Genomic DNA, 56,820 nt, shown 5'->3' with positions numbered 1-56,820 from the left:
TGCCCCCGATGACATCGAACGGCGGCGGCCCGATCATCGGCGGTGGCAGCAACGCCGGGATCGCGCAGCAGCTGTTCAGCTTCGGCACTCCCAACGTGCAGGAGGTCGACGGCTCGGACGCGGCGCAATTCATCACGGCCGCCGCCGGGAGCGCCAATCCTCAACTGGCCGCCCCCTTCTCGCTGATGCGCCGGGCGCTGGCATGCCAGACGAACAACGCCGGGTTCGGGGCGCGCGCCTACCGGCGCAGCGATGGGCAATGGGGCGGCGCGATGGTGGTCGCGGCCAAGAGCGCGACGCCCAACATGGACGGCCTGGCGGGCTGCGCCAAGACGAATTGGCGCAGGGCCACGGCCGGCACGCAGAGCTCGCTCTGCAACAGCGGCTGGAGCACCCCCAACACCTACGAGAGTCGCCGCGGCGAGACCTACTACATCCTGCTCGCCGGCACCTCCGACGACTTCTGCACCGCGGTCAACGGGAAATTCAAGGACAACTCCAACGGGTGGCCGTTCTAGCCCGCGGCTCGAAATGGGTTGCGCGAGTGGCTGGTTCGGCCTTCAGCCGGCCGACCCTCGCCCAGACTAAGGTAAGGGTTACCATTCTCGAATATCCCCGTGGCCACAATTAATCCCGCCATAAGTTGCCGCCGTTTGAATTCAATACATTTCATGCGAACGGGGAACTCCCACCGGAAAGACCGGCGCGCCGGGTTTTCGAAATCCACTGTCGCAACGGCGAAGACGCCGTAGACTTCCGCCATCGGGTGATCGGGTGATCGGGCAAACAAAAGAAATTGTCCATCCATGAACGGGGTTGGCGTTATGTCACGATTGACCGGCAAAATCATTCTCGCAGCGATGCTCGGATTCACCGTCTGCGCGGCTTCGGCTTGCACGACGCCGATAACCATCGACTGCGGTCCGGGCCTGACCTGCCAGTAACCGCAGGCCTTATCCGCGGCTTCGGCAAGGGATCGCCCACCCCCGCGGCGGGCGATCCCTTGCCGTACCGCTGAGTTCATTCGGATTGTGCTGTGCGACAGCCGGATCTGCGGGCTCCCGTGCCGATCTGTGCCTTGCCGTGACGTCCGAGGGGTCCTAGTCGTACGGTGGACATGCGCTGGCAGCAGCGTGCGACCAGAACGACGAGGCCAATAAGGGGTGAGCATGTCGCGTCATCACGTCGTCATCATCGGAAGCGGATTCGGCGGTTTGAACGCGGCCAAGGCCCTCAAACGGGCGGACGTGGATGTCACGTTGATCTCGAGGACGACCACTCACCTGTTCCAGCCGCTGCTGTACCAGGTGGCCACCGGCATCCTGTCCGAAGGCGACATCGCCCCGACCACCCGGCTGATCCTGCGTCGGCAGAAGAACGTCCGGGTGCTGTGGGGCGAGGTCAGCGGCATCGACCTGACGGCGAAGACCGTGACGTCGCACCTGATGGGCATGGAGACGGTGACGCCCTTCGACAGCCTCATCGTGGCCGCCGGCGCGCAGCAGTCCTATTTCGGCCACGACGAGTACGCCGCCTTCGCGCCCGGCATGAAGAGCATCGACGACGCCCTCGAGCTGCGGGCCCGCATCCTCGGTGCGTTCGAGGCCGCCGAAGTCGCCACCGACCCGGACGAGCGGCAACGCCGCCTGACGTTCGTGGTGGTCGGCGCCGGGCCGACCGGAGTGGAGCTGGCCGGCGAGATCGTCCAGCTCGCCGAGCGCACCCTAGCCGGGGCTTTCCGGACGATCACGCCCAGCGAATGCCGGGTCATCCTGCTCGACGCGGCGCCCGCGGTGTTGCCGCCGATGGGTGAAAACCTGGGCCTCAAGGCGCAACGCCGGCTGCAGAAGATGGACGTCGAGATCCAGCTCAACGCGATGGTGACCGCGGTGGACTACATGGGCATCACCGTGAAAGACGCCGACGGCAGCGAGCGCCGCATCGAATGCGCGTGCAAGGTGTGGGCCGCGGGCGTGCAGGCCAGCGCGCTGGGCAAAATGGTCGCCGAGCAGTCCGACGGAACCGAGACCGACCGCGCCGGACGGGTCATCGTCGAGCCCGACCTGACCGTCAAGGGGCATCCGTACGTGTTCGTGGTCGGCGACCTGATGTCCGTCCCCGGCGTACCGGGGATGGCCCAGGGCGCGATCCAGGGCGCGCACTACGTCACCAATCTGATCAAGCAGGCGGTGAAGGGCCACGACGATCCGGCCAACCGCAAGCCGTTCAAGTACTTCGACAAGGGCAGCATGGCCCTGATCTCGCGGTACAGCGCCGTCGCGAAGGTAGGCAAGCTGGAGTTCGGCGGCTTCATCGCCTGGCTGGCGTGGCTGCTGTTGCACCTCTTGTACCTGGTTGGTTTCCGCAACCGCATCGCCGCCATGTTCTCCTGGGGGATCTCCTTCCTGGGCCGCACTCGCGGCCAGATGGCCATCACCAGCCAGATGATGTACGCCCGGCCGGTGGTGGACTGGGTGGAGCGGCAGGCGCAAGAGGGGACGCTGGCGGCGGCCGAACGCATCGACGCCGCCGAGAAACAAGCCGGTTAGCTCAGCGCCTGGTCGATGTCGGCGATCAGGTCGTCGGTGCCCTCCAGCCCGACCGAGATCCGGACCACGCCGTCGCCCAGGCCGATCGCGGCGCGGCCCTCCGGGCCCATCGCCCGGTGGGTGGTGGTGGCCGGGTGGGTGACAAGGGATTTGGCGTCGCCCAGATTGTTGGAGATGTCGATCAGCCGCAGCTTGTCCAGCACCTCGAAGGCCCGTTGCTTGGCGGCGCTTTCGGGGCAGTCGAGCGCGAAGGTGATCACCGTGCCCCCGCCCGACATCTGCCGCTTGGCCAGGTCGTATTGCGGGTGCGACGGTAGATACGGGTAGCGAACCCAGCTCACCGCCGGATGGGTCTCCAGGAATTCCGCGATCCGGTGCGCCGAGGAGTTGCTGTGCTCGACCCGGATCGCCAGCGTCTCAAGGCCTTTCACCAACACCCAGGCATTGAACGCGCTCAGCGCCGGTCCGGTGTGCCGCATCAGCTTCTGCACCGGGCCGTCGATGTACTCCTTGTCGCCGAGGATGGCGCCGCCCAGCACCCGGCCCTGACCGTCGATGTGCTTGGTGCCCGAGTACACCACCACGTCGACCCCCAGGGGAATGCCCTGCTGCAGCAGCGGTGTGGCAAAGACATTGTCCAACACCACTTTTGCCCCCGCCGCGTGGGCAAGATCGACGACCGCGGCGATGTCCACCAACGACTGCATCGGGTTCGACGGCGTCTCGAAGAACACCGCCGCGGTGGGGACGGACAGCGCCTCCTCCCACTGCGCGAGGTCGTCGCCGTCCACGAAGACGGTCTCGACGCCCCAGCGCGGCAGGATCTCGTTGCACACCACGAAACACGACCCGAACAGGCTGCGCGCCGCGACCAGCCGGTCCCCGGCGCCCAGCAGCGCGCCCAGCGAGGTGAACACCGCGGCCATTCCGCTCGCGGTGGCGAACGCCGCGGGGGCGCCCTCGATCAGGCGCAACCGCTCCTCGAACATCGTCACGGTCGGGTTCCCGTACCGCGAGTACACGTAGTGGTCGAGCTCGCCGGTGAACGAGCGCTCCGCGACGGCCGCCGAGGAGTAGACATAGCCGGACGTCAAAAACATCGCCTCGGCCGTCTCGTCGAAGCCCGAGCGCAGCAGCCCGCCCCGCACGCCGAGGGTGGCCTGACTGACGCCGTCGGGCAGCGCCTTGGGGGCGCGGACGGAATCCCCCGAGGGGTGGGTCATAGCTGCTTCCAGGGCAATCCGATGGCGCGCCAGCCCGATTCGCCGCGCAGCCCCCGGGCGTTCGGGTGGCCCTCGAAGCCGTCCAGCACGTTGTAGGCCGGCGTGATGCCGGTCCGGGTGGCGACCTCGGCGGCGCCGATCGAGCGGTTGCCCGAGCGACACAGGAAGACGACCGGACGTTCGGCGTCGGTTTCAGGCACCCGGTCGCGCAGTTCGTCGGCGAAGTTGGCGTTGTACCTGCCATCCGAGGTGTTCCACTCGATGAACACCACCTCGCGGCCCAGGCTGGACAGGTCGGGCACCCCGACGAACCGCCATTCGTCGTCGGTGCGCACGTCGACCAGCACAGCGTCGGGGTTCTCGCTGAGCAGTTCCCATGCCTGCTGGGGGGTGATGTCTCCGGCGTAGCCCGCGCGCTCTGTGCTCATGACCTCGAATCGTAACGAGGTCACCTTGCCGCCCGATAACTCAGTGCGCGGGCTCGCGCGCGGCCAGGCGGCTGGCGACCTCGCGGGCGCGGTCGAGCGCCGCAGCCACCTCCGGCGCCGTCGCCAACGCCTGGTATCCGCGCCCGACCACGCGCAGGTCGCTCTCCGGCACGCTCAGCGCCCGGGCCAGCGCGGCGCTCGGCGCGTCGGCGCGCTCGACCCGGTGGGCCGCGCCCGGCGAAATCATCATGGTGTCCACCGGCAGGCCCAGAACGGTGCGGGCCTGCAGCTCGAACGCCGAGAGCCGCTGGCTGGGCACCGTCGCCCAGGCGCTGGCGGTGGGGAAGGGCGTGACGTCGGCGAAGTACACCTCGTCGCCGTTGATCATCAACTCGACGCCGAATACGCCGCGGCCGCCGAGCGCCTTGACGATCCGCGCCGCGATCGATTTGGCGGCATCCATCGCCGCCGCGCTCATCTGCTGCGGTTGCCACGATTCCAGCGCGTCGGCGTGGCCACCGCGATGGCCGATGGGCGAGCAGAATTCGATCGCCGGTCCCCCGGGCCCGTCGCTGCGGACGGCCAGCAGGGTGACGTAAAACTCGACCTCCACCACGGTTTCGGCCAGCACGCGGTGCTGGTCCCCGTAACCTCCCGTCGCGCGCTGCCAGGCCGCCGCGAGGTCGTCGGGGCCCGACGCCACCGACTGTCTCCGCCCGGCGGCCGCGAGCACCGGCTCCACCAGCAGCGGGTAACCGGCGTGGGCCCCGACCGCCTCGAGTTCGCCGGCGGAGCCGGCGAACCAGAACGGCGCCGTGGGCAGCCCCAGCTCGTCGGCGGCCAACCGGCGCAGGCCCTCCCGGTCGGCGGCCAGCCGCACGGCCCGCGCGCCGGGCACCAGCTGGGTGCCCCCGGCCTCGAGGCCCTCGAGCGCCCGGGGCGCAACGGCGTCGGTGGCGGCCACGACGACGTCCGCGTGCAGCCCCCGCACCGCCTTGGTCAGCTCCTCGGCGTCGGTCATCGGGACCGCCAGCGACTCATCGGCCACCCCGTCCGCGCGCTCACCGACGACGATCACCCGCGCGCCGAGGCGCCCCAGCGCGATCGACAGTTCCCGGCTGAGCTCACCGGAACCCAGCACCACCACGCGCGGCCTGGCGTCGGCTTCCGTGGTCGGCGCTTGCGAGGGCACGGCGAGCGCGGTGGTCCTGTCGTCTTGTCCTTCGGTCGGGCCGTCAGTCACCGCTCAAGGATAGGTCGGTCGCGCGGGTGCCAGGCCTGGCCGCGCTAGGGCGACTGCCCGGCTAGGGCTGGCCGGGAAGCAGCCGCACCATCAGCCCGTTGGCCTCCGCCAGCACCGCTTCGTGGCCATCGACGAGTTCCGCGGCCACGAACGCCTTGCGGCCCTCGGTGCTCGTGACGCGGCCGCGCACCGCCAGCGGCGCGTCGATCGGGGTGACCTTGCGGTAGTCGACGTGCAGGAAGGCCGTTCGGCTGATGGGACGCCCCGCGGCATGCGACACCATGCCGAACATGTGGTCGAACAGCAGCGGCAGCACGCCGCCGTGCACGGCGTGGTTCCCGCCGACGTGAAACCGGCTGAAGTAGCCGGTCATCTCGACCCCGTCCGGCGCGTATTTCGTCAACGTCCAGGGCGGCAGCAGCAGGCTGCCCATGCCGGGCAGGTCGGGCGTCCGCCCGGCCGGCGCCTTGCCCTCGTCGGCCTGGAACGGGCCAAGCAGCTGCACCAGGGCCTCGGCGCGGTCGGCCGCGTCGTCCCACACGTCATCGCCGGGATCGGCGGACACGGCCAGGTCCTGCAGCTGGCGCATGGCCGCGACGAACCGGCCGAATCCCGGGCCGGGGCTGGCCGGGCCGTATTCGGGAAATCCGCCGTGGTGTTCGTATTCGGGGTCGAGCTCCTTGGGATCCGGCTCCGTCACGGGCGGGCCGCCAGGACGTCGCGGCGCACAATCGTCTGTTCCCGTCCCGGGCCGACGCCGATGCACGAAACATGGGCTCCGGCAAGCTCTTCCAGCCGCAGCACGTAATCACGCGCCTTGGCGGGCAGGTCGTCGAATTCGCGGGCGTCCGAGATGTCCTCCCACCAGCCCGGCAACTCCTCGTAGATCGGCTCGGCGCGGGCCAGGTCGGTCTGCGTCATCGGCATGTCGGCGGTGCGCTCGCCGTCGATGCGATAACCGACGCAGATCGGCACCGTTTCCAGGCTGGAGAGCACGTCGAGTTTGGTCAGGAAGAAGTCGGTGATGCCGTTGACCCGCGTGGCGTAGCGGGCGATGACGGCGTCGAACCAGCCGCAGCGGCGCCGCCGCCCGGTGGTCACACCGAACTCGCCGCCAGTCTTGGACAGGTATTCGCCGTTCTCGTCGAACAGCTCGGTGGGGAACGGCCCGGAGCCCACGCGGGTGGTGTAGGCCTTGAGGATCCCGAGCACGGTGGTGATGCGGGTGGGCCCGATGCCGGACCCGACGGCCGCGCCGCCGGCGGTCGGATTCGACGATGTCACATAGGGATATGTGCCGTGGTCGACGTCGAGCAGGGTGCCCTGGGAGCCCTCCAGCAGGACCGTCTCGCCGGTCTCGAGCGCGGCGTTGAGCAGCCGGCGGGTGTCGCGGATGCGATGGCGGAACCCCTCCGCCTGTTCCAGGAGGGCCTCGACGACCTGGTGCGGGTCCAGGGCCTTGCGGTTGTAGATCTTGACCAGGATCTGGTTCTTGAGTTCCAGCGCGGCCTCGATCTTGTGGGTCAGCTGGTCGGGGTCGAGCACGTCGGCGACCCGAATCCCCTGGCGGGCGATCTTGTCCTGGTAGCAGGGCCCGATGCCGCGGCCCGTGGTGCCGATCTTCTTGTTACCCATGTAGCGCTCGGTGACCTTGTCGATGGCCACGTGGTAGGGCAACAGCAGGTGCGCGTCGGCCGAGATCAACAGCTTGGTGGTGTCCACGCCGCGGTCCTCGAGGCCTTTGAGCTCGTCGAGCAGCACGCCGGGGTCGACCACCACACCGTTGCCGATGACGTTGGTGACGCCGGGAGTCAGCACTCCCGACGGGATCAGGTGCAGCGCGAAGTTCTCGCCGCTGGGCAGGACGACGGTGTGCCCGGCGTTGTTGCCCCCCTGATAGCGCACCACCCACTGCACGCGTCCACCGAGCAGGTCAGTGGCTTTACCTTTGCCCTCGTCACCCCATTGGGCGCCGATGAGGACGATTGCCGGCATGACTTGCTCCCGCCTGCTTACTGTGGCTCTACTGGCAGGGCGCCGTATCTCTCAGCGCCGCCACGGTTTTCGGCATCTCCCGTTGGCTCGGGCTGCCGACCTGTACCAGCGCCGCGGTTAACCACTTTAGGACCGGGCGCGTAGCCGGACGCGTCTTTGCTTGGCGCGCTCACGTGGCGATCCTAAACGTCGGGTAGCTACGGACTTGTGCCAAGGGCCGATTGATCGCTGCTCGTGTCCCGGACGGCCGCGGCTCATCCATCCGTCGCCGCGGGCAGCCGTCCGCTGAGCGGCATTTCCGCCGATGGGCCTGCGCTCGGAGCACTTGCCGGCACGGGCGGTTTGCCCGCACATACACCGCCGCGGGTCGGCGCGTCCAACATCAGGCACAAGCCCTTCGTGTCACGACGGGGCTTCTTGGCCGCCCAACCCTGCCACACGGGTTTCCCGTTCCAACTGACCAGCGTCCAGCCATCGTGCGGATTGCCCTGGATTTCGACAACGCCGGCGTTGGGCAGCGGATCGAAGAGCAAGAGCAGCGGGTCGGGGTTCTTGACGGTCATCATCGTCCCGACGCCGATCGCAAACTCGCTGGAGACCGCCACTTCGGTGATCTTGCCGCCCGCGGACCGAACCGGGTTGGCCATGGCATTGCCGTACATCATTTGCAGGGAGTCGTTGAAGCGGCTCCCGTTGGTCACCGCGTTGCCGTACATCGTTTGCAGCGCGCCGTTGAAGCGTTTGTCGAATTCAAACCCGTTAGCGTCGGTGGAGCCCGGCGCCAGCATCGGCACGATGCGTAGCCCCAGCAGCCACGCCACCGGGCCTAGCAGGTAGACCAGCCCAGCGAGGCTGAACTGGGGTAAGCCATTGAAGGCGCCGGCGTCGATCTCGTTGAGCCCGGGCAATGCCTGAACATTCATCCCCAACATGGCCGCCAACGGCGCCGCGGTCTGCTGTGTCCTGATCAACTGCGACGCGTAAATCGCGGCCACCGGGCCCTGCGCGGCGAGCACGTTGGCGATGTTCTGCGCCTGTTTCTGGCCGAGCGCAGTGAGTACCGCTCCGGGCACCGACGTGTCGATCACGCCCGCCGCATTGGCCTCCGATTGGCCATGCCGCACCAAGTCGATCACGATCGATTCGTCGGCCGAGGCCCTCGCCGGCCCGACGCACAGCAGGACAGTCGAAAGCGCTACGGCGCCAACACGGCGGAGTTGCTTCGTCAGCAATGGACGCGCGTGGGGCCGGTACCAGATACGGGCGGCGCGCTTCGCGCGGTTGAGAAGACGGCGGTGAGTCGGCGAATGGCAGTTCTCCGTTCTCTTAGCCACCCATTCGTTTGACCCCGTGGCAGGAGTAAAGTATCCGGTTGTTACCAGGCGGTGGCGCAACGACTTTCATAGTCTGAAACCATGTTGTGACTGCGTCGTTATCGTGAGATCGTGCCGTGCACAGACGGTCTGGCTGCCGAGCAAACGAGATACGTTGAAAAACAAGAATATTGGTACTGCTCAATTGGACGGGCTGTGACGCGAGAAGATCCTCCCGTAGGGGTGTTGGTGTTCGGCGATCGGCGCGTGCCACGGCCGCTCACCGGCGTGCCGGTTCACTCGGCCGACACCGACGCCGCGATCGGCCCCTACCCGCGGCTCGTCGTGATAGGGGCCGACGCCGACCTGGCCGCCGTGCTGACCCGGCTGCTGCGCGCCGACCGGCTCGACATCGAGGTGGCCTACGTGCCGCGCCGCCGCACCCGCGCGACCCGGATCTACCGCCTGCCCGCCGGGCGGCGCGCGGCGCGGCGCGCCCGGCGAGGGCCCGCGCGGCGCGTCACCCTGGTCCGCGACGAGACCGGGTCCGTGATCGTCGGCCGGGCCGCCTGGCTGCCCGGCGAAGGCCGGCGCCTGCGCGGCGAGGCCGTCGTCGACGACACCGTGTTGTTCGACGGCGACGCCCCCGCCGTCGACGTCGAGCCGACGCTGGCCGTCCCGGGCCTGCGCGCCCGCGTGGCGACGGGCCGGCGCCGCTGGGTCGCCGGCCGCGCGGTCCAGCTGGGCAGCACCGGCGTCACCGTGGTGCGCGACGGCGTGCCCGCGCCGCGCCCGGCGCGCCGGTCCACGTTTTACCGCAACGTCGAAGGCTGGCTGGCGGTCCGCTAGTTTCGACCGGTGAGCCTGCCCGCCCGGCGCGAATCGGTCCGTCCCAGCCCCATATTCCTGGCCCTCGTCGGCCTGACGGCGGTGGGCGGCGTGCTGGCCTGGCTGGCCGGCAGCACCGTGCGGCCGCTGGCGTATTTCGGGGTGTTCACCTTTGTGATCGCCGGCTGGTTGGTGTCGCTGTGCCTGCACGAGTTCGGGCACGCCGTGACCGCCTGGCGATTCGGCGACCACGACGCCGCCGTGCGCGGCTACCTGACGCTAGATCCGCGGCGCTACAGCCATCCCGCGCTGTCGCTCCTGCTGCCGATGGTGGTCATCGCGCTGGGCGGCATCGGCCTGCCGGGCGCCGCGGTGTACGTGCGGACCTGGTTCATGACGCCGAACCGGCGCAGCCTGGTCAGCCTCGCGGGGCCGGCCGCCAATCTGGTGCTGGCGGTGCTGCTGCTGGCGCTGACGCGGTTGTTCTACGACCCTTTCCACCAGGTGCTGTGGGCCGGGGTCGCGTTCCTGGGTTTTCTGCAGCTGACCGCGGTGGTGCTCAACCTGCTGCCCATCCCGGGCCTGGACGGCTACGACGCCCTGGAGCCGCACCTGAGTCGGGAGACGCAGCGCGCGGTGGCGCCGGCCAAGCAGTACGGCTTTTTCATCCTGCTGTTCCTGCTCCTGGCCGCCAGCCATTGGTTCTTTCAGATGGTGCTCTGGCTGTTCGAGTTCTCCGGCGTGCCGACGTGGCTGGTGTCCGCGGGCAACGTGCTGACCCGCTTCTGGAGCCGCTGGTTCTGACCCTTGCCATATATGCGTGGATCCGCATACATTGCACGGCATGGGCGCCGGTCACAATCACAGTCCCGCCGAGACCGATGGGTCCCGGCTGATTCCCCGCATGGTCGCCGCCGCCGCAATTCTGGCGGCGTTTTTCGTCATCGAGTTGACTACCTCGTTGCTGATCAACTCGATCGCGCTGCTGGCCGACGCGGGCCACATGCTGACCGACGTCGTCGCCGTCTTCATGGGCCTGGCCGCGGTGACGCTGGCCCGGCGGGGCAGCTCGTCACCGTCGCGGACGTACGGCTGGCACCGGGCCGAGGTGTTCACGGCGGTCGCCAACGCGGGGCTGCTGATGGGGGTCGCGCTGTTCATCCTCTGGGAAGCCATCCAGCGGCTCAGGGAGACCCCGTCGGTCCCCGGCATGCCGATGATCGTGGTCGCGCTGGCCGGGCTGCTCGCCAACCTGGTGGTCGCGTTGCTCCTGCGGTCGCACTCCGAACAGAGCCTGGCGGTCAAGGGCGCCTACATGGAGGTGGTCGCCGACAGCGTCGGCAGCCTGGGCGTGCTGATCGCCGGTGTGGTGACCGTGACGACGCGGTGGCCGTATGCCGACGTGGTGGTCGCCGTGCTGGTCGCGCTGTGGGTGCTGCCGCGGGCGATCTCGCTGGCCCGCGACGCGTTGCGGATCCTCTCCGAATCGTCGCCGACCCACATCGACGTGGAGGAGCTGCGCTCGGCGCTGGGCGCCGTCGACGGCGTGTCCGAGGTCCACGACCTGCACGTCTGGACGCTGTCGCCGGGCAAGGACATGTGCACCGCGCACTTGCGGAGCACCGGTGACTCCACCCGGGTGCTCCACGACGCGCGTGCGGTGCTGTCGGCCCGCGGGCTGCAGCACGCCACCGTCCAGATCGACACCCCGGGCGACGCGGGCTGTTCGGAAAACTTCTAGAGCCCCAGGGCCGGGCGCGCCTCGGGGTCGCAGTCGTCCAGCAGATCCAGGCAGCGCAGGTACTCGTCGGGCTCGCCGATCGTGTCGGCGGCCTGCGCCAGCGCCGCGACGCACCGCAGGAACCCGCGGTTCGCCTCGTGCGCATACGGGACCGGGCCGAAACCCTTCCAGCCGTTGCGCCGCAGCTGGTCCAGGCCGCGGTGATAGCCGGTCCGGGCGTACGCGTAGGCGGTGATGGCCTGGTCGTCGGCCAGCGCCTGCTCGGCCAGTGCCGCCCAGGCCACCGACGCCGACGGGTGCGCGGCGGCGACGATCCCGGGTTTCTCGCCGGCGAGCAGTTCCGCCTCGGCGTCGGGATCGCCCGGCAGCAGGGTCGGATCAGGTCCCAGAAGGTCTCGCGGCGGCGTCATGGCTCCTATTCTGCAGCTGCCCCGTTTCGCCGGGGTGGCGGACCTCGACCATCGCCCCATCGATGGGGGCGGGTCGCTAAGCTCCAACTACCCCACCCGATAGCGGAGGACAGCCGTACTCATGCCCCAGCCACCCGAGCCCGACCGCGGCGGCGCGCCGCATCCGCCTGGGCACGAATGGGCCGCGCAATCAGGCGAGGACGCGACCGAGAGCGTCCCGCTGGTACCCAGCGACTCCGAGACCGAGACGGTGGTGATCAAACCCGATTCCGTCGGCGATCCGAAGGATCCCGAGCAGGAAGCGGACGGCCAGCAGCGCGAACGCCGTTTCACCGCGCCCGGATTCGACGCGCGAGAGACCACGGTGATCGCCACCACCCCGGAGCCCGCCACCGAAGTGTTCTCGACACCTCCGGAAGGCCAGACAGCACAGTTCGGCCAGCCCGCCAAACCGGCTGTGCCGCAATCGATCCCACCCCGGCTAGGGGGAAAGCTCCGCACGTCCCGGCAGTTCAACTGGGGCTGGGTGCTGGCGCTGGTCCTGATCGTGCTGGCGCTGGCCGCCATCGCGATCCTGGGCACGGTGCTGCTCACCCGCGGCAAACACACGAAGGTGTCGCAGGAAGACCGGGTTCGGACCACGATCCAGGGCTTCGACACCGCGATTCAAAAGGGCGACCTGACCACGCTGCGCACCATCACCTGCGGCACCACCCGCGACGGGTACGCGGACTACGACGAGCATTCGTGGGACGAGACCTACCGCCGGGTCTCGGCGGCCAAGCAGTATCCGGTGATCGCCAGCATCGACCAGGTGGTGGTCAACGGCCAGCACGCCGAGGCCAACGTCACCACGTTCATGGCGTACGACCCCTCGCTGCGGTCGACCCGCAGCCTGGACCTGCAGTACCGCGACGAGCAGTGGAAGATCTGCCAGTCCCCGAGCGGCTAGGTCACCCGTCAGCGCCGAACGTGTAACCAGGGCGAATTTCGGGCCGGAATTTCGCCATGAGTGCACGCTCGGCGAAGCCGCTAGCCGCCCACGGACTTTCCGGCGCAGTGCAGGTCGGCGCAGGCCTCCACCACGCGCTCGGTCATCGAGGCCTCGCCCTTCTTCAGGTAGCTGCGGGGGTCGTAGACCTTCTTGGCGCCCACCTCGCCGTCGACCTTCAACACGCCGTCGTAGTTGCTGAACATGTGGCCGGCGATCGGGCGGGTGAACGCGTACTGGGTGTCGGTGTCGACGTTCATCTTCACCACGCCGTAGCGCAGCGACTCCTCGATCTCGGACTTGAGCGAGCCCGACCCGCCGTGAAAGACGAAGTCGAACGGCTTGGCGCCGTCGGGCAACCCGAGCTTGGCGGCGGCCACCTGCTGCCCCTGGGCCAAAATGTCGGGGCGCAGCTTGACGTTGCCCGGCTTGTAGACGCCGTGCACGTTGCCGAACGTCGCGGCCAGCAGGTACTTGCCGTGCTCCCCGTGGCCCAGGGCCTCGATGGTCTTCTCGAAGTCCTCCGGCGTGGTGTACAGCTTGTCGTTGATCTCGTGGGCGACGCCGTCTTCCTCGCCGCCCACCACTCCGATCTCGATCTCCAGGATGATCTTGGCGGCCGCGGCCTGCTTGAGCAGTTCCTGCGCGATGACCAGGTTCTCGTCGATCGGCACGGCCGAGCCGTCCCACATGTGCGACTGAAACAGCGGGTCCTGACCCACGGCCACCCGCCGGGCCGAGATCGCCAGCAGCGGCCGCACGTAGCTGTCCAGCTTGTCCTTGGGGCAGTGGTCGGTGTGCAGCGCCACGTTGATCGGGTACTTGGCCGCGACGACGCGGGTGAACTCGGCCAGCGCCACCGCACCGGTCACCATGTCCTTGACCCCCAGGCCGGAGGCGAATTCCGCACCGCCGGTGGAGAACTGGATGATGCCGTCACTGCCGGCGTCGGCGAAGCCCTTGATCGCGGCGTTGACCGTCTCGGAGGAGGTGCAATTGATGGCCGGGAAGGCGTACGAGTTCTCCTTGGCACGTCCCAGCATCTCGGCGTAGACCTCGGGGGTGGCGATGGGCATGGGCTCCTCCTGGCGACTGGGCCCATCCAGTATCGCAACACCGGTATGTTGAAGCATCGTGAGCACCACCGTGACGGCCCTGCCGCACATCTTCGACCCGATGTACTGGTTGGGCGCCGACGGGGTCTTCGGATCCGCGGTGCTGCCCGGCATCCTGGTCATCGTCTTCATCGAGACCGGCCTGCTGTTTCCACTGCTGCCCGGCGAATCGCTGTTGTTCACCGGTGGGCTGTTGGCCGCGCACCCGAACCCACCGGCCAGCATCTGGGTGCTGGCCCCGGCCGTCGCCCTGGTGGCGATCCTGGGCGATCAGACCGGCTATTTCATCGGCCGGCGGATCGGCCCGGCGCTGTTCAAGAAGGAAGACTCCCGGTTCTTCAAGAAGCACTACGTGACGGAGTCGCACGCCTTCTTCGAGAAATACGGGCCGTGGGCGATCATCCTGGCGCGGTTCGCGCCGTTCGTGCGGACGTTCGTCCCGCCGGTCGCCGGGGTGTCCTACATGCGCTACCCGGTATTCCTGGGCTTCGACATCGTCGGCGGCATCCTGTGGGGCGGCGGCGTGACGCTGGCGGGCTACTTCCTGGGCAACGTGCCGTTCGTACACCACAACCTGCAGAAGATCCTGCTGGCGATCCTGGTGATCTCGCTGATGCCGGCGTTCATTGCGGCCGTGCGGAGCTACCGGGCCCGCCGGCGGGGGGCGGCCGGCGGGGAGCCCGACTCAGGACACCCGACTCCTGCGGTACGCAACGAAAGCGTCTAGCAGTTCCGGTCGGTCGATCGAGCTCTGCTGCACGGCCTCGCCCGGCGCGGCGCCCAGCAGGATCCGCTTGATCGGGATTTCCAGCCGTTTGCCGGTCAGCGTCCGCGGTATGCCGGGGACCGCGAGGATGTCGTCGGGCACGTGGCGCGGGGAGGCATGCTGACGAATGGCCGCCACGATCCGCGACCGCAGCCCGTCGTCGAGTTCGGCGCCGTCGGCCAGGGTCACGAACAGCGGCATCCAGTACCCGCCGTCGTCCTGCTCGACGCCGACCACCAGGCAGTCACCCACCTCAGGCATGCCCTCCACCGCCGTGTAGATCTCCGCGCTGCCCATCCGCACGCCCAACCGGTTCAGGGTGGCGTCCGAACGACCGTGCACCACAACGGATCCCCGATCGGTGATGGTGATCCAGTCGCCGTGACACCACACCCCCGGATACTTCTCGAAGTAGGCGGCCCGGTACCGGCTGCCGTCGTCGTCGTTCCAGAAGAACACCGGCATCGAGGGCATCGGCTCGGTGATCACCAGCTCGCCCTCTTCACCGATGACCGGATGGTTCGGCCCGACCCAGGATTCGATGGCCGCGCCCAGGCAGATGCACGACAGCTCACCGGCCACCACCGGCAGGATCGCGCAGCCGCCGATGAAGGCGGTGCAGACGTCGGTGCCGCCGCTCATCGAGATCACCGGCACTGACCGGCCGAGTCCCTCTTGGACCCAACGGAATCCGGACGCGGGCAGCGGTGAACCGGTGGAACCCACCGCGCGCAACCCGTCCAGCGGGTACGTCGCCCCCGGCTTGAGCTCCTTCTTGGCGCAGGCCAGCAGGTAACCCGCCCCGGCTCCGAGGACGTTGACTTGCGCCTCGGCGGCGACCCGCCAGAGCCCGTCGGTGCCCAAATGCGTTGGGCTGCCGTCGTAGAGCACGATGGTGGTGTCGGCCAGCAGCCCGGACAGCTGCAGGTTCCACATCATCCAGCTCGTCGAGGAGTACCACAGGAAGCGCTCGCCGGCGTGCAGCTCCAGTTGCAGGCTCAGGTACTTCAGGTGCTCGAGCACCACGCCGCCGTGACCGTGCACGATGCCCTTCGGCTTGCCGGTGGTGCCGGACGAGAACATCACCCACAGCGGGTGCGCGAACGGCACGGGGGTGATGTCCAGCCCGGCATCCGATTCCACCGCCGTCGCCCACGCGACGCTGTCGCCGTCGGCCGCGAGCCCCAGCCGCGGCACCACCACGGTGGCCCGCAGGCTGGGCATCGCCGCCCGGATCGTGTCCAGCTCCGCGCGCCGGTCGATGCGCTTGCCGTCGTACACCGACCCGTCGGTGGCCACCAGCACCGCCGGCTCGACCTGGCCCAGGCGCGCTATCACGCCGTCGACGGCCACGTCCTGGTTGCACACCGCCCAGCTCGCGCCCACGGCGGCAGCGGCCAGGGCGGCGACGGCGGCCTCGGCGACGTTGGGCAGGTAGCCGACGACGGCGTCCCCGGGGCGCACCCCGAGGCCGCGCAGGTAGGCGGCGAACGCGCCGGTCTCCCGCCGCAGCCGCGCCCACGACCACTCGCACGCGCCGTCCTCGCCGACGACGATCATGGCGGGCCGCTCGTCGGTGGCGTGCCGGAAGATCTCGGTGGCGTAGTTGAGCGTGGCGCCGGGGAACCACTCGGCGCCGGGCATGGCACGGTTGCCCAGCACCGCGCGGGGCGGGCTGTCCGCCTCAATGTCGAAGTACTGCCAGACGGCGTCCCAGAACCATTCGATGTCCTCGACGGACTTGCGCTGCAGCGCGTGGTAGTCGCCGTAGCGGCCGCGGCCCGTCTTGGCAAGCCACGCCATGAAGTGGGTGAGGTTTGCCTGGGCCAGCGTGGCTTCGTCGGGAATCCAGCTGCCGGGCTCGGTCACGTCGCACTCCCTGCGGTCACGGCGGTGACGTTACAGGCGGCCTCCATCAGCATCCACCCCGACAGCTGCACCGACAGGTCCCGTTCGGCCACGTCGGAACTGTTCACCGCGCCGTCGACGAACTGCGCCTCCCCGGCGGCCTGGCTGGGCAGCTGCGCGTCGCGGTCCCAGAACGGGCCGAACAGCGGCAGCCCGTCCACCGTTTGGCGGTAATCCCACGCCGACTTCGCGCTGGCCAGCACGATCCGCCGGGCGGTGTCGCGGGCCGCGGCGTCGTCGGCCGACTCACCCGGCAGGGTGGTGGCGACCAGCGCGAGGTAGCGCGCGGTGACGCCGGAGAACAGGCCGCCGTCCCCGCCGCCGGCGCCGGCCAGCACGCCCGTCGGCGCCATGTGTTCGGCGACGGCCGCGACCAGCCGGTGCACCCGGGGCGCGTGCCGATCGTCATGGGTGCGTGCCGCGAGTTCCGTTTCCAGGCCGAGCACCACGCCCTGGCAATAGGTGTACTGGGCGCGGACCAGGGAGCCGGCCTTGATGCCGTCGAACACCAGGTGCGTCTCCGGGTCGATCAGGGTCTCGTCGATCCAGTCGGCCATCTGCTGGGCGCGCCGCATCCGGTCGGAGTAGCGGGCCAGGAAGATCCCCGCCGGGCCGTTGGCCGGGGCGTTGAAGAACTGGTCCTGCTTGCGCCATGGGATGCCGCCGCCGTCCTCGGGCACCCACGCGTCGAGGAATTGCTCGGCCAGCTTAGGCAGGGCGCGGTGGCGCTCGACGCCCGCGATCCGGGCGGCGCGTTCCAGCGCCAGCGCCAGCCAGGCCATGTCGTCGTAGTAGCTGTTGGTCCAGCGAAAGTTGTTGCGCAGCCGGTGCGAGCGGACCTGCCGGTTGATCTTGGTGCGCCGTTCGGGTTGCGGGTCGCGCAGCTGCGCGTCGACCAGGCAATCCAGCAGGTGCGCCTGCCACCAGTAGTGCCAGGTGCCGAACATCCGGTCGCGCCGGGTCGGCGGCCAGGCCACCACGCCCAGCTGAGTCCCGGGCAGGCCCCACAGCCGTTTCAGGTGTCGTTGCGCGACAGCGGCTTCGGAGCTGGCCGCCCGGTTGGCCCATAGCTGATCCATACCGCCGATCCTGCCTCATACTGAAATATGCGCTACCGGCAAACCATTTCGGGGACCACGCACGCCTTCGAGGGCCTGGTCGACGTGATGGCGAAGGCGACGCCGTTGCGCTCCGGCGACCAGCTCGCGGGTTGCGCCGCCGGCTCCGACGCCGAACGGGCGGCGGCCGCGTGGGTGCTGGCCGACATACCGCTGGCGACGTTCCTCACCGATGTGGTCGTGCCGTATGAGACCGACGAGGTCACCCGGCTCATCATCGACGGCCACGACCCCGAGGCGTTCGGCCCGATCGCGGACTTGACCGTGGGCGCCTTCCGCGACTGGCTGCTGGATGCGGCGTCCCGTGACGACGGCGCGGCGCGGATCGCCGCGGTCTCCCCCGGGCTGACACCGGAAATGGTTGCCGCGGTGTCGAAGATCATGCGCAACCAGGACCTGATCCTGGTGGCCGCCGCGGCGACGGCCACCGCGGCCTTCCGGACCACGATCGGTTTGCCGGGCACGCTCGCGACCAGGTTGCAGCCCAACCACCCCACCGACGACCCCCGCGGCATCGCGGCGGCGCTGCTCGACGGCCTGCTGATGGGCTGCGGTGACGCGGTGATCGGCATCAACCCGGCGACCGACTCGCCGCACGCGGCGTCGGAGCTGCTGCACCTGCTCGACGACATTCGCCAGCGGTTCGCGATCCCCGTCCAATCCTGCGTGCTGTGCCACGTCACGACCACGATGGAGCTGATCGACCGGGGCGCGCCCGTCGACCTGGTTTTCCAGTCGATCGCGGGCACCGAGGGCGCCAATTCCTCGTTCGGGACCTCCATCGGCATGCTGATGGAGGCCAACGAGGCCGCCCGGTCGCTGCGCCGCGGCATCGTCGGCGACAACGTCATGTATCTGGAGACGGGGCAGGGTGCGGCCCTGTCGGCCGGTGCCCACCTGGGTGTGGGTGACAGGCCGGTCGATCAGCAGACGCTGGAGGCCCGGGCCTACGCGGTGGCCCGGGCACTGCAGCCGCTGTTGATCGACACCGTCGTCGGATTCATCGGTCCCGAGTATCTCTACGACGGCAAGCAGATCATCCGCGCTGGGCTCGAAGACAACTTCTGCGGGAAACTGCTCGGCCTGCCGATGGGCGTCGACGTCTGCTACACCAACCACGCCGAGGCCGACCAGGACGACATGGACACGCTGCTGACCCTGCTCGGCGCGGCGGGCACCGCGTTCGTCATCACGGTTCCCGGCGCCGACGACGTCATGCTCGGCTATCAAAGCCTGTCCTTTCACGATGTGCTGTACGTGCGAAAAGCGTTGGGGCTGCGGCCCGCACCCGAATTCGAAGCATGGTTGGCCAGCCTGGGCATGGTCGACGCCGACGGCCGGATCCTGCCCGTCGACCTCGCGACGTCGCCGCTGCGGGCGCTGGCAGCCGGCTGATGGACGACATCTGGGCACCCCTGCGCGCCACCACGCAGGCGCGCATCGGGCTCGGGCGGGCGGGCAACTCGTTGCCGACCCGGCGCGTCCTGGAATTTCAGGCGGCGCACGCCGCGGCGCGCGACGCCGTGCACGAGCCACTCGACGTCGAGGGCCTCATCGCGCGGTTGCGCGACGTCGGCATCGACGAGCCGCTGCGGGTGTGCAGCCGGGCGGCCTCGCGCGGCGAGTACCTGCGCCGGCCCGACCTCGGCCGCAGCCCGGCCGACCTGTCGGGTCTGCGAAAGACCAACGCGGACATCGGTTTTGTCCTCGCCGACGGGCTCTCGCCGCGCGCCCTGACCGACCATGCGGCGGGCATGGTCGACGCGCTGGTCCGCGAATTCGACGGCCGCTACCGGATTGCGCCGCCGGTCATCGCGACCCAGGCGCGCGTCGCGCTCGGCGACCACATCGGTCAAGCCCTAGGTGTCGCAACGGTTCTCGTGCTCATCGGTGAGCGCCCGGGCCTGTCGGTCGCCGACAGCCTGGGCATCTACTTGACGCATCGGCCGAAGCCGGGGCTCACCGACGCCGACCGGAACTGCATCTCCAACATCCACCCGCCCGACGGCCTCGACTACCCGACGGCCGCGGCGGTCGCCGCCGCGCTGGTGGCCGGGGCCCGCAAACTCGGCCGCTCGGGCGTCGCCCTCAAAGACACGACGCGAGCAGCAACCGGCCTGGCCCAGTCGGCGGCCGCGCCGGCCGAAATAGATCGGCCGTCCTAACGCCGGCGGCCGAGCATCCAACCCAGCACCAGCGCGGCGAGCACGGCCAGCACCAGCGGGGCGTACTTCTTGAGCTGGTCGCCGCCGGCGAGCTCGAGCAGGTCGATCGGTGCGGGCTCCGCGGCGGGGGCCGCGTGTCGCGGCTCGGGGACGGGTCCGACCTGCGGCGGGCCCTCCGGCATGGCCGGCGCCGCCACACTCTGCGCGGCCAGTTCGGCTTCGAGCGATTCCACGAACTGGCCCAGCAGCTTCTCCGACACCTGCTGCAGCATGCCGCTGCCGAACTGGGCCAGCTTGCCCGCGATCTTGAGGTCGGTGTCGACGGTGACGCCGGTGCGCTCGCCGTCCTCGTAGAGCTGGGCGGTGACGGTGGCGGCCGCGTTGCCCGTCCCCCGCGTCTCCTTGCCCTTGGCGTCGATGACCGCCCGGTACTGGCCGCGGTCGTGCTCGACGAAACGCACCTTGCCGCTGAACTCGCTGGTGACCGGCCCGACCTTCACCTTGACCTTGCCGAGGTAGTCGTCGGCCTCGTGACCGGTCAGCGCCGCCCCGGGCATCAGCGGGATCACCTGCTCGAGGTCGCTCAGCACGTCCCAGGCCCGGTCGATGGGGGCGCTGACGGTGAACCGGTTGGCGATCTTCATGCGGGGTCCTCTCGTGGGCGGCGGCGACGGCGTCGAGCACTAGCCTACGGACGACACTACGGAAGTAGAGTAGGGTCCCCGGCGTCGTGGTGGATGCGCCCGGCGATCTGGGCCAGCGGGCGGCCCCCGCCGCCCCAGCGCTTGGCGATGATGTCGGCGGCGATCGAGACCGCGGTCTCCTCCGGGGTGCGCGCGCCGAGGTCCAGCCCGATGGGGCTGGAGAGCCGGCCCAGCTCGGCGTCGGTCAGGCCGGCGGCTTTGAGCCGGTTCAGGCGGTCGTCGTGGGTGCGTCGCGACCCCATCGCCCCGACGTAGCCGACCTGGGGCAGGCGCAGCGCGGCTTCGAGCACCGGCACGTCGAACTTGGGGTCGTGGGTGAGCACGCAGATCACCGTGTGGCAGTCGACGGCGCCTGCCTCGGCCTGGGCGGTCAGATAGCGGTGGGGCCAGTCGACGACGACGTCGTCGGCCGTCGGGAAGCGCGCCCGGGTGGCGAACACCGGGCGGGCGTCGCACACGGTGACGCGGTAGCCGAGGAACGAACCCTGCCGCGCCAGCGCGGCCGCGAAGTCGATCGCGCCGAACACCAGCATCCGCGGCGGCGGCGCATAGCTGGCCACGAAGACCTCCAAGCCGTCGCCGAGCCGCTGCCCGTCGGGCCCGTACTTGAGGACCTCGCTGCGCCCCAGCGCGAGCAGGCCGCGCGCGTCGTCGGCGACCGCGGCGTCGGCACGGGCCGAACCCAGCGATCCCGCCACCCCGTCGGGCCGGATGACCACCCGCCGGCCCACCCAGGACGGGTCCGGGTGCGCGATCACGGTCGCGGTCGCCACCGCGCGGCGCTCGGCGATGTCGTCGGCCACCGCGCCGAGTTCGGGAAACGACGAGCGCGAAACCGGCTCGACGAAGACGTCGATGACGCCGCCGCACGTCAAGCCGACGGCGAAGGCGTCGTCGTCGCTGACGCCGTAGCGTTCCAGCCGCGCGGCCCCGGTTTTCGTCGCCTCGGTCGCGAGCTCGTACACCGCGCCCTCCACGCAACCACCCGACACCGACCCGGTGACCGAGCCGTCCGGCGCCACCACCATCGCGGCCCCCGGCGGACGCGGCGCGGACCGGAAGGTGCGCACCACCGTCCCCAGCCCCGCGGTGTCGCCGGCGCGCCAGATCGACATCAGCTCGGCAAGCACGTCACGCACTCGTCCAACGTAGGCGGACAGCCATGACCCGGCTTGACTTCGGGTGTGAATCGTTGGCGTCGAGTGTGCGTGGAGGGCGGCGGCACGCCGAGAATGCCCGCCCTGAGCGCACACTCGACGCGGATGGCCGCTACCAGGCCCGGGACAGGTCCGCGTGCTGTCGAATCCAGGCGTGCATCGCGATCCCGGCGGCCACGCCGGCGTTGATGCTGCGGGTCGAGCCGAACTGGGCGATCGACACCGTCGCGGCCGCGCCCGCCCGGATGTCGTCGGTGATGCCCGGCCCCTCCTGACCGAACACCAGCAGGCACTCCCGCGGCAGCGCGGCCTCCTCCAGACGGGCCGCCCCCGGCACGTTGTCCACCGCGACCACCGTCAGCCCGGCCCGCACCGCGAAGTCCAGCAGTTCGGCGGTGCTGTCGTGGTGGCACAGCCGCTGGTAGCGGTCGGTCACCATGGCGCCGCGGCGATTCCAGCGCCGCCGGCCCACGATGTGCACGGTGTTCACCGCGAAGGAGTTGGCGGTGCGCACCACCGAGCCGATGTTGGCGTCGTACCCGAAGTTCTCGATCGCCACGTGCAGCGGGTGCCGCCGCCGATCGATGTCGGCGATGATCGCCTCCCGCGTCCAGTACCGGTACGCGTCGACGACGTTGCGAGTGTCGCCCTCGCGCAACAGGACTGGGTCATACCGCGGGTCGTCGGGCGGCTCGCCCGCCCAGGGCCCGACCCCGCCGGCCGGTGCGCCCCACTCGGTCGGCCCCGGATCGGTCATCGCGGTGTCCACACAGCGGCGTGGGTGCCGTCGACGGCCACCGTCGCGTAGAGCAACGCCTCGTTGATCTCGCCCTGGGTGCACAGCGACGCGCTGACGTGCACCGCGTCCAGCGAGGCGTCGGGCAGGACGAGCACCGACGACCCGTACGCCGCGCACGCCGGGTTCAGTCCGGCGCCGGGCAGGGTCGGCGACGCGAGCAGCATGAGCGGCCCTCCGCGTTTGGCCGAGTCGTCGCGGTACCGGGCCGCCAGCCCGTCGGCCTCCAGGCCCAGCAGCATGTAGCCGTTCCCGTTGAACGCCGCGGGGTCGCCGAGCTGCGCCTTGGTCACCGGGGCGCCGTCGGCGCGCCAGGCCGACAGGCTGGTGGTCTTGACCGCCAGGCCGGTGTCGTTGGCGTTGGTGGGCATCAGCCCCACCGGAAAGGCGGCCGGGTAGGCCGCCGAGGTGTTCGGGATCCGGTCGCGCGGCGAGTAGCTGTACACACCGCGGACCTGACTCCGATCCTTCAGTGGCCCAAGGCAAACCGTGCCGGTCAGCCGGTCACCGGGCGCCGACAGCGGCGAGTGGACGTCGGGCAGTTTGGCCGTCCCGCGGTCGCAGCTGCCCAGCCCGGTCGACTCGATCGGATGCGACAGCGCGCCGTAGAGGCCGAACCGGAGGTCGTCGGCTTTGGCGCGCGGGGCGTGCGGGTCGGCCGCGGAGGCGTCGACGTCGATGAGCACGTAGTCGCCGTCCCAGCGCAGGTTCGACACCGCCATGTTCCAGCCCAGCAGCGAAAGCGACTCCCCGAGCCGCGCGCCCTGGGCGCCGTACGGGCGAACCGGTTGGCTGGACCCCGAGCAGCCCGTCAGCAGGGCCAGCGCGCAGGCCGCTACCGCGAGGAGGTGCGCACGGCGATGCAACCTAGCCCAGCCCCAGATCGGCAAGGCCCAGCACGCTGCGATACGGCAGGCCCTCTGCCTGGATGGCCTCGGCGGCGCCGGTCGAGCGGTCCACGACCGTGGCCACGCCGACCACGTGTCCGCCGGCCTCTTGGACGGCGCGCACCGCAGTCAGCGCCGACGCGCCCGTCGTGCTGGTGTCCTCGACGACCAGCACCCGCTTACCGGCGACCTCGGATCCTTCGATAAGGCGTTGCAGCCCATGGGTTTTCGCGGACTTGCGCACCACGAACGCGTCGATCGGGCGGCCCGGCGCGTGCATGACGGCAGTGGCCACCGGGTCGGCGCCCAGAGTCAGCCCGCCGACCACGTCGTAGTCCCAGTCGTGGGTGAGGTCGCGCATCAGCGTGCCGATCAGGGCGGAGGCCCGGTGGTGGAGGGTCGCGCGGCGCAGGTCGACGTAGTAGTCGGCCTCCTTGCCGGACGACAGCGTCACCTTGCCGTGCACCACCGACAGCCGGCACACCAGGTCGGCCAGCTCCGCGCGCAGGTCAGGTCCGGCCACGGCCACCGCCGATCCGCTTGGTCACGGCCCGCATCAGCGTCCGCGGGATCATCCGCTCCGCGGCGATGATCGCCTTGTATTGCAGGCCGGGGATGCTGATCACCTTGCCGCGGGCGATGTCGGCCAGGCTCTGGTTCACCACGTCGTCCACCTCGAGCCACATGAACGACGGCGACTTGGCCATGTCGATCCCGGCCCGGGCGTGAAATTCCGTGCGCACGTAGCCCGGACACACGGCGTGCACTCCCACGCCGGTGCCCTGCAGGCCTACGGACAGGCCCTCGCTGAACGAGATCACCCACGCCTTGGACGCCGAGTAGGTCGATCCGCGTCCCGGCACCAGGCCGGCGACGCTGGCGATGTTGATGACGGTGCCGGCGCCCGCGTCGAGCATGGCCGGCAGGGCCGCGCGGGTGAGGTGCATGACCGCGGTGACGTTGACGTCGAGCTGCGATTGCAGCAGCACGGGGTCGGTGGCCCAGAAATCGCCCGAGGTGCCGAAGCCCGCGTTGTTCACCAGGACGCGGACGCCCTGGGCCAGGCGTTCGCAGACCTTGTCGCGACCGGCGGCCTCGGCCAGGTCGGCGGGCAGCACCTCGACGTTGCCGGCCCGGCCCTCCAGCTCGCGCGCCAGTTCGTGCAGCCGGTCGACGTCGCGGGCGACCAGGACCAGGTCGTAGCCGTCGCTCGCATAGCGTCGCGCGAAGCCGGCGCCGATCCCGGACGTGGGCCCGGTGATCAGGGCTACAGGACGAGGCATGAGCGACATCCTAATGACGGCGGCCGCGCCGCCCACCCGGCGCCCGGCGCGCCGTCAGTGCTGATAGTTGGTGGCCTGGTGGCCGTTGCGCCCGGCCGGCGGCGGGCGGCGAACGGCGTCCGAGCCGCGCTGCTCCCGGCGGATCGGCTCGGCCGGCCGGCGAGCAGGAGCGTCACCCAGCAGCCCCGCGACGTCCTGCTGCGCGCGCCGGGGCGGCAGCTCCGCGCGGCCGGCGGGAGCCAGCGGGCGGCTCGGCGACGCGTTACGCAGCCCCGTGGGCGCGCCCGCCTCCTGCTGGGTTTCCTCCGGCAGCGGTGGCAACACCCGCAGCAGGTCGTTGAACTGCCGCACCGTGCGCAGGCCCTCGTCCCACTGGGTGCGGGTGCTGGTGATCGGCAGGGCGACCAGCGTCCAGTTCTGCTCGTTCCACATGATCTCGGCGCAGTCCGGTGCGGTGTGCGCGAAGGTGACCATGCGGCGGTCGCAGGCGCGGCGGGCGGCGTCCAGGTTGGTGGAGTACACCATCCGCGGGCCGATCGCACCCAGCAGCCAAATGTCGCTCTCCCGTGGCTCTTTGAGTCCCTTGAGCCGCAGGTCCACCACGACGTTGGTGCCCACCTTGCGGTGCAGCGCGATCACGGTGGCAACTTCCTCGAGGTCGAAGATGTACACGGCCTCGCCGCGGATCTGGCCCAGCACCACGTTCTCGGCGGCGATGTCGCCCACTGTCGAGACCACACCGCGCTTCCAGCGCTTGAGGATGTCGGCGGATTCACGCTCGTAGTCGAACCCGTGCGACCGCGCCCACGACCTGCGGCGCCTGCTGCGCCCGCGGCGTCGATCGAGGTCGACGTACAGCAACACCCCCGCGCCGACGAAGCACAGCGCGGACAGCGTGAACCAAAGGGGGACCATCCCACACAGGGTATCCGCATTTCCGCCGGAATAAAGAAGTCCGGCTGGTCACAACCCAATTACAGGACGTAACACCCCGCGCGTGGGACGGTCCCCCTCGGCCGATGGTGTCGACCCGCTTCGCCCGGCTACGCCGCGCTCGCGATCGCCACTCCGCCTCAGCCCAGGATCAGCGAATCGCCGCCCGGGCTGACGTTCACCGGAACGGTGTCGCCATCGTGCACGTCACCGGCCAGCAACAGCTTGGCCAGCTGGTCGCCGATGGCCTGCTGCACCAGCCGGCGCAGCGGCCGGGCGCCGTAGACCGGGTCGAACCCGCGCTGGGCCAGCCACTGCTTGGCCGGCAGCGACACCTCCAGCGTGAGGCGGCGCTGCGCCAGCCGCTTCTGCAGCTGGGCCAGCTGGATGTCGACGATCGACACCAGCTCGCCGGGCTCGAGGCCGTGGAAGATGATCACGTCGTCGAGCCGGTTGATGAACTCCGGCTTGAACGCCGAGCGCACCGCGGCCATCACCTGCTCCTCGCTGCCGCCCGACCCGAGGTTGGACGTCAGGATCAGGATGGTGTTGCGGAAGTCGACCGTGCGGCCCTGTCCGTCGGTGAGCCGGCCCTCGTCTAGCACCTGCAGCAGCACGTCGAACACGTCCGGGTGCGCCTTCTCGATCTCGTCGAACAGGATCACCGTGTACGGCCGCCGCCGCACCGCCTCCGTCAGCTGACCGCCCTGGTCGTAGCCGATGTAGCCGGGCGGGGCGCCGACCAGCCGGGCGACCGAGTGCTTCTCGCCGTACTCACTCATGTCGATGCGGACCATCGCGCGTTCATCGTCGAACAGGAACTCCGCCAGCGCCTTGGCCAGCTCGGTCTTACCGACACCGGTCGGCCCGAGGAACATGAACGAACCGGTCGGCCGGTTGGGGTCGGCGACGCCGGCCCGGCTGCGGCGCACGGCGTCGGAAACCGCCGTCACCGCCCGCTTCTGGCCGATGACGCGCTTGCCCAGCTCGTCCTCCATCCGCAGCAGCTTGGCGGTCTCGCCTTCGAGCATCCGCCCGGCGGGAATGCCGGTCCACGCCGACACCACGTCGGCGATGTCGTCGGGTCCGACCTCCTCCTTGAGCATCACGTTCTCACGGGCCTCGGCGTGCGGCAGGGCGACGTCGAGCTTCTTCTCGAGCTCGGGGATGCGCCCGTAGCGCAGCTCGGCGGCCTTGGCCAGGTCGCCGTCGCGCTCGGCCCGCTCGGACTCCCCGCGCAGGACGTCGAGTTGCTCCTTGAGTTCCCGGACGACATCGATCGCGCTCTTCTCGTTCTGCCAGCGGGTGGTCAGCTCGGCCAGCTTCTCCTTCTGGTCGGCCAGCTCGGAGCGCAGCTTCTCCAGCCGCTCCTTGGACGCGTCGTCCTCCTCCTTGGCCAGCGCCATCTCCTCGATCTCGAGACGGCGCACCAGGCGCTCGACCTCGTCGATCTCGACGGGCCGCGAGTCGATCTCCATCTTCAAGCGCGAAGCGGCCTCGTCGACCAGGTCGATGGCCTTGTCCGGCAGGAAGCGGGCGGTGATGTAGCGGTCGGACAGCGTGGCCGCGGCGACCAGGGCCGAGTCGGTGATGCGCACACCGTGGTGCACCTCGTAGCGGTCCTTGAGCCCGCGCAGGATGCCGACGGTGTCCTCCACCGACGGCTCGCCGACCAGCACCTGCTGGAAGCGCCGCTCCAGCGCGGCGTCCTTCTCGATGTACTTGCGGTACTCGTCGAGCGTGGTGGCGCCGACCAGCCGCAGCTCGCCGCGGGCCAGCATCGGCTTGATCATGTTGCCGGCGTCCATCGCGCCCTCGCCGGTCGCGCCGGCCCCGACGATCGTGTGCAGCTCGTCGATGAAGGTAATGATCTGCCCGGCGGAGTTCTTGATGTCGTCGAGGACGGCCTTCAGCCGCTCCTCGAACTCGCCGCGGTACTTGGCGCCGGCCACCATCGAGCCCATGTCCAGGCTGATGACGGTCTTGTCGCGCAGGCTCTCGGGCACGTCGCCGGCCACGATCCGCTGGGCCAGGCCCTCCACGATCGCGGTCTTGCCGACGCCGGGCTCACCGATCAGCACCGGGTTGTTCTTGGTGCGCCGCGACAGCACCTGCACGACGCGGCGGATCTCGTTGTCCCGCCCGATGACCGGGTCGAGCTTGCCTTCGCGGGCGCGGGCGGTCAGGTCGGTCGAGTACTTCTCCAGCGCCTGATAGGTGGCCTCGGGCTCGGGGCTGGTGACGCGGGCGCTGCCGCGGACCTTGACGAAGCCGTCGCGCAGGGCCTGCGGCGACGCGCCGTGGCCGGTCAGCAGCTTGGCGACGTCGGAGTCACCGGTGGCCAGACCGACCAGCAGGTGCTCGGTCGAGACGTACTCGTCGTCCATCTCGGTGGCCAGTTGCTGGGCGGTGGTGATGGCGGCCAGCGATTCGCGCGACAGTTGGGGCTGCGAGCTGGCGCCGCTGGTCTGCGGCAGCCGTTCGACCAGGTGCTCGGCCTCGGTACGAATGGTCGCGGGCTGGACGCCGACAGCCTCCAACAGCGGTCCCGCGATGCCGTCGGCCTGCGTGAGCAGGGCCATCAGCAGGTGCGCGGGGCGGATCTCGGGGTTACCGGCGGCCGAGGCCGCCTGGAGCGCCGAGGTCAGAGCCGCCTGCGTCTTGGTTGTCGGGTTGAAAGAGTCCACGACGCCTCCGTTCGCGTAAGTAGGGAAAATGCTTGTCGCGTTGTTCAACGCCGTCAAGGTTGAGTGTGTTCCGCTCAACTCTAACGAGTTTTGGGCAATATGGCGCGCGGGGTACCCACCTGGCGATGACGCAGACCGAACCACACCAGGATCGGGCGGACGCGGGCCGCGTCCGCGGCGCCCTCAGGCTGGCCATCGTGGTCGGCGCCCTGTCGCTGGCGGGACTCGCCTTAGCCGGGTTCCGCACCGACCTCGGCGGCGCCGGACCGTCGGCGACCGTCCCGGAGTCAGGCACGTTGCAGGTCAACGGAGCCGGCACATCGAAGACCATCCGCTGCCAGGGCGGCTACCTCTCAGTCAGCGGCCAGACCAACACCGTCATCGTCACCGGACACTGCACCAGCGTCAGCGTCTCCGGCCAGGGCAACCGCGTCGCGGTCGACAGCACCGACGCGGTGAGCACCTCCGGGACCGGCAACGCGGTCACCTTCCACTGGGGCTCACCGAACGTCGTCAACACCGGGGCGACCAACACCGTCAAACAGGGCTGAGCCGGTCACGGGCGATAGCCGGCCGGCAGGTCCAGCTCGTCCGCGTCCGCGGTCAGATAGCGCTGCACGCTGGGCCCGATCAGCGCGACCACCTCGTCGGTGCCGAGATCGGCCAGCGGGCCCACCTTCATCACATAGCGGAACAACGCGGTGCCGACCAGGTTGGTCCCGGCCAGGTTGGCCCGCAGCAAGGTGTCCGGACCCTCGCCCAGGACGCCGGAGATGGCCGCCATCACGTAACCACGCATGAAATCGCGGAAGGCTTCGTGCGCGTCGGAATTCAGCATCGCCGAGTGCAGCATGGCGACCATGGTCGGACCGGTCTCCGGCTCGTCCCAGATCTGCAGGTAGGCCCGCACCAACCGGGCGCCGATGTCCCCGCGCGAGCCGCCGGTCATCGCGGCGACCAGCACGCCGCCATCCAGGACCAGCCGCATCGACTCGCGGAACAGCTCGGCCTTGGACCCGAACAGGTACAGCACCATCGCGGCGTCCACGTGGGCGTCCTCGCCGATCTCACGCAGCGTCGTCTTCTCGTAGCCCTGAGCGGCGAACCGCTGCTTGGCCGCGCGGAGCACCACATCCTTCGACACGGGCTCGCCCTGGCGGCGGCCCCTGCGCTTTCGCGCATCGGATGGGGAAGCAGCAGGTGACGGCATACGACGACGGTATCATTTCATTAATTGTTGAAAATATCCCGGCGCGCGGCGAGCCTAGAATCGGGCCCCGTGGGGCTCGAGGACACCGACGCGTTGCGGGTACTGCGCGACGCCTTCGCGCAGGAGGAGTCGGGCCCCGACAACGAACTCGTCCGCCGGTTCTACACCCATTGGTTCGGCCTCGACGTGTCGGTACGCGACCTGTTCCCGCCCGAAATGGGCGGCCAGCGGACCGCTTTCGCCCACGCCCTGCACTGGGTGTACGGCGAACTCGTCGCCCAGCGCGCCCAGGAACCGGTCGCCTTCCTGGCTCAGCTCGGCCGGGACCACCGCAAATACGGTGTGCTGCCCCAGCATTACGACACGTTGCGTCGCGCGTTGTGGTCGACGTTGCGGACCCACCTCGGCGATGCCTGGACCGACGCCGTCGACGAGGCGGCCGACCAGTCGCTCAACCTGATCATCGGGGTGATGCGCGGCGCCGCGGACGCCGAGGAGGGACCCGCCTGGTGGGACGGCACGGTCATCGAGCACATGCGGGTCTCCCGCGACCTTGCGGTGGTCCGGCTGCAGCTCGACCGCCCGATGGACTATCACGCCGGCCAGTACGTCAACGTCCACGTCCCGCAGTGCCCGCGCCGCTGGCGGTACCTGTCGCCCGCCATCCCGGCGGAGCCCGGCGGTGGCATCGAATTCCACGTCCGCGTGGTGCCCGGCGGCTTGGTCAGCACCGCCATCGTCAACGAGACCCGGCCCGGCGACCGGTGGCGGCTGTCCAGTCCGCACGGCGGTATGCGGGTCGACCGGGACGGCGGCGACGTGCTGATGGTCGCCGGTAGCACCGGCCTGGCGCCGCTGCGGGCGCTGATCATGGACCTGAGCCGGTACGCGGTGAACCCGCGGGTGCACCTGTTCTTCGGCGCCCGCTATCGCTGCGAGCTCTACGACCTGCCCACCCTGTGGCAGGTGGCGTCCCACAATCCCTGGCTGTCGGTCTCGCCGGTGTCGGAGTACAGCGCCGATCCGGCGTGGGCCGCCGACTATCCCGACGTCACCCCGCCGCGCGGCCTGCACGTGCGGCAGACCGGCCGGCTTCCCGACGTGGTGACCAGATACGGCGGGTGGGGCGACCGGCAGATCCTGATCTGCGGCGGACCGTCGATGGTGCAGGCCACCAAGGCCGCCCTGATCGCCAAAGGCGCTCCGCCGGAACATATTCAGCACGACCCACTGTGGAGGTAAGCATGCGCGTCGTCACCCTGCGCGACCCGGCGTCGCCGGTGGCCGCGGAGTTCGTGCCCGAGGCGGGCATGATCGGCACATCGCTGAGCGATGCCGGCGTGGAGCTGCTCGGGCAACGGCGCGGGCTGGACGCCTACGTGACGGCGGGCAAGACGATGGGCATCCCGATCCTGTATCCCTGGGCGAATCGGTTGGGCGAGAACACCTATACCGCCGAAGGCGCGACGGCGACGCTGACACCGGGTGAAAACCGGGTCCGTGCCGATCCGAACGGGTTGCCGATCCACGGCGTGCTGGCCGCCTACCCGGGCTGGCGGGTGACCGCCGAGTCGGCAAACGAGTTGACCGCCGAGTTGGATTTCGCCGCCGATCCAGAATTGCTGGCCAGCTTCCCGTATCCGCATGTGCTGACGATGGCGGTGCGGCTGGCCGAGCGGACGCTGACGGTGCGCACCACGGTGACCGCCAGCGGCGCCCGCGCCGTCCCGCTGTGCTTCGGCTTTCACCCCTACCTGCAGATCCCCGGCGCGCCACGCGCCGAGTGGGTGGTCGAGACGCCGCCGCTGCGGCATCTGCGGCTCGACGACCTCGGGCTGCCCACCGGCGAATCCGAGCCCCAGGCGGCGCTCGCGGAGCCATTGGGGGACAAGGCTTTTGACGACGCCTACGACCAGGTGCCCGACGGCGCGGTGTTCGCGGTCTCGGGTGGCGGGCGGCGCGTGGAGGTCCACTTCGAGCGTGGGTATCCCGCGACGCAGATCTTCGCGCCCACCGGGGACGACCCCGCGAAACGAATCGTGTGCTTCGAGCCGATGACCGCGCCGACCGACGCGCTGCGCCGCGGCGGCTATCGCTGCGCGCGGCCGGGTGAGCCCGCAGTCACCCAGTTTTCGATCCGGGTCTGATCAGCCGCGTGTTCTGCGCGGCTGCCACACCACCACGGCGGTGCTCTTGGGCACCACCGCCAGATCGCGGCGCTGGCCGGCGCGCAGCTGTGCCAGCTCCTCGGTGAGTTCCTGCACGCGCACCTGCAGCGCCTCGACGTGATTGGTCAGTTCGATGATGCGCTTGATGCCGGCGAGGTTGACCCCCTCGTCCTGGGACAGCCGCTGCACCTCGCGCAGGAGGTTGACGTCGTGCTCCGAATAACGCCGTCCCCCACCGGAAGTGCGTTGCGGGCTGACCAGGCCGAGGCGATCGTAGGTACGCAGGGTCTGGGCGTGCATGCCGGCCAGCTCGGCGGCGACCGAGATCAGGAACGTCCGAGACTCGTCTCGTGAATTCTTGGCCATCAGCGATTACCTGCCCATCCCGCGCGTGGGTCAAACCCGCTGGCACGCTCGGCGGCCGCGTACGCCTCCAGCGCCTCGGCCGCGGCGCCCTCCACGTTCGGCGGCACGGCGACCTTCACGGTGACGAGCAGGTCCCCGTTGCCGCCGCTGCGCTTGGGGACACCGCGCCCGCGCACCCGCAGGATGCGGCCGTCGGAGGTCCCCTTGGGTACCCGGACGCCCACCTTGCCGTCCAGCGTGGGCACCGAAATCGTTGAGCCCAAGGCTAATTCGGTGAAGCTCACCGGGACGGTCACGGTGAGGTCATCACCGTCGCGGCCAAATACCTTGTCCGGCCGCACATGTACGGTCACGTACAGGTCGCCCGACGGGGCCCCGCGCAGCCCGGCCTCGCCCTGCCCCGGCAGCCTGATGCGCTGCCCGTCCTCGACGCCGGGCGGGATGCGCACGTTGATGGTGCGGGTGCGGGTGGTGACCCCGGTGCCCTTGCACTCGTCACAGGGGTGCTCGATGATCGAGCCGCTGCCCCGGCAATCGGTGCAGGGTTCGGAGAAGCCGAACGCGCCCTGGTTGCGGTTGATCACGCCGGAACCGTTGCAGGTGGGGCACACCTTTGGGCTGGTGCCCGGACGTGCGCCGCTGCCATGGCAATTCGTGCACGGCGCCGGGCTGGTCAGCCGCAGCGGCATTGCCACGCCCTTGGCGGCCTCGACGAAATCCAGCTGCGTCTCGGTCTCCAAATCGTTGCCGCGGCGCGGCCGGCTGGGACGGGCGCTCGCGCCGCGCCCGAACAAGCCGCCGAACAGGTCACCGATGTTGGCGCCACCGCTTCGGCCGGCGGCGTCGAACAAGTCGTTGAGGTTGAACTCGGCGCCGTCACCGCCAGCACCGAAGCCGCCGAAACCACCGGTGTCGAACCGGCGGCCGCCGAACCCGCCGCCCGCGAACAGGCGGCGGGTTTCGTCGTACTCTTTGCGCTTCGCCGGATCCGACAACACGTTGTGCGCTTCCGACACCGCCTTGAATCGCTCGCCGGCGGCGGGATTGTCGGGGTTGGCGTCCGGATGCAGGTCGCGCGCGAGCTTCCGGTAAGCGCGTTTGATCTCTTCGGGACTGGCGTCAGAGGAGACGCCCAGCTCCTTATAGAAGTCCTTTTCGACCCATTCTCGCTGGGCCATGTCGCGTCACCCCCTTCCACCTTTCTGTTCTGTTGTTGTGCTGATTCTGTGGTCTATTCACCGGATGCGCCGGGGTTATCGTCCGATTCGGACGGCCCGGCCGCCGCGGCGCCCTCGTCCGGCACCGTGTCGACGACACCGACCAGAGCGTGCCGCAGGACCTGCTCGCCCAGCTTGTAACCCTGCCGCATGACCGTGCCGATCACCGGCTTGGAGCCGTCGCCGCCGTCGCCCTCGTGCTGCACGGCTTCGTGCAACACCGGGTCGAAGTCCTCGCCTTCCTCGCCGAACGCCACCAGACCGAGTCCGGTCAGGGCACCGTCCAGCTTGTCGGCCACCGACTTCAGCGGGCCGGACTCCAGGTCGCCGTGCTTGCGCGCCCGCTCGAGATCATCGAGCACGCCCAGCAATTGGCTGACGACGGCGGCCTTGGCTCGGTCCGCCGCGGACTGCTGGTCGCGCAGCGCGCGCTTGCGGTAGTTGGCGAAGTCGGCCTGAACCCGTTGCAGGTCGCCCAGCAATTCGGCGGCCTTGCCGGCCTCCTCGGGGCTCTCGCCCGCAAACTCCCCGGAGGACGTGCCCCCTCCCGGCTCTCGGCCGGGAGGGGCCTGCCGCACCTCACCCGTTTCGGGGTCGATCCGCCGCTTGTCGGTGACCGTCACCGGTTCCTGATCTCCGTCCGTCACTTGGACTCCCGGTCATCGTCGACCACCTCCGCGTCCACGACGTCGTCAGCCGAGCCCGACGGTCCGCCGGCTGCACCGGCCTCCGCGCCGCCCGCGGCCTGGGTGGCCTCGTAGATCGCCTGTCCGAGCGCCTGGGACTCCTGGCCCAGCTTCTCCATCGCCGCCTTGATCGCGGCGATGTCGGTGCCGCCCAGGGCCGTCTTGGCCTCGGCGATGGCGCCGTCGACCTTGGACAGCGTCTCCTCGGGAACCTTCGACCCGCCCTCGGCTTCGCGCTGGTCCTTGACGAACTTCTCCGTCTGGTAGACCAGCGATTCGGCCTGGTTGCGAACGTCGGCCTCCTCGCGACGCTGGCGGTCCTCCTCGGCGTGCGCCTCGGCGTCCTTGATCATCCGGTCGATCTCCTCCTTGGACAGGCCGGAGCCCTCCTGGATCTTGATCGTGTTCTCCTTGCCGGTGCCCTTGTCCTTGGCCGTGACGTGCACGATGCCGTTGGCGTCGATGTCGAAGGTGACCTCGATCTGCGGGACGCCGCGCGGAGCCGGCGGGATGCCGGTCAGCTCGAAGGAGCCGAGCAGCTTGTTGTGCGAAGCGATTTCGCGCTCACCCTGGTAGACCTGGATCTGCACCGACGGCTGGTTGTCGTCGGCCGTGGTGAAGGTCTCCGACCGCTTGGTGGGGATCGTGGTGTTGCGCTCGATCAGCTTGGTCATCACGCCACCCTTGGTCTCGATGCCCAGGCTCAGCGGCGTAACGTCAAGCAGCAGAACATCTTTCACCTCGCCCTTCAGCACACCCGCCTGAAGGGCCGCTCCCACCGCTACAACTTCGTCGGGGTTGACGCCCTTGTTGGGCTCCTTGCCACCGGTCATCTCCTTGACCAGCTCGGACACCGCGGGCATGCGGGTGGAACCACCCACCAGCACCACGTGGTCGATCTCGGAGACCGAGATGCCGGCGTCCTTGATCACCGACTGGAACGGCTGACGGGTGCGGTCCAGCAGATCCTGTGTGATGCGCTGGAATTCGGCACGGGTCAGCTGCTCGTCGAGGAACAGCGGGTTCTTGTCCGCGTCGACGGTGATGTAGGGCAGGTTGATCGAGGTGCTCTGCGAACTCGAGAGCTCGATCTTGGCCTTCTCGGCGGCCTCACGCAGCCGCTGCATCGCCATCTTGTCCTTGGTCAGGTCGATGCCGCTGGTGCCCTTGAACTTGTCGACCAGCCATTCGACGACCCGGTCGTCCCAGTCGTCCCCACCGAGGTGGTTGTCACCGCTGGTGGCGCGGACCTCGACGACGCCCTCGCCGATCTCGAGCAGCGAGACGTCGAAGGTGCCGCCGCCCAGGTCGAAGACCAGGATGGTCTGTTCCTTCTCGCCCTTGTCCAGGCCGTAGGCCAGCGCGGCCGCGGTGGGCTCGTTGACGATGCGCAGCACGTTCAGGCCGGCGATCTGGCCGGCTTCCTTGGTCGCCTGGCGCTGGGCGTCGTTGAAGTACGCCGGCACGGTGATGACGGCGTCGGTGATGTCCTCACCGAGGTACGCCTCCGCGTCGCGCTTCAACTTCATCAGCACACGCGCGCTGATCTCCTGCGCGGTGTATTTCTTGTCGTCGATCTCGATGGACCAGTCGGTGCCCATGTGCCGCTTGACCGAACGGATGGTGCGGTCGACGTTCGTCACCGCCTGGTTCTTGGCGGGCTGGCCGACGAGCACCTCGCCGTTGCGCGCGAACGCGACGATGGACGGGGTCGTCCGTGAGCCCTCGGAGTTGGCGACGACGACGGGGTCACCGCCCTCGAGAACTGCGACGACGGAGTTGGTGGTCCCGAGGTCGATACCGACCGCACGAGCCATAGTGATTCCTCCTGATTGAGTAGAGCCTTCTTGGTGCCACTATGCTGAGTGAACCCCGCTCAAGACTGCTCTTGGCGACACCGTGGTGTCAACCCAGCATTGAGTCTGGTTCGCTCAACTTGTCGATCATGCTAACGGCGCTCGCCGCCGTCTTGTTCCCGGGGGCCGAAAGAGTGCGCCGCGACGGCGTTGGCTGGCCGTGCCCCCGCGGCGGAAACCGCGGCAGCCGCTCAGCGAGCCCGCCGGCCCGCCGATGGGTTAACCTGAGCTTCCTTGGAGCCACCCCCGGCAGGAGCTTGATGGCACCGCTAGACAGCGCCGCCGCGCGGCTCACCCGCGAAGACGCGGGCTACCACAAGGGGCTCACGAACCGCCAGGTACAGATGATCGGCCTGGGCGGGGCCATCGGAACGGGTCTTTTCCTCGGCGCCGGCGGAAGGCTCGCGTCGGCGGGGCCGGGCCTGTTCCTGGTGTACGGGATCTGCGGCATCTTCGTGTTCTTGATCCTGCGCGCCCTCGGCGAGCTCGTGCTGTACCGCCCGTCCTCCGGATCCTTCGTGTCCTATGCCCGGGAATTCTTCGGCGAGAAGGCCGCTTACGCTGCGGGCTGGCTGTACTTCGTCAACTGGGCGATGACCGGGATCGTGGACACCACCGCGATCGCGCACTACTGCCACTACTGGACGGCGTTTCAGGCCGTCCCGCAGTGGACGCTGGCGTTGATCGCGTTGGTCATGGTGCTGGCGATGAACCTGATCTCGGTCAGGCTGTTCGGCGAGCTGGAATTCTGGGCCTCGCTGATCAAGGTGCTCGCGCTGGTGACGTTCCTGGTCGTTGGCGCCGTCTTCCTGGTCGGCCGCTTCAAGGTCGACGGTCACGACCCCGGCGTGGCGCTGTGGGACAGCCATGGCGGCCTCCTGCCGGCCGGCCTGCTGCCCCTGGTGCTCGTCACCTCGGGGGTGGTCTTCGCCTACGCCGCCGTCGAACTCGTCGGCATCGCGGCCGGCGAGACCGCGAACCCGCACAAGATCATGCCGCGCGCGATCAACTCGGTGGTATTTCGCATCGCCATCTTCTATATCGGGTCGACGGTCCTGCTGGCGCTGCTGCTGCCACACACCGCCTACCGGGACCACGTGAGCCCGTTCGTCACGTTCTTCTCGAAGGTCGGGTTCGGCGGGGCGGGCAGCGTGATGAACCTTGTCGTTCTCACCGCGGCGCTGTCCAGCCTGAATGCCGGGCTGTACTCCACCGGCCGCATCCTGCGGTCGATGGCGATCAACGGCAGCGGCCCGAAGTTCACCGCACCCATGACGAAGAACGGCGTGCCCTACGGCGGAATCCTGCTCACCGCCGTTGTCGGCCTCCTGGGCATCGTGCTCAACGCCCTCAAACCGAGCCAGGCGTTCGAAATCGTGCTCCACATCGCCGCCGTGGGGGTTGTGGTGGCCTGGGGGACCATCGTGGCGAGCCAGCTGCGGTTCTACCGGCTGTCCCGCGCCGGGACGCTGGAGCGGCCGCACTTCCGGATGCCGCTGGCGCCCTACAGCGGATACCTGACCCTGGCCTTCCTGGCCGGCGTGCTGGTCCTGATGTTGTTGGACAAGGTCCAAGGCCCGTGGTTGCTCGGCGCAATGGCCGTCGGGATCCCGGGGCTGATCGGCGGCTGGTACCTGGTCCGCCACCGGGTGCACGCCGCAGCCCAAGACGCCGCGCTGCCGGCCGCCGACCCATCCCCGGCGGCCTAAGGCTCGTCGATGTCCTGACCGCCGGCGAGGCTCGCGCAGTCGACGACCTCGACGTCGTGCCGGGTGCGCAGGTACGCCCCGGCGCCGCGATCACCGGAGATGTTCGACAGCACCTGAGGCCAGTGCCGGCGCGCGATCACCACCGGATGGCCCGGGCGATCACCGAACAGGGCGCGCGCCAGCCCGCTGGGGGACGCGATCGCGCGGCCGAGCACCCGCGCCACCACGGCGGAGCCGACGTCGGGGGTGTCGACAACGTGCAGCACGGCGTAATCCGCGCCCATCCGGCCGGCCCACTCCAGGCCGGTGCGCACCGAGGCGCTCAACCCGTCTTCCCACCGCGACGCGGTGACCGCGACAGCCCCGGCCGGGGCGGGGACCTGCGCGGCGCCCAGCACGACGACGACGTCGGCGCAGCCCCCGGCGCGCAAGGCGTCGACCGCGGTCTGCAGCCAGCCCTCGACCAGCACCTTCGGCTTGCCGTAGCGCCGCCCCGCGCCCGCGGCCAGCACGACTCCGACGCTGTGTGGTGGAGAGGTCGACTCCGGTAACCCCACTCTCCTATGATGACATTGCACTTCTCCCAAAGCGATAACTTCGCTATGCACCGGCATCGGATGGAGCGTCATGAGTCAGGACGTACAAGGGCAGGCCGTCACCCCGGCGCCCCGGTACGCCGGCACCCGCGTCCAACGGGTGGAGGACGGCCGGCTGCTGACCGGCCGCGGCAGCTTCGTCGACGACATCTCGCGGCCGGGCATGCTGCACGCCTGCTTCGTGCGCAGCCCGTTCGCGCGGGCGCGCATCAACGGCATCGACGCCTCGGCCGCCCTCGCGCTGCCCGGCGTGCGCGCCGTGTTCACCGCCGACGACCTCAACCCGGACGTGAAAGAGGCGTGGCACGCCGTCGCCGGCAAGGACATGCCGGACACCCCGCGGCCGCCGCTGGCCGAGGGCGAGGCCAAGTTCGTCGGCGACCCCGTCGCGCTCATCGTCGCCGAGAGCCGCTACATCGCCGAGGACGCGCTGGAACTCGTCGACGTGGACTACGAGCCGCTGCCCGCGGTCAGCGACTTCACCCGGGCCCAGGACTGCGATGTGCTGGTGCACGACGCCTACCCGAACAACGTCGCCGGCGGGATGGGCGGAGCCCCGCCGGACGAGGAGCTGTTCGCCAACGCGCCGTGCGTCGTCAAAGAGCACATCTATCAGCAGATCTACGCACCGGTGCCGATCGAGACCCGCGGCCTGGTCGTCGAATGGACGGCCGCCACCGGAGAACTCACCATTTGGGCGTCCACCCAGACCCCACACGAACTGCGGGCGTTCTGCGCCCGCCTGTTAGGCATTGCGGCGCAACGTGTTCGGGTCATCATGCGTGACACCGGCGGCGGCTTCGGCCAGAAGGTCGTCCCGATGCGCGAGGACATGTGCATCATGCTGGCCGCGCGCAAGGTGCCGACGGCGCTGAAGTGGATCGAGGACCGGCGCGAGAACCTGATGTCGGCCGGGCAGGCCCGGCACGTCGACGGCACCGCGCGCATGGCTTTCGACGCCGAGGGCAACATCGCGGCCGCGGACATCGACTTCGTCCAGGACATCGGCGCCTACCCGACGCCGTATCCGGTGCTGACCACGGCCGCCATCGGGATGTTCTTCCCGGGCCCCTACCGGGTGCCCAAGGCCAGCTTCAACTACAAGACGGTGTTCTCCAACACCAGCGGCCTGGCCGCCTATCGCGGCCCGTGGCAGTACGAGACGCTGGCGCGCGAGATCCTGCTCGACATCGCCGCCCGCAAGATGAACATCGACCCGGTGGAGCTGCGCCGCCGAAACCTGTTGCGCCGCGACGAGATGCCGTACGTCAACCCCAACGGCATGCCGTACGACCACGTCGCCCCGATCGAAACCCTCGAGCAGGCGGTGAAAATCCTTGACCACGAAGGGTTTCGCAAAGAGCAAGCCGAGGCGCTGGCGCGGGGCCGCTATCTGGGCCTTGGCTTCTCGGCCTACATCGAGCCGACCGGCGCCGCTACCGGCCACCTGGCCACCGAAGGCGCCACCATCCGCATGGAGCCGACCGGCAAGATCAACGTGTACGTCAACGGCGGCTCGAGCGGGAACAGCATCGAGACCACCGTCGTCCAGTTGACCGCGGACGCGCTGGGCGCCGACATCGACGACGTGGCCACCATCCAGGGCGACACCGCGGTCACCCCCTACGGGGCCGGCACGCAGGGCAGCCGCAGCGCGCCGATGACCGCGGGGGCGGTCAGCGAGGCGGGCGCCATCCTGCGCGAGAAGATCGTGGCGTTGGCCGCGCACCACCTCAAGGTCGCGGAATCGGAAGTGGAGCTTGGGTTTTCGGTGGCCAGCGTCCGCGGTGACCCGGCCAAGTCGGTGTCCTTCGGCGAGCTGGCGTACGTGGCGTACTACTCGCCGCAGCAGCTGCCACCGGGAATGTCGGCCAACCTGGAGGCGACCGCCCGGTTCAACTCGACCAACCCCATCCACTGGTCCAACGCGACCCACGCCTGCACCTGTGAGGTGGACGTGGCGACCGGCAAGGTGACGCTGCTGCGCTACATCGTCAGCGAGGACGTCGGGCCGATGATCAACCCGTCGGTCGTCGAGGGCCAGATCGCCGGCGGAACGGTGCAAGGCATCGGCGGCGCCCTGATGGAGGACATGGTCTACGACGACGACGGCAACCCGCTGACAACGACTTTCGTCGACTACCTGCTGCCCACGGCCACCGAGGTGCCGCCGATCGAATTCGGTCACGTCGAGATTCCCGGGCCGGGGCCCGGCGGCTACAAGGGCGCCGGCGAGGGCGGGGCCATCGGCTCGGTGCCTGCGGTGATCAACGCCATCAACGACGCGCTCGCACCGCTGGGTGTGACGATCACCCGGCTGCCGGCCAGCCCGGCGTCGATCGCCGCCCAGCTGGAACGGGGGGAACGGTGAAACCGTCCGCGTTCGAATACCACCGCCCCGACACCGTCGACGACGCCGTGGGCCTGCTGGCCGAACTGGGCGACGACGCGAAAATCCTTGCCGGCGGCCAGAGCCTGGTGCCGATGCTGGCGATGCGGCTGGCCTACTTCGACCATCTGATCGACATCTCCCGGCTGCCCGAGCTGCAGGGCATCGAGCGCAGGGGCTCAGAACTGTGGATCGGCGCGGGCACCACCGAGGCCACCGTCGGCGCCGACGAGCAAGTGCGCCAAGCGGTTCCGCTGTTGACCCGGGTGACGCCGTTCGTCGGGCATTTTCAGATCCGCAACCGGGGCACCCTCGGCGGGTCGATTGCCCATGCCGACGCCGCCGGCGAATACCCAGCGGTCGCCCTGACCCTGGATGCGGTGATGGAGGTCCAGTCGCCACGCGGGCGCCGCGAGATCGCGGCGGCCGACTTCTTCGCCGGGGTGTGGGAGACCACCATGGATTCCGATGAGGTGCTGACCGGGGTGCGGTTCCCCGTGTGGGACGGCAGGTCCGGGTTCGCCGTCGAGGAATTCTCGCGGCGGCACGGCGATTTCGCGATCGCCGGCGCCCTGGTCGCCGTCCAGCTCGACGATCGCGACCGGGTGTCGCGCTGCGCGGTCGGGCTGCTGGGCATGGGGTCCACGGTCCGGCGCGCGACGGCGGCCGAGGTCGCCGCCGTGGGCAGGCCGGTCGGCGAGCTGGTGCCCGAGGAGATCGGCGAGGCCGCGATGAGCGGGCTCGACGACATTCCGAACGACCTGCAAGGGTCGGCGTCCTACCGGTTGAAGGTCGGCGCCACCATGGCCGCGCGGGCGTGGACACAAGCGATAGCCGAAGCCCTGGGGGCAAGCAATGCGTGAACACCCAATCGAGCTGTCCGTCAACGGAACTCCGATCACGGCCGGGGTGGAACCGCGGATGACGCTGGCGGACTTCCTACGCGACAAGTGCGGGCTGACCGGAACGCACCTGGGCTGCGAGCACGGGGCGTGCGGGGCGTGCACGGTGCTGCTGGACGGCGAGGCCGTGCGCTCGTGCCTCATGTTCGCGGTGCAGGCCGACGGGTCCGAGGTGACGACGGTCGAAGGTGTCGCCGCACCGGACGGCACCCTCTCGCCCGTGCAGTCGGCGCTGCGGGAATGCCACGGGCTGCAATGCGGCTTCTGCACGCCGGGTTTCGTGATGTCGCTGACCGCGCTGCTGCGCGACAACCCCGACCCCAGCGACCACGAGATCCGGGAAGGCCTGTCGGGCAACTTCTGCCGGTGCACCGGCTACCAGGGCATCGTCGCGGCCGCGCAACGCGCCGCCGAGACGCAATCGGTCACGCAGCGGTAAAGCTTCACCATCGGGGCCGCATCGACAGGTGCGCGGTTACCGGGGTTTTCGTCACTTCACGCGTAATCTGATGTCCCGATATTGCTGATAATCGGGAGTTGCGCGTGCGGTTTTCCCAGAGGGCACGGTGGAGCCTTGCCGGTGGATCCCTGCTGATCGCGCCGGTGCTGATCAGTCCCGCGCTGATCGACGCCTGTTCGTCCACCATCGCGGGCCGGCCCGTCGCCGCGCCGGGCGCGGGTCCGGTCGAGCCCACGTTCCCCACCCCCAGGCCCAGCGTGTCGTCGCCGGCGCCCACCGCCAGCCCGGCCCCCGGCCTGCCGACGACGCCGGCCAACCCGACCGCACCGGCCGGCGCCATCCCGCTCCCACCCGACCAGAACGGTTACGTGTTCATCGAAACCAAGTCGGGAACCACACGCTGCCAGATCAATAAGGCCACCGTCGGCTGCGAGGCGCCGTTCACCAATTCCCCCATGCAGGACGGCGAGCACGCCAACGGCGTCAGCGTGGACTCCGGCGGCAAGGTCCAGTGGGTGCTCGGAAACCTGGGCGCCATCCCGACCGTCCAGATCGACTACAAGACCTACAACGCCGCGGGCTGGACGATCAACGCCACCCCCGACGGCACCCGTTTCACGAACGACCGCACCGGGCACGGCATGTTCGTCAGCGTCGACAAGGTCAACACCTTCTGACGGCCGAAGTCCGGACCGGCGACCGCCGTGCCGGGTGGCCCGACCAACTCAGCCATCCCATACCAGGTGGCCGTCGGGGCGGCGGCGAGCACCGGCGGCGGGGCGGTGTGGGCTGAGGCGGCCGTCCGGCATGAGGTGTCGCACCGGCACCGCGCGACCGAGCTCTGCTACATCGGCGATCAGCCGCCGGTGACAGCGCCACCAGACGCTCTCGCTACACATCACCGCGGTGGTGCGCCGGGCGGCGTCGGCCAGGACCTCGTCCAGCGCGGTGTCGAACTCCGGCGTCCGGGTGTATGCGGCGTACGCCCGGAATGCGGCGACCGTCCACCAGCTGTCCGGCTCCAGTTCTCCGGCCGCGACATGACGCCGCCCGCCCAGGCGAGGCTCCCACCGGTAGTCGATGCCGCGTTCGGGCAGCCAGCATTCCAGGGCCTCCCGCCGCACGTCCGGATTCGTCCGGCTGGCCGGATATCGCCGCACATCCACCACCAGCGCAACTCCGGCGCCGGCAAGCAACTCCCCTAGCCGCTCACGGCCGGCTGTCCCGTGCCCCACGGTCAGCAACGCCCGCTCCACCAGACCAGTCTGCCCGGCGGTCGACACATGGCCCGGGCCGATAAAGGATGGGTGCGGTGATCCTCGCCGTCGACTTGGGTAAGACGTCGTGCCGGGCTTCGGCATGCGGCCGCAGGGCGGAGGGGCCGGGCGCGCCCGGGCTCGCGGCGCCCGGCGGCGTGCGGGCCGCGGAGGCGGCGATCCTGAACGTCGCACGCCGGCTCGGCGCGGTCGACGAGGTGATCGTGGGCGCCGCCGGGGCGCTGGCGGCGCCGGACGCGGCGCGTGCGCTGGGCGATGCGCTGCTGGCCTCGCTGCGGGCGGAGCGCGTCGCGGTGACCAGCGACGCCGTGATCGCGCATGCCGGCGCGCTGAACGGGGAGCCGGGCGTCGTGCTGATCGCGGGCACCGGAGTCGTGGCGCTCGCGATCGACGCGGACGGCGCGCTGCGGACTGCCGACGGCTGGGGCCCGTGGCTGGGCGACGAGGGCGGCGGCGCGTGGATCGGCGCCGCCGGGCTGCGCGCGGCGCTGTGCGCGCACGACGGCCGCGGCCCGTCCACCACGCTGCTCGACGCCGCCCGCGCCCGCTTCGGCGCGCCGGAGACCTGGCCCGCGCAGCTCACCGATGCCGCCGGGCTCGCGTCCTTCGCACCCGACGTCCTCGCTGCGCAGGGCGACGCCGCCGCGCTGGCGATCGTCGGCGCGGCGGCTGAGGCGCTCGCCGCGACCGCTCGCGCGGCCGGGAATGGCCCGGTCGCGATGGTCGGCGGCCTGGCCGGGTTCAAAGCGCTGCGCGAGAAGCTCGACCTCGTCCCCACCGTCGGCGACCCGCTCGACGGGGCGCTGCGGCTGGGGGCGATCCACGAGCCCCTCGTGATCCGCGTGCAGGCGGTACCGAAAACCTCTGCCGCGCAAGGACTCGACGCGCTCGCCACCGAAGCCGAGCGTCCGGGCCTGCTCGACCTCGACGCGCGCCCCATCGGGGAGGTCGTCGCGCTGCTCGTCGCCGCCGAAGGCGAGGCGCATGCCGCGGTGGCGGCGGCGGTCCCGCGGATCGCGGCGGCGGCCGAGGCGATCGCCGCGCGGCTCGAGCACGGCGGCCGGCTGATCTATGCCGGCGCCGGAACTCCCGGGCGGCTCGGTGTGCTCGACGCGGCCGAGTGCGCGCCCACGTTCGACACCGACCTCGTGCGCGGTGTGATTGCCGGCGGGCCGGCGGCGCTGACCGGGGCGATCGAGGGCGCCGAAGACGCCTTTGAGCCAACCGATCTCGCCGACCTGACCGCCGCCGACGCGCTCGTCGGGATCACGGCGTCGGGCCGCACGCCGTACGTGCTCGGGGCGCTCGAGCACGCGCGTGCGGCGGGCGCGCTGACGGTCGCGATCGTCAACAACGCGGGCAGCGCGGCATCTGCCGATGTGGTGATCGAATTGCTCACCGGCCCTGAGGTTCTCGCCGGATCCACCCGGCTGACCGCGGGAACGGCGCAGAAGGTCGTACTCAACGCGCTCTCGACGAGCGTGATGATCGGGCTCGGCAAGGCCTACGGACCGCGGATGGTCGACGTGCGCGCGACCAACGCGAAGCTGCGCCGCCGCGCGGTGCGCATCGTGCGCGACGCGGCCGGTGCCGACGAGGAAACCGCGGCCGGCGCGCTCGCCGCCGCGGGCGGTCATGCCAAGACCGCGATCGTCGCGTTGCTCGCCGGCGTCGACGCGGCCGAGGCCGCCGCCCGGCTCGACCGGGCGCGGGGACGCGTCCGGGACGCGCTCGACAAGGTCAACACGTTCTGAAGGCGCGCTCGGGAGGCTGGCAGGTGGTGTCAGTACCATCGGTGCCGTGGCACGCAACGGCCCACCCGACGACTTCCACGAACAGGCGACCCGGCATGCCGACTACGGCGTCGCTGAGCAGCCGACCACCGGCGAACCCCCGGCGAACCCGCCCGAGGGGTTCGAGCAGCCCGAAGCGTTCGACGACCTGGAGGCCGAACCCACTCCGTGGTATCGCAAGCCCCCGCTGCTCATCGCCTGGCTGGTGTTCGTCGCGATCTTGATCGCGCTGATCGTGTACGGCATCACCGAGCTGCTGCAGGGTGGACAAGGCACCAGCCCGTCCCCGAGCACCAGCCGCACGAGCACGACGACGACCACCACCACCACGACCGCGCCGACCACCACCACGACGCCGACCACCAGCAGCGCCGTCGAGGCGCCGGCACAGCAGCCGACGCAGCAGCCCACGCGCCAGCCGAGTCAGCAGGAACCAACGCATAAGCATCACCTGCCGCAGGTGCCCTCGGTGATCACGATTCCGGGGGTGCCCACGGCGATCACGGTCCCGCCCGGCCTGCGCTGACCCCGTCGGCCGCTATGGTGAGGACCACCGGGCGATCGGAAGTGGGGTGCGGGGCATGAGCGAGTCGCTCGGGCTGTCGATTGGGGCGGCCAACCTGGTGGCTGCCCGCGCGGGCAGGCCGCCGGTGGTCCGCAGCGCCGTATTGACGCTCTTCGAAGGCCGGCCGACCGAAGTTGGCCTGCCGGAGGAAAACCCGAATCTGACCGAAAACGGAATGGTGCTGCGCGGATTCGTCGAGCGCGTCGGCGACCGGTCCCCCCTGGTGGCTGCCGACGGGACGAAGTACCTCGGGGAGGTGCTGACGGTCGAGGCGATCGAGGCCATGGCCCGCACCGTCGGCTACGGCACCCCGATCACCATTGCCGTCCCCGCGTACTGGTCCGACGCCCAGTTCACCGCGCTGCGTGAGGAATTCTTCGCCCAGCCGGATCTCGCCCGCGGTGGTGTGGCGCCGGTGCTGGTGTCCGACGCCACCGCCGCGCTCGCGGCGCTGCGCGGCAGACCGGGATTCCCGTCCGCCGGCGTCGTCGCGCTGTGCGATTTCGGCGCCAGCGGCACCAGTGTCACCCTGATGGACGCCGGGTCCAACTTCACCCGCGTCGGCCCGACGGTGCGATCCGCCGATTTCTCCGGCGACGCGATCGATCAGCTCGTGCTCGGCCGCCTGCGGGCCTCCGACGACACCATGGCCGACCTGGGCAGCACCGTCCGGATGGGCTCGCAGAGCCGCCTGCTCGGTGAATGCCGGCGCGCCAAGGAGCAACTGTCGACCGCCGCGACGGCCTCCGTCGCGCTGGCTCCGGGTGCGAACGCGCAGCTGTCCCGAGCCGAGCTGGAGCAACTGATCTCCGAACCGCTGGACCGCTTCCTGGGCACCCTAGAAGAAGCGTTGCGCCGCAACGGAATTGCGAGGGGCAGGCTGGCCGCCGTGGCGGCGGTCGGCGGCGGCGCCGGCATCCCGCTGCTCGCAGCGCGGCTGTCGGAGCGTTTTCAGGTGCCGGTGCACACCCCACCGCAGCCCGCGGTCAGCGCAGCCATCGGAGCGGCGGCGCTCGGTGAGCAGCAGACGTCGGCCGGCGTCCCGACCGCCGCGGGCGCCGTCGTGGAAACGCCGACCGAGATGGTCGGCACCGCCGGCATCGACATGACCCAGGCCGCGTCGGCCGCCCAGGCCACCGATGTTGACGGTGCCCTGGCCTGGTCCCAGGACGTCGACGGCGGCGACGAGCCGGTGCCCTACACCGGGCGCGACGCCACGGGCGAGTACTCCCGGGAGGCAACGGATTCGGGCTACGCGGACGGCGATCGCTACGCCGCGGAAGAGGGCCCGCTGCCCTGGTACAAACGCACCGCGCTGGTCCTGTTGGTGGCGGGGGCGGCGGCGGCGGTGCTGGTAGCCATCGTGCTGGCCCTGACCCTCGGCCGCCCCAAGTCCCACCCGGTCAACACCACCCCGCCGAACACGCCGGCTCCCCCGCAAACGTCGCAAACCGTGACCATCACCCAGCCGAACGGCAGCACCACCGAGACGGTCCTCCCGCCGCCACCGCCGCCGCCGTCGTCGTCGTCCGAGCAGCCGCCGACCACCACGACAACCGAGCCGCCGACCACCACCACCACCACCACGACGCCGCCGCCGACCACCACGACGACGCCCCCGCCGACGACGACCACCGCGCCGCCCACGACGTCGCAGGCGACCACCACGGCCGCACCCCCCACGACGACCCGGTTCCGGCCGCTCCTGCCGCCCTTCGTACCGCGGGGCTGACGCGGCCGGTCGCGGCGATGAGGGTCACACCGGGCTCGCTAACAACGCAGGCCACGGACGCCGGCGGACTTCTAAGTTAGGGCAGCCTTTCTCGCGGCGAAAGCTGCGGAGATGTAACTATGAGCAGGGCTAAGCAGGCAAACAATTCGCAGGCTGATTCAAAGATGCATTGGGGAGACCTTCTGTGACCACGCAGATGCTGATCAGACTCATCGTGGGCATGGGCATGACGCTGGTCGTGGCCGCGCTCGCCGGACGACGGGTCCTGTGGCTGTTCAAGCTGATCACGTCCGGAAAGCCCGCTTCGGGGCACACCGACGAGCCCGGCAAGCGAATCTGGGCCGAGCTCTCCGAGGTCTTCGGGCAGCGCCGCCTGCTCAAATGGTCGATCCCCGGCCTGGCGCACTTCTTCACCATGTGGGGCTTCTTCATCCTGCTCACGGTCTACATCGAGGCCTACGGTCTGCTGTTCCAGGACAACTTCCACATCCCGATCATCGGGCGCTGGGACGCGCTGGGCTTCCTGCAGGACTTCTTTGCGACCGCCGTCTTCCTCGGCATCACCACGTTCGCCATCATTCGGCTCATGCGCAGCCCGCGCGAGATCGGCCGCTCGTCACGGTTCTACGGCTCACACACCGGCGGCGCGTGGCTGGTGTTGTTCATGATCTTCAACGTCATCTGGACCTACGTCCTGGTCCGCGGGTCGGCGGTCAACAACGGCACGCTGCCCTACGGCAACGGCGCCTTCCTGTCTCAGCTCTTCGGGGCGATCCTGCGCCCGCTCGGCCAGCCGGCCAACGAGATCATCGAGACCACGGCCCTGCTGCTGCACATCGCCGTCATGCTGGGCTTCCTCATCATCGTGCTGCACTCCAAGCACCTGCACATCTTCACGGCGCCGATCAACGTCATCTTCAAGCGGTTGCCCGACGGGCTGGGCCCGCTGCTGCCGATCGAGGCCGACGGCAAGCCGATCGACTTCGAAAACCCGCCCGACGACGCCGAGTTCGGCCGCGGCAAGATCGAGGACTTCAGCTGGAAGGCCATGCTGGACTTCGCCACCTGTACCGAATGCGGTCGCTGCCAGTCGCAGTGCCCGGCCTGGAACACCGGCAAGCCGCTGTCTCCCAAGCTCGTCATCATGGACCTGCGCGATCATTGGATGGCCAAGGCGCCCTACATCCTCGGGGATAAGGAATCGCCCGCCGAAAACACGCCGGAAGGCGGGATCGGCGAGGAACTGGCCGGCGAGAAGCACGCCGAGGCGCACCACGTCCCGGAGTCGGGCTTCGGCCGCGTCATGGGCTCCGGCCCGGAGCAGGCCACCCGCCCGCTGGTCGGCACCGCCGAACACGGCGGCGTCATCGACCCCGACGTGCTGTGGTCCTGTGTGTCCTGCGGCGCGTGCGTCGAGCAGTGCCCGGTGGACATCGAGCACGTCGACCACATCATCGACATGCGCCGCTACCAGGTGATGATGGAATCGGAGTTCCCCTCGGAACTGTCGGTGCTGTTCAAGAACCTGGAAACCAAGTCCAACCCGTGGGGCCAGAACGCGTCCGACCGGACCAACTGGATCGACGAGGTGGACTTCGACGTTCCCGTCTACGGCGAGGACGTGGACAGCTTCGACGGCTTCGAGTACCTGTTCTGGGTCGGCTGCGCCGGCGCCTACGACGACAAGGCCAAGAAGACCACCAAGGCCGTCGCGGAACTGCTGGCCATCGCCGGGGTGAAGTACCTGGTGCTGGGCACCGGCGAAACCTGCAACGGCGACTCCGCGCGCCGCTCGGGCAACGAGTTCCTCTTCCAGCAGCTGGCCGCCCAGGCCGTCGAGACCCTGGACGGGGTGTTCGAGGGCGTGGAGACCGTCGACCGCAAGATCGTCGTCACCTGCCCGCACTGCTTCAACACTCTGGGCCGCGAATACCGGCAGCTGGGCTCGAACTACTCGGTGCTGCACCACACGCAGCTGCTGAACCGGCTGATCCGCGACAACAAGCTGGTGCCGGTGACCCCTGTTTCTCAGGACATCACCTATCACGACCCCTGCTACCTGGGACGGCACAACAAGGTCTACGAGGCGCCGCGCGAGCTGATCGGGGCCGCGGGGGCAACGCTCACCGAGATGCCGCGCCACGCCGAGCGCAGCTTCTGCTGCGGCGCGGGCGGCGCGCGGATGTGGATGGAAGAGCACATCGGCAAGCGGATCAACCACGAGCGCGTCGACGAGGCACTGGCCACCGGGGCATCCACCATCGCGACCGGCTGCCCGTTCTGCCGGGTGATGGTCACCGACGGCGTCAACGACCGGCAGGAAGAGGCCGGCCGCAGCGGGGTCGAGGTGCTCGACGTCGCCCAGGTGCTGCTCGGGTCCCTCGAGTACGACAAGGCGACGCTGCCGGAAAAGGGCACGGCCGCCAAGGAGGCGGAGAAGCGGGCGGCTCAGGCACCCAAGGCCACCGCCACCGTCGAGGCACCGGCCAAGGAGACCGAGGAGGCGCCCGCCGAGGCCGCCCCCAAGTCCGAGGCCGCGCCCGCGGCGCCCGTCAAGGGGCTGGGCATCGCCGGCGGCGCCAAGAAGCCCGGCAAGAAGGCCGCCGAGCCCGCCGCTGACGGCAAGGCCGAGGCCTCCGCGTCCGCAGCGCCCGCCGCGCCCGCCAAGGGGCTGGGCATCGCCGGCGGCGCCAAGAAGCCCGGCGCCAAGAAGGCGGCGCCGGCCCAGGCCGAAGCCAAGACGGAGGCGCCTGCGGAGTCTCCCGCGGCGCCTGCCGCCCCGGCCAAGGGATTGGGCATCGCCGCCGGGGCCAAGCGACCCGGCGCCAAGAAGGCCGCGCCGGCCGCCGAGGCACCCAAGGCGGAGGCCGCGCCGAAGGCCGAAACCCCCGCCGACGAAGGCAAGGCCCAGGACGAGCCCGGCGACAAGGCGCCCGCGGCGCCGGTCAAGGGCCTGGGCATCGCGGCCGGGGCGAAACGACCCGGCGCCAAGAAGGCCGCGCCGGCCGCCGAGGCACCCAAGGCCGAGGCCCAGCCCGAAGAAGCCGAGCCCGAGCCAGCGCCGAAAGCGGAGCCGGCAAAGGAGACCGACAGCGCCGACGCACCGTCCGGCCCGCCGGTGAAGGGGCTGGGTATCGCGCGTGGGGCCCGTCCGCCGGGCAAGCGCTGACCTGGGATTTTACGGCTTGACAGCAAATTTGGGTGGACACAAGTGGCACCATTGATGACGTGACCACTCACCAGCTGCCCCTGAACGCGTCCGCTCACCACCGGCAGCGTGTCTTCGCGCAGTCGTCCAAGCTTCAGGGCGTTCTGTACGAGATCCGCGGCCCGGTGCACCAGCATGCCGCGCGACTGGAGGCCGAAGGGCACCGCATCCTCAAGCTCAACATCGGCAACCCGGCGCCGTTCGGCTTCGAGGCGCCCGACGTGATCATGCGCGACATGATCCAGGCGCTGCCGTACGCGCAGGGCTACTCCGACTCGCAGGGCATCCTGCCCGCGCGCCGGGCGGTGGTCACCCGCTACGAGTTGGTCGAGGGCTTCCCCCGCTTCGACGTCGACGACGTCTACCTGGGCAACGGGTGCTCCGAGCTGATCACGATGACGCTGCAGGCCCTGCTCGACAACGGCGACGAAGTGTTGATCCCGTCGCCGGACTACCCGCTGTGGACGGCGTCGACGTCGCTGGCCGGCGGCACGCCCGTGCACTACCTGTGCGACGAGACGCAGGCGTGGCAGCCCGACATCGCCGACCTGGAGTCCAAGATCACCGAGCGCACCAAGGCGCTGGTCATCATCAACCCCAACAACCCGACCGGCGCGGTCTACAGCCGCGAGGTCCTCACCCAGATGGTGGAACTGGCGCGCAAGCACGAACTGCTGCTGCTCGCCGACGAGATCTACGACAAGATCCTCTACGACGACGCCAAGCACATCAACGTGGCCTCGCTGGCCCACGACATGTTGTGCCTCACGTTCAACGGGCTGTCCAAGGCCTACCGGGTTGCCGGCTACCGCGCGGGCTGGCTGGCGATCACCGGCCCCAAGGACCACGCCGAGAGCTTCATCGAGGGCATCAACCTGCTGGCCAACATGCGGCTATGCCCCAACGTCCCGGCCCAGCACGGGATCCAGGTGGCCCTCGGTGGCCACCAGAGCATCGAAGACCTGGTGCTGCCCGGCGGGCGGCTGCTCGAACAGCGCGACGTCGCCTGGGAGAAACTCAACGAGATTCCCGGGGTGTCCTGCGTCAAACCCGAGGGCGCGCTGTACGCCTTCCCCCGGCTGGACCCCGAGGTCTACGACATCACCGACGACGAACAGCTCGTCCTCGACCTGCTGCTGCAGGAGAAGATCCTGGTCACCCAGGGCACCGGATTCAATTGGCCGGCACCGGATCACCTGCGCATCGTGACGCTGCCGTGGGCCCGCGACCTGGCCGCGGCGATCGAGCGGCTGGGCAACTTCCTGGTCGGCTATCGCCAGTAAGCATCTTCGCAGCCGGCGCCTCTACGGTGGACCGGGTGACGCACTCGCACTCGCATTCACACAGCCTGTCCGGACCCGCCCCGGTTGAGTCGCTGCCCGCTAGGATCGTCGTCGGGCTGCTGGTGGCGATCGGGGTGGCGGTCCTGGGTGGCGCCATCGCGCTGTGGCCCAGCCGGCAGCACGTCGCCATCCCCATGCCCTTCCAGAACGCAGCCGGCGGCGCCGTGAGCACGCAGGCCGGGCACGTGCTGTCCAGCGGCGTGGGTGACTGCGGCAGCCCGTCGGTCAGCCAGGTGCTCACCACCTCGCCGCAGCCGGCGCCGCCGGGCGCGGGGCGGTGCGTGCTGACCCAGGTGGCCATCGATTCCGGGCCCAACGCGGGCGCCAACACGTTGCTGGAGTCCTCCCCCGGCCCGGGCCAGCCGAAATTCGCGGTGGGAGATCACATTCGGCTCGTCCGGCAGGTCGACGATCAAGGCGCCACCAGCTACGCGTTCTACGACTTCGAACGTGGCTGGTCATTGGTCGCACTGGCCATCGCGTTCGCGGTGGTGATCATCGCCGTGGCGCGCTGGCGGGGACTGCTGGCGCTGGTGGGCATCGGGGTCGCATTCGTGGTCCTGGTGGCGTTCTTGCTGCCTGCGTTGCGCGACGGCGCACCCGCGGTTCCGGTGGCCCTGGTGGCCGCGGCGGCCATCCTCTACGCCGTCATCTATCTGGCGCACGGCGTGAGTCTGCGGACCAGCGCCGCGCTGCTGGGCACCCTGACTTCGCTGCTGCTGGCTGCGGGATTGTCCTGGGCGGCAATACAATTAGCCCATCTGACGGGGTTGTCGGATGACCAGAACGCCACCGTCAGCGCGTACCTGGGCAACGTGTCGATCAGCGGTCTGCTGCTCGCCGGCTTCATCATCGGGTCGCTCGGCGTGCTCAACGATGTGACGGTGACGCAGGCGTCGACGGTGTTCGAGCTCGCCCACCTCGGTGGCTCGCGGCGCGCGATCTTCCTGGGCGCCATCCGAGTTGGACGCGACCACATCGCGAGCACGGTGTACACGCTGGTGCTGGCCTACGCCGGCAGCTCGCTGCCGCTACTGCTGCTGTTCAGCGTGGCCAACCGCTCGTTGACCGACGTGCTGACCAGCGAGAGTGTGGCCATCGAGATCGCGCGGTCGGCGGTGGGCGGCATTGCGCTGGCGCTGTCGGTGCCGCTGACGACGGCGATCGCCGCGGCGCTGGCAAAGCCTAGTGAAATCGGCTCCGCTCCAACAGATCCAGCAGATAGCCGCCGTACCCGGACTTGAGCAGGGTGCGGGCGCGCTCGGCCAACTGCTCGTCGGTGATCCAGCCCTGCTGCCATGCCACTTCCTCGGGAACGCTGACCTTCAGGCCCTGCCGTCGTTCCAGCGTGCGCACGAAGTCGCTGGCGTCCAGCAGGGAGTCGAACGTGCCGGTGTCCAGCCACGCCGTTCCGCGGGCCATCACCTCGACCGAGAGCTGCCCTCGGTTGAGATAGATCTGGTTGACCTCGGTGATCTCGTATTCACCGCGCGCCGATTTCTTCAGGCCCTTGGCGATCTCGATCACGTCGTTGTCGTAGAAGTACAAGCCCGGCACCGCGTAATTGGACTTCGGTGTCTTGGGTTTCTCCTCCAGCGACAGTGCCGTGCCGTCGTCACTGAACTCGACGACGCCGTACTCCGACGGGTTGGCCACCCAGTAGGCGAAAACCGCTCCGCCGCTGATGTTTTGGAAGCGGCTCAGGCTGGTGCCCAGCCCCGGGCCGTAGAAGATGTTGTCGCCCAGCACCAACGACACCGAGTCGTTGCCGATGTGGTCGGCGCCCAGGACAAAGGCCTGGGCCAGACCGTCGGGACTCTGCTGCGTCACGTAGCTGATGTTGATCCCGAATTGCGAGCCGTCACCCAGGAGCCGCTGAAAGCCCGCCGCGTCGTGCGGGGTGGTGATCACCAGAATGTCCTGGATCCCCGCCATCATCAGGGTGGACAGCGGGTAGTAGACCATCGGTTTGTCGTACACCGGAAGCAACTGCTTGCTGATGCCCACGGTGATCGGATGCAGGCGTGTGCCCGAGCCGCCGGCCAAGATGATCCCGCGCATGAGTGGCTCCCCTATTCCACGCTTAGTTGACGAGGTCGTTCTCGGTGAGTTCGGTCGCCGCCAGCGCCGATGCCAGATCGTCGTGCCGGAACACGGACGTGACGTGGTCGTGGACCACGCGGAATGCCGACGCGGCGGTTGTCACGGCCCCGGGATTGTCCGGGGCGCTGACCTTCTGTTCGACGACGACGACCCCGTTGTGCACGTACATCCGGCCGAGTTCGGCCGTCGCGTGGCGGGAGGCGGCCCACCCGCGCAGCGCCTCGTGCCCCTGCGCGGCCCCGTGCGCGTCGCCGATCTCGATGTCGTCGCTGGACAACGCGACCAGCGTTTCCAGGTCGGCGGCATTGAGCGCGTCGTGCCATGCCAGGACGGTGGCGATCTCCGAAGTGGTCATGTGTTGCAAGTTACCGTGTGTGCCCGCCGCTGTGGCTAGAGCGGGGTGCGGTCCAGCCAGTTCTGCCACACCGCCTCGTCGCCGAACAACTGAATGCCCGTGTCGGCGAGCGGCACCCGGCGCAGGATGGCCAGCAGCAGCTCGGTCGCGCCGCCCCGCAACGCCGCGGTGCCCTTGCCGTGCTCGTGCGACCAGGTGATCCGGCCCTCGTCGACACCGATGGTCCACTCGCCGGCTTCGCCGAACCCGGGGTCGGTGGCATGCAGGTGCAGGGTGTTTCCGCCCTCGATCGGGAGCGCCGCCCCGTCGCCGCCGGCCTGGATCGCGACGCGCTCGAGCCATTCGGTGATCGCGTCGGCGGCGATGTCGGTATCCAGCGTGAAATCGGCGCCCAGCGCGATGGCCGCGTCGGCCCGATGCACCGCCACCTCGTTCAGGCGGCGGCGGATCCACCAGTTCGCCGGGCGGGAGCCGAGAAAGGTCCACACCGGCGTTTCCACACCCGTCAGCTCGACGGCGTCGACCAGCCGCTGCGCGCCGCCGTGCAGCCAGGAGATCGCGTCGGCCGGATCGGGTGGCGGCTTGCCGCCCTCGACGGATCGGGGGTCGAGGAACTCCTCGAGCCGGTCGCGCACGATCTGCGCCGCCCAGCGGTCGCCCCGGCCCACGTGGCGCAGGAGCTGGCCCAGGTTCCACCCCGGGCAGGTCGGCACGGGCCTGGACTGGTCGGCATCGCGGAAAAGCTCCGAAAATGCGCGGTTCTCTTCCAGGAATGCACCGGCATAGTCCACGCGGGTCAGGCTACTCGCCGGCGTCCTCACCTCCGAGCGGCCTGCTAAGGCCGCGGGGCGCCCAACCGGAACAACCGCCAGCCCGCCTGCTTCCAGCGGGCGGCATCGAGGCAGTTGCGGCCGTCGACGACGACCCGGGCCCGCACGCGGTCGGCCAGGTCGCCGGGGTCGAGGTCGATGAATTGGCGCCACTCGGTGAGGACGAGCACCGCGTCGGCGCGATCACACGCCTCCTCAACCGAGACCGCGTAATTCAGCGTCGGGAACAGCCGCTGCGCGTTGTCCAGCGCCTTGGGGTCGTACACGTTGACCGCGGCGCCGTTGAGCTGCAGCTGGCCCGCGACGTTGAGCGCGGGCGAGTCGCGCACGTCGTCGGATTCGGGCTTGAACGCCGCGCCGAGCACGGCGATGTTCGCGCCGAGCAGCGACCCGCCGCAGGCAGCGCTGGCGAGCTCCACCATCCGGGTGCGCCGGCGCATGTTGATGCTGTCGACCTCGCGCAGGAAGGTCAGCGCCTGGTCGGCTCCCAGTTCGCCGGCGCGGGCCATGAAGGCGCGGATGTCTTTGGGCAGGCAGCCGCCGCCGAAACCCAAACCGGCGTTGAGGAATTGGCGGCCGATGCGCGGGTCGTAGCCGAGCGCGTCGGCCAGCACGCTGACGTCGGCGCCCGCGGCCTCGCATACCTCGGAGATGGCGTTGATGAACGAAATCTTGGTCGCCAGAAAGGCGTTGGCGGAAACCTTGACCAGCTCCGCGGTTTGCAGGTCCGTCACCAGGAAGGGCACGCCCTCAGCGAGCAGCGGGCCGTAGAGTTCGCGGACCGCCGTCTCGGGCCGTGTCGAATCCTGTTGGACCCCAAGGACGATGCGGTCCGGATGCAGGGTGTCGTGCACCGCGTAGCCCTCGCGCAGGAACTCGGGGTTCCAGGCGATCTCGACGTTGACCCCGCGTGGCGTCAGCGCGGACGCCCGGGTGTTCAGCTCGGCCGCGGTTCCCACCGGAACGGTCGATTTCCCCACGAGCACCGACGATCTCGTCAGCCGCGGCACCAGCGCGTCGATGACGGCGTAGACGTGGCTCAGGTCGGCCCCGTACTCGCCCTTCTTCTGTGGCGTGCCCACCCCGAGGAAATGCACGTCGGCGAACTCGGCCGCCATGTCGTAGTCGGTGGTGAACCGCAGTCGCCCCGTTGCCAGGTTCTTCGTCAGCAGCTTGCGCAGGCCGGGCTCGTAGAAGGGAATGTCACCGCCGGCGAGCTTGGCGACCTTGCCCGGGTCGATGTCGACCCCGACGACCTCGTGTCCCAGTTCCGCCATTCCGACCGCGTGGGTGGCACCCAGGTAACCGGTGCCGAAGACGGTGCATCGCATATAACCGGTGTAGGTCGCCGCGATGAGCTAACTGCATCGCCCCGCTGAGCGGGAGGCAAACGACAGATGACAGGTGGCCCCGTGCGACTAGTGGCGGCCGAACCCGCCGTGACCACCGCCGAAACCGCCGTGGCCGCCGCCGAAGCCCGGAATGCCGGGGATCCCGCCACCGCCGCCTCGCGGCCCTTCGTCACCGCCGCCGTGGCCGCCGCCGAAGCCGCCGCCGGGCGGCCCGCCGATGACCGGTCCACCGATGCCCGGTATCGGCAGCGGAATCGGCACCGGAATTGGCGCCACCGCGGGTGGCGGTGGGGGAGCCGGCGCGACCGGAATCGGGGCAGGCGCCGGGGCCTCGGGAACCGGGACGGGAGCTGTCTCTTATACACATCTCCGAGCCCACGAGACCCTAAGACAGGTCGTATGCCGTCTTCTGCTTGAAAAAAAAAAGGGGGGGGGGGGGGGGGGGGGGGGGGGGGGGGGGGGG

The 56,820-nt window shown here is 69.8% G+C and carries 54 protein-coding genes and 1 pseudogene (1 of these 55 only partly in view); 24 read left to right on the top strand and 31 right to left on the bottom strand.

All coding sequences use genetic code 11. The features are described 5' to 3' along the window. On the top strand, window positions 1–518 hold the 3' portion of the coding sequence (locus tag A5758_RS03055) for a hypothetical protein (RefSeq protein ID WP_067736284.1). Its footprint begins 94 nt before the window's first position; only the last 518 of its 612 coding nucleotides appear in the window; its start codon lies off the left edge, out of view; its stop codon occupies window positions 516–518. Here A5758_RS03055 and A5758_RS25585 read toward each other — a convergent pair. Next, on the bottom strand, window positions 515–1,024 hold the full coding sequence (locus A5758_RS25585; protein ID WP_156622477.1) for a hypothetical protein: 510 nt from the start codon (window positions 1,022–1,024) through the stop codon (window positions 515–517). The genes A5758_RS03055 and A5758_RS25585 overlap by 4 nt on opposite strands. A 145-nt stretch (window positions 1,025–1,169) precedes the next feature. Between A5758_RS25585 and A5758_RS03050 the strand changes: the two genes are divergently transcribed. Continuing rightward, on the top strand, window positions 1,170–2,549 hold the full coding sequence (locus tag A5758_RS03050) for an NAD(P)/FAD-dependent oxidoreductase (protein ID WP_066954629.1): 1,380 nt from the start codon (window positions 1,170–1,172) through the stop codon (window positions 2,547–2,549). On the opposite strand, the gene A5758_RS03045 is transcribed toward A5758_RS03050, so the two are convergent. The 6 genes from A5758_RS03045 to A5758_RS03020 form a co-directional block, all read right to left on the bottom strand. After that, complete coding sequence (locus tag A5758_RS03045; RefSeq protein ID WP_067736281.1) at window positions 2,546–3,772, bottom strand: O-succinylhomoserine sulfhydrylase; 1,227 nt, start codon at window positions 3,770–3,772, stop codon at window positions 2,546–2,548. The genes A5758_RS03050 and A5758_RS03045 overlap by 4 nt on opposite strands. After that, on the bottom strand, window positions 3,769–4,200 hold the full coding sequence (locus A5758_RS03040) for a rhodanese-like domain-containing protein (RefSeq protein WP_067212787.1): 432 nt from the start codon (window positions 4,198–4,200) through the stop codon (window positions 3,769–3,771). Before A5758_RS03040 ends, A5758_RS03045 begins: the two co-directional genes overlap by 4 nt. Before the next feature lie 40 nt (window positions 4,201–4,240). Continuing rightward, a complete protein-coding gene (gene purT / locus A5758_RS03035; protein ID WP_067736278.1) occupies window positions 4,241–5,443 on the bottom strand; it encodes a formate-dependent phosphoribosylglycinamide formyltransferase in 1,203 nt (400 codons plus the stop codon). A 61-nt stretch (window positions 5,444–5,504) separates the two neighbouring features. Then, a complete protein-coding gene (locus A5758_RS03030; protein WP_067736275.1) occupies window positions 5,505–6,143 on the bottom strand; it encodes a PaaI family thioesterase in 639 nt (212 codons plus the stop codon). Continuing rightward, window positions 6,140–7,438, bottom strand: coding sequence for an adenylosuccinate synthase (locus A5758_RS03025; RefSeq protein WP_067212774.1), 1,299 nt, complete (start codon window positions 7,436–7,438; stop codon window positions 6,140–6,142). The genes A5758_RS03030 and A5758_RS03025 overlap by 4 nt, the downstream gene beginning before the upstream one ends. Window positions 7,439–7,692: 254 nt before the next feature. Continuing rightward, window positions 7,693–8,670, bottom strand: a complete 978-nt coding sequence (locus A5758_RS03020) for a histidine phosphatase family protein (RefSeq protein ID WP_067736271.1) — start codon at window positions 8,668–8,670, stop codon at window positions 7,693–7,695. Window positions 8,671–8,967: 297 nt separating this feature from the next. On the opposite strand from A5758_RS03020, the gene A5758_RS03015 reads away from it, so the two are divergent. From A5758_RS03015 to A5758_RS03005, 3 genes are read left to right on the top strand one after another with little or no spacing between them, the layout of a single operon-like run. Next, window positions 8,968–9,600 carry a peptidase M50 gene (locus tag A5758_RS03015; protein ID WP_067736268.1) on the top strand — a complete coding sequence of 211 codons (633 nt, stop codon included), beginning with the start codon at window positions 8,968–8,970 and terminating at the stop codon, window positions 9,598–9,600. Window positions 9,601–9,609: 9 nt separating this feature from the next. After that, window positions 9,610–10,383 carry a site-2 protease family protein gene (locus tag A5758_RS03010; RefSeq protein ID WP_067212766.1) on the top strand — a complete coding sequence of 258 codons (774 nt, stop codon included), beginning with the start codon at window positions 9,610–9,612 and terminating at the stop codon, window positions 10,381–10,383. Window positions 10,384–10,423: 40 nt separating this feature from the next. Then, complete coding sequence (locus tag A5758_RS03005; protein ID WP_067736265.1) at window positions 10,424–11,320, top strand: cation diffusion facilitator family transporter; 897 nt, start codon at window positions 10,424–10,426, stop codon at window positions 11,318–11,320. On the opposite strand, the gene A5758_RS03000 is transcribed toward A5758_RS03005, so the two are convergent. Continuing rightward, window positions 11,317–11,730, bottom strand: coding sequence for a DUF3151 domain-containing protein (locus A5758_RS03000; protein WP_067736262.1), 414 nt, complete (start codon window positions 11,728–11,730; stop codon window positions 11,317–11,319). The two genes, A5758_RS03005 and A5758_RS03000, sit on opposite strands and share 4 nt — an antisense overlap. Window positions 11,731–11,851: 121 nt before the next feature. On the opposite strand from A5758_RS03000, the gene A5758_RS02995 reads away from it, so the two are divergent. Next, a complete protein-coding gene (locus tag A5758_RS02995) occupies window positions 11,852–12,682 on the top strand; it encodes a hypothetical protein (RefSeq protein WP_067736259.1) in 831 nt (276 codons plus the stop codon). Between the two features lie 80 nt (window positions 12,683–12,762). Here the strand turns inward: A5758_RS02995 and fbaA are convergent, their stop codons facing one another. After that, window positions 12,763–13,797: a class II fructose-bisphosphate aldolase gene (fbaA, locus tag A5758_RS02990; protein ID WP_067736415.1), complete on the bottom strand. Its 1,035-nt coding sequence runs from the start codon at window positions 13,795–13,797 to the stop codon at window positions 12,763–12,765. Window positions 13,798–13,855: 58 nt separating this feature from the next. Here fbaA and A5758_RS02985 point away from each other — a divergent pair, with 58 nt between their 5' ends. Beyond that, window positions 13,856–14,563 carry a DedA family protein gene (locus A5758_RS02985; RefSeq protein WP_066954668.1) on the top strand — a complete coding sequence of 236 codons (708 nt, stop codon included), beginning with the start codon at window positions 13,856–13,858 and terminating at the stop codon, window positions 14,561–14,563. Here A5758_RS02985 and A5758_RS02980 read toward each other — a convergent pair. Together A5758_RS02980 and A5758_RS02975 are read right to left on the bottom strand one after the other, a co-directional pair. Then, window positions 14,522–16,471: an acetoacetate--CoA ligase gene (locus tag A5758_RS02980; protein ID WP_067736256.1), complete on the bottom strand. Its 1,950-nt coding sequence runs from the start codon at window positions 16,469–16,471 to the stop codon at window positions 14,522–14,524. The two genes, A5758_RS02985 and A5758_RS02980, sit on opposite strands and share 42 nt — an antisense overlap. After that, a complete protein-coding gene (locus A5758_RS02975; RefSeq protein WP_067736253.1) occupies window positions 16,468–17,589 on the bottom strand; it encodes a glycoside hydrolase family 76 protein in 1,122 nt (373 codons plus the stop codon). Before A5758_RS02975 ends, A5758_RS02980 begins: the two co-directional genes overlap by 4 nt. 27 nt (window positions 17,590–17,616) lie before the next feature. Here A5758_RS02975 and A5758_RS02970 point away from each other — a divergent pair, with 27 nt between their 5' ends. Then, window positions 17,617–19,023, top strand: a complete 1,407-nt coding sequence (locus A5758_RS02970) for an ethanolamine ammonia-lyase subunit EutB (RefSeq protein WP_067736250.1) — start codon at window positions 17,617–17,619, stop codon at window positions 19,021–19,023. Next, window positions 19,023–19,793, top strand: a complete 771-nt coding sequence (gene eutC, locus A5758_RS02965; protein ID WP_067736246.1) for an ethanolamine ammonia-lyase subunit EutC — start codon at window positions 19,023–19,025, stop codon at window positions 19,791–19,793. The genes A5758_RS02970 and eutC overlap by 1 nt, the downstream gene beginning before the upstream one ends. Here eutC and A5758_RS02960 read toward each other — a convergent pair. The 8 genes from A5758_RS02960 to clpB all read right to left on the bottom strand — a co-directional run bounded on the left by A5758_RS02960 (window position 19,790) and on the right by clpB (window position 28,240). Next, window positions 19,790–20,437: an SRPBCC family protein gene (locus A5758_RS02960; RefSeq protein WP_067736242.1), complete on the bottom strand. Its 648-nt coding sequence runs from the start codon at window positions 20,435–20,437 to the stop codon at window positions 19,790–19,792. The genes eutC and A5758_RS02960 overlap by 4 nt on opposite strands. A 56-nt stretch (window positions 20,438–20,493) precedes the next feature. Then, complete coding sequence (locus A5758_RS02955) at window positions 20,494–21,636, bottom strand: XdhC family protein (RefSeq protein WP_197503711.1); 1,143 nt, start codon at window positions 21,634–21,636, stop codon at window positions 20,494–20,496. Window positions 21,637–21,766: 130 nt separating this feature from the next. After that, a complete protein-coding gene (locus A5758_RS02950; protein ID WP_067736403.1) occupies window positions 21,767–22,411 on the bottom strand; it encodes an RNA methyltransferase in 645 nt (214 codons plus the stop codon). Further along, window positions 22,408–23,316: a hypothetical protein gene (locus tag A5758_RS02945; RefSeq protein ID WP_067736239.1), complete on the bottom strand. Its 909-nt coding sequence runs from the start codon at window positions 23,314–23,316 to the stop codon at window positions 22,408–22,410. The genes A5758_RS02950 and A5758_RS02945 overlap by 4 nt, the downstream gene beginning before the upstream one ends. Before the next feature lies 1 nt (window position 23,317). Continuing rightward, window positions 23,318–23,860: an orotate phosphoribosyltransferase gene (gene pyrE, locus A5758_RS02940; RefSeq protein WP_067736398.1), complete on the bottom strand. Its 543-nt coding sequence runs from the start codon at window positions 23,858–23,860 to the stop codon at window positions 23,318–23,320. Continuing rightward, window positions 23,847–24,620: an SDR family oxidoreductase gene (locus tag A5758_RS02935; RefSeq protein ID WP_067736395.1), complete on the bottom strand. Its 774-nt coding sequence runs from the start codon at window positions 24,618–24,620 to the stop codon at window positions 23,847–23,849. The genes pyrE and A5758_RS02935 overlap by 14 nt, the downstream gene beginning before the upstream one ends. Window positions 24,621–24,674: 54 nt before the next feature. Next, window positions 24,675–25,535 (bottom strand): trehalose monomycolate transport factor TtfA, encoded by an 861-nt coding sequence (gene ttfA / locus A5758_RS02930; protein WP_067736236.1) that lies wholly within the window; start codon window positions 25,533–25,535, stop codon window positions 24,675–24,677. A gap of 158 nt (window positions 25,536–25,693) precedes the next feature. Further along, window positions 25,694–28,240 (bottom strand): ATP-dependent chaperone ClpB, encoded by a 2,547-nt coding sequence (gene clpB / locus A5758_RS02925; RefSeq protein ID WP_067736232.1) that lies wholly within the window; start codon window positions 28,238–28,240, stop codon window positions 25,694–25,696. Between the two features lie 125 nt (window positions 28,241–28,365). On the opposite strand from clpB, the gene A5758_RS02920 reads away from it, so the two are divergent. After that, a complete protein-coding gene (locus tag A5758_RS02920) occupies window positions 28,366–28,791 on the top strand; it encodes a DUF3060 domain-containing protein (protein ID WP_067736229.1) in 426 nt (141 codons plus the stop codon). Between the two features lie 5 nt (window positions 28,792–28,796). On the opposite strand, the gene A5758_RS02915 is transcribed toward A5758_RS02920, so the two are convergent. Then, window positions 28,797–29,450 carry a TetR family transcriptional regulator gene (locus tag A5758_RS02915; protein WP_082939551.1) on the bottom strand — a complete coding sequence of 218 codons (654 nt, stop codon included), beginning with the start codon at window positions 29,448–29,450 and terminating at the stop codon, window positions 28,797–28,799. 69 nt (window positions 29,451–29,519) lie between these two features. Here A5758_RS02915 and A5758_RS02910 point away from each other — a divergent pair, with 69 nt between their 5' ends. Further along, on the top strand, window positions 29,520–30,692 hold the full coding sequence (locus A5758_RS02910) for an FAD-binding oxidoreductase (protein ID WP_067736225.1): 1,173 nt from the start codon (window positions 29,520–29,522) through the stop codon (window positions 30,690–30,692). A 2-nt stretch (window positions 30,693–30,694) separates the two neighbouring features. Then, the gene (locus A5758_RS02905) at window positions 30,695–31,597 is read left to right on the top strand and encodes an aldose 1-epimerase (protein ID WP_067736222.1); all 903 of its coding nucleotides are present in this window, start codon (window positions 30,695–30,697) and stop codon (window positions 31,595–31,597) included. Here A5758_RS02905 and A5758_RS02900 read toward each other — a convergent pair whose 3' ends face one another. Genes A5758_RS02900 through dnaK form a run of 4 tightly spaced genes read right to left on the bottom strand, consistent with a single transcriptional unit; the run spans window position 31,598 to window position 35,704 of the window. Continuing rightward, window positions 31,598–31,984, bottom strand: a complete 387-nt coding sequence (locus A5758_RS02900; RefSeq protein WP_067736219.1) for a heat shock protein transcriptional repressor HspR — start codon at window positions 31,982–31,984, stop codon at window positions 31,598–31,600. Next, on the bottom strand, window positions 31,984–33,162 hold the full coding sequence (gene dnaJ, locus A5758_RS02895) for a molecular chaperone DnaJ (protein ID WP_067212708.1): 1,179 nt from the start codon (window positions 33,160–33,162) through the stop codon (window positions 31,984–31,986). Before dnaJ ends, A5758_RS02900 begins: the two co-directional genes overlap by 1 nt. 53 nt (window positions 33,163–33,215) lie before the next feature. Further along, window positions 33,216–33,848, bottom strand: a complete 633-nt coding sequence (grpE, locus tag A5758_RS02890) for a nucleotide exchange factor GrpE (protein ID WP_067736216.1) — start codon at window positions 33,846–33,848, stop codon at window positions 33,216–33,218. Then, on the bottom strand, window positions 33,845–35,704 hold the full coding sequence (gene dnaK / locus A5758_RS02885) for a molecular chaperone DnaK (protein ID WP_067212701.1): 1,860 nt from the start codon (window positions 35,702–35,704) through the stop codon (window positions 33,845–33,847). The genes grpE and dnaK overlap by 4 nt, the downstream gene beginning before the upstream one ends. Before the next feature lie 299 nt (window positions 35,705–36,003). Here dnaK and A5758_RS02880 point away from each other — a divergent pair, with 299 nt between their 5' ends. Further along, a complete protein-coding gene (locus A5758_RS02880) occupies window positions 36,004–37,452 on the top strand; it encodes an amino acid permease (protein WP_067212851.1) in 1,449 nt (482 codons plus the stop codon). Here A5758_RS02880 and A5758_RS02875 read toward each other — a convergent pair. Beyond that, entirely contained in the window at window positions 37,449–38,009 is a 561-nt protein-coding gene (locus tag A5758_RS02875) for an NTP transferase domain-containing protein (RefSeq protein WP_067212698.1), read from the bottom strand. The genes A5758_RS02880 and A5758_RS02875 overlap by 4 nt on opposite strands. A 70-nt stretch (window positions 38,010–38,079) precedes the next feature. Here A5758_RS02875 and A5758_RS02870 point away from each other — a divergent pair, with 70 nt between their 5' ends. From A5758_RS02870 to A5758_RS02855, 4 genes are all read left to right on the top strand, one after another. Continuing rightward, the gene (locus A5758_RS02870) at window positions 38,080–40,419 is read left to right on the top strand and encodes a xanthine dehydrogenase family protein molybdopterin-binding subunit (protein WP_067736211.1); all 2,340 of its coding nucleotides are present in this window, start codon (window positions 38,080–38,082) and stop codon (window positions 40,417–40,419) included. Further along, complete coding sequence (locus A5758_RS02865; protein WP_067736207.1) at window positions 40,416–41,300, top strand: xanthine dehydrogenase family protein subunit M; 885 nt, start codon at window positions 40,416–40,418, stop codon at window positions 41,298–41,300. The genes A5758_RS02870 and A5758_RS02865 overlap by 4 nt, the downstream gene beginning before the upstream one ends. Beyond that, entirely contained in the window at window positions 41,293–41,778 is a 486-nt protein-coding gene (locus A5758_RS02860; RefSeq protein ID WP_067736204.1) for a (2Fe-2S)-binding protein, read from the top strand. Before A5758_RS02865 ends, A5758_RS02860 begins: the two co-directional genes overlap by 8 nt. Before the next feature lie 149 nt (window positions 41,779–41,927). Continuing rightward, complete coding sequence (locus tag A5758_RS02855) at window positions 41,928–42,476, top strand: hypothetical protein (RefSeq protein WP_369816367.1); 549 nt, start codon at window positions 41,928–41,930, stop codon at window positions 42,474–42,476. A gap of 48 nt (window positions 42,477–42,524) precedes the next feature. Here the strand turns inward: A5758_RS02855 and A5758_RS02850 are convergent, their stop codons facing one another. Beyond that, window positions 42,525–43,055: a DUF488 family protein gene (locus A5758_RS02850; RefSeq protein ID WP_067736392.1), complete on the bottom strand. Its 531-nt coding sequence runs from the start codon at window positions 43,053–43,055 to the stop codon at window positions 42,525–42,527. A 47-nt stretch (window positions 43,056–43,102) separates the two neighbouring features. On the opposite strand from A5758_RS02850, the pseudogene A5758_RS26450 reads away from it, so the two are divergent. The 7 genes and pseudogenes from A5758_RS26450 to A5758_RS02820 all read left to right on the top strand — a co-directional run. Further along, a pseudogene (locus A5758_RS26450) lies at window positions 43,103–43,780 on the top strand (BadF/BadG/BcrA/BcrD ATPase family protein); the annotation flags it as partial. Between the two features lie 138 nt (window positions 43,781–43,918). Then, window positions 43,919–44,830 (top strand): N-acetylmuramic acid 6-phosphate etherase, encoded by a 912-nt coding sequence (murQ, locus tag A5758_RS26445; protein WP_067736390.1) that lies wholly within the window; start codon window positions 43,919–43,921, stop codon window positions 44,828–44,830. 46 nt (window positions 44,831–44,876) lie between these two features. Next, window positions 44,877–45,395, top strand: a complete 519-nt coding sequence (locus tag A5758_RS02840; RefSeq protein ID WP_067736201.1) for a hypothetical protein — start codon at window positions 44,877–44,879, stop codon at window positions 45,393–45,395. 55 nt (window positions 45,396–45,450) lie between these two features. Continuing rightward, a complete protein-coding gene (locus A5758_RS02835) occupies window positions 45,451–47,166 on the top strand; it encodes an Hsp70 family protein (RefSeq protein ID WP_067736199.1) in 1,716 nt (571 codons plus the stop codon). A gap of 184 nt (window positions 47,167–47,350) precedes the next feature. Further along, entirely contained in the window at window positions 47,351–50,335 is a 2,985-nt protein-coding gene (locus A5758_RS02830) for a (Fe-S)-binding protein (RefSeq protein ID WP_067736197.1), read from the top strand. Between the two features lie 32 nt (window positions 50,336–50,367). Further along, window positions 50,368–51,657, top strand: coding sequence for a pyridoxal phosphate-dependent aminotransferase (locus A5758_RS02825; RefSeq protein WP_067212665.1), 1,290 nt, complete (start codon window positions 50,368–50,370; stop codon window positions 51,655–51,657). A gap of 26 nt (window positions 51,658–51,683) precedes the next feature. Next, entirely contained in the window at window positions 51,684–52,961 is a 1,278-nt protein-coding gene (locus tag A5758_RS02820; protein ID WP_067736195.1) for a YibE/F family protein, read from the top strand. On the opposite strand, the gene rfbA is transcribed toward A5758_RS02820, so the two are convergent. The 5 genes from rfbA to A5758_RS02795 all read right to left on the bottom strand — a co-directional run bounded on the left by rfbA (window position 52,903) and on the right by A5758_RS02795 (window position 56,618). Then, the gene (gene rfbA / locus A5758_RS02815) at window positions 52,903–53,778 is read right to left on the bottom strand and encodes a glucose-1-phosphate thymidylyltransferase RfbA (RefSeq protein WP_067212658.1); all 876 of its coding nucleotides are present in this window, start codon (window positions 53,776–53,778) and stop codon (window positions 52,903–52,905) included. The two genes, A5758_RS02820 and rfbA, sit on opposite strands and share 59 nt — an antisense overlap. 22 nt (window positions 53,779–53,800) lie before the next feature. After that, window positions 53,801–54,175 carry a nuclear transport factor 2 family protein gene (locus tag A5758_RS02810; RefSeq protein ID WP_067212654.1) on the bottom strand — a complete coding sequence of 125 codons (375 nt, stop codon included), beginning with the start codon at window positions 54,173–54,175 and terminating at the stop codon, window positions 53,801–53,803. 35 nt (window positions 54,176–54,210) lie between these two features. Continuing rightward, window positions 54,211–54,966 (bottom strand): maleylpyruvate isomerase family mycothiol-dependent enzyme, encoded by a 756-nt coding sequence (locus A5758_RS02805; protein ID WP_067736193.1) that lies wholly within the window; start codon window positions 54,964–54,966, stop codon window positions 54,211–54,213. Between the two features lie 44 nt (window positions 54,967–55,010). Continuing rightward, the gene (locus A5758_RS02800) at window positions 55,011–56,336 is read right to left on the bottom strand and encodes a UDP-glucose/GDP-mannose dehydrogenase family protein (RefSeq protein WP_067736191.1); all 1,326 of its coding nucleotides are present in this window, start codon (window positions 56,334–56,336) and stop codon (window positions 55,011–55,013) included. Between the two features lie 87 nt (window positions 56,337–56,423). Then, entirely contained in the window at window positions 56,424–56,618 is a 195-nt protein-coding gene (locus A5758_RS02795) for a hypothetical protein (protein WP_197503709.1), read from the bottom strand. Window positions 56,619–56,820: the final 202 nt, after the last annotated feature.

It is taken from the genome of Mycobacterium sp. 852014-50255_SCH5639931 (genome assembly GCF_001665605.1).
GTDB lineage: Bacteria > Actinomycetota > Actinomycetes > Mycobacteriales > Mycobacteriaceae > Mycobacterium > Mycobacterium paraffinicum.
Note: the sequence above shows the minus strand (reverse complement) of the source record. Positions and strands in the feature narration are given on the sequence as shown.

What these genes read in the sequence shown, in the direction of transcription:
- A5758_RS02880 (WP_067212851.1), top strand. Translation starts at nt 36,004, where the DNA reads ATGGCACCGCTAGACAGCGCCGCCGCGCGGCTCACCCGCGAAGACGCG.
- eutC (WP_067736246.1), top strand. Translation starts at nt 19,023, where the DNA reads ATGGACGACATCTGGGCACCCCTGCGCGCCACCACGCAGGCGCGCATC.
- dnaJ (WP_067212708.1), bottom strand. Translation starts at nt 33,162, where the DNA reads ATGGCCCAGCGAGAATGGGTCGAAAAGGACTTCTATAAGGAGCTGGGC.
- ttfA (WP_067736236.1), bottom strand. Translation starts at nt 25,535, where the DNA reads ATGGTCCCCCTTTGGTTCACGCTGTCCGCGCTGTGCTTCGTCGGCGCG.
- A5758_RS03050 (WP_066954629.1), top strand. Translation starts at nt 1,170, where the DNA reads ATGTCGCGTCATCACGTCGTCATCATCGGAAGCGGATTCGGCGGTTTG.
- A5758_RS02860 (WP_067736204.1), top strand. Translation starts at nt 41,293, where the DNA reads ATGCGTGAACACCCAATCGAGCTGTCCGTCAACGGAACTCCGATCACG.
- A5758_RS02975 (WP_067736253.1), bottom strand. Translation starts at nt 17,589, where the DNA reads ATGGATCAGCTATGGGCCAACCGGGCGGCCAGCTCCGAAGCCGCTGTC.
- dnaK (WP_067212701.1), bottom strand. Translation starts at nt 35,704, where the DNA reads ATGGCTCGTGCGGTCGGTATCGACCTCGGGACCACCAACTCCGTCGTC.
- A5758_RS02920 (WP_067736229.1), top strand. Translation starts at nt 28,366, where the DNA reads ATGACGCAGACCGAACCACACCAGGATCGGGCGGACGCGGGCCGCGTC.
- A5758_RS02915 (WP_082939551.1), bottom strand. Translation starts at nt 29,450, where the DNA reads ATGCCGTCACCTGCTGCTTCCCCATCCGATGCGCGAAAGCGCAGGGGC.
- A5758_RS02800 (WP_067736191.1), bottom strand. Translation starts at nt 56,336, where the DNA reads ATGCGATGCACCGTCTTCGGCACCGGTTACCTGGGTGCCACCCACGCG.
- A5758_RS03040 (WP_067212787.1), bottom strand. Translation starts at nt 4,200, where the DNA reads ATGAGCACAGAGCGCGCGGGCTACGCCGGAGACATCACCCCCCAGCAG.
- A5758_RS02810 (WP_067212654.1), bottom strand. Translation starts at nt 54,175, where the DNA reads ATGACCACTTCGGAGATCGCCACCGTCCTGGCATGGCACGACGCGCTC.
- A5758_RS02960 (WP_067736242.1), bottom strand. Translation starts at nt 20,437, where the DNA reads ATGAAGATCGCCAACCGGTTCACCGTCAGCGCCCCCATCGACCGGGCC.
- rfbA (WP_067212658.1), bottom strand. Translation starts at nt 53,778, where the DNA reads ATGCGCGGGATCATCTTGGCCGGCGGCTCGGGCACACGCCTGCATCCG.
- A5758_RS02970 (WP_067736250.1), top strand. Translation starts at nt 17,617, where the DNA reads ATGCGCTACCGGCAAACCATTTCGGGGACCACGCACGCCTTCGAGGGC.
- A5758_RS03025 (WP_067212774.1), bottom strand. Translation starts at nt 7,438, where the DNA reads ATGCCGGCAATCGTCCTCATCGGCGCCCAATGGGGTGACGAGGGCAAA.
- A5758_RS02905 (WP_067736222.1), top strand. Translation starts at nt 30,695, where the DNA reads ATGCGCGTCGTCACCCTGCGCGACCCGGCGTCGCCGGTGGCCGCGGAG.
- A5758_RS02835 (WP_067736199.1), top strand. Translation starts at nt 45,451, where the DNA reads ATGAGCGAGTCGCTCGGGCTGTCGATTGGGGCGGCCAACCTGGTGGCT.
- fbaA (WP_067736415.1), bottom strand. Translation starts at nt 13,797, where the DNA reads ATGCCCATCGCCACCCCCGAGGTCTACGCCGAGATGCTGGGACGTGCC.
- A5758_RS25585 (WP_156622477.1), bottom strand. Translation starts at nt 1,024, where the DNA reads ATGAACTCAGCGGTACGGCAAGGGATCGCCCGCCGCGGGGGTGGGCGA.
- A5758_RS03000 (WP_067736262.1), bottom strand. Translation starts at nt 11,730, where the DNA reads ATGACGCCGCCGCGAGACCTTCTGGGACCTGATCCGACCCTGCTGCCG.
- A5758_RS02870 (WP_067736211.1), top strand. Translation starts at nt 38,080, where the DNA reads ATGAGTCAGGACGTACAAGGGCAGGCCGTCACCCCGGCGCCCCGGTAC.
- A5758_RS02935 (WP_067736395.1), bottom strand. Translation starts at nt 24,620, where the DNA reads ATGCCTCGTCCTGTAGCCCTGATCACCGGGCCCACGTCCGGGATCGGC.
- A5758_RS02995 (WP_067736259.1), top strand. Translation starts at nt 11,852, where the DNA reads ATGCCCCAGCCACCCGAGCCCGACCGCGGCGGCGCGCCGCATCCGCCT.
- A5758_RS02950 (WP_067736403.1), bottom strand. Translation starts at nt 22,411, where the DNA reads ATGACCGATCCGGGGCCGACCGAGTGGGGCGCACCGGCCGGCGGGGTC.
- A5758_RS03005 (WP_067736265.1), top strand. Translation starts at nt 10,424, where the DNA reads ATGGGCGCCGGTCACAATCACAGTCCCGCCGAGACCGATGGGTCCCGG.
- A5758_RS02900 (WP_067736219.1), bottom strand. Translation starts at nt 31,984, where the DNA reads ATGGCCAAGAATTCACGAGACGAGTCTCGGACGTTCCTGATCTCGGTC.
- A5758_RS03045 (WP_067736281.1), bottom strand. Translation starts at nt 3,772, where the DNA reads ATGACCCACCCCTCGGGGGATTCCGTCCGCGCCCCCAAGGCGCTGCCC.